The sequence below is a fragment of the Gilliamella sp. X-57 genome (assembly GCF_057063565.1).
Genome location: NZ_JBXSQI010000021.1, coordinates 1 through 55486, shown reverse-complemented (window position 1 = coordinate 55486; position 55486 = coordinate 1). Strand labels below are relative to the sequence as shown.

Here is a 55486-nt window from a genome sequence, read left to right as displayed (position 1 = left end):
AGATTTGCCAGAAGAGTTTGGTGAATGGAGCACCGTCTATAGACGATTTAATTTGTGGTCTAAAAAAGGAATATTAGTTGATATTTTCAAACATTTATCACTACTAGCGGATTTTGAATGGGTGTTCCTAGATGGCTCGATTATCAGGGCTCATCAACATAGTACAGGCGCTGCAACGGAGCATTCCGAGCAAATAGGTCAGAGCTGTGGTGGTCATTCAACTAAAATTCATCTTGCGGTTGATAGTGGTGGTTTGCCTATTTGTTTTGAGCTTTCTGAAGGACAACGACATGATATCACTTATGCAGAAAACCTAGTTGAAAAGCTCGATGAAGTGAATACAGTGATAGCCGATAAAGGTTATGACAGCGAGCCTTTTCGGTGCTTTGTTCGTCAAAAAGGCGGACGAACGGTGATTGCTAAACGTAATTATGGTAAGGATATAGATAAAAGCAGTATGGATAGGTGCCTTTATCGCTATCGTCATTTAGTCGAGAATGCCTTTGCTAGAATCAAGCAATATCGTTCAATATCAACTAGATACGATAAGTTAGAAAGGAATTATGCCAGTATGGTATCACTGGCATTTATGTTAATGTGGCTGCCAATGTATTGTTGAGAAATTTATGTACAGTAAAGATCAACAGCCCCTAATATTTTTTTGATATAAATAATTTTTTGTGTCGTAAAAACTAGCTAATTCGCTCATCTAATGTTGCTTCGCCTACTCCAAAATGTTTAGCTAACTCGCCAATAAAAAGGTAGGCATTGGTTAAGGCACAATTTACCAATTGTTGTTTTAAACTGTCCTTTAAATTTTTTAACTATAATATGTTTCCCTCTATGATTTTTTGTGATATTTGTTCATTTTGAGGAAGAAAACCAATCTTTTATAAATAATTAACCAACGACCTATTATTTTGTGAGAATTTGTGGTAAAAAGTGGGGGTTAGTGGTAAAAATAGATTATTTAATTAACTTGATGATTTATATTAAATAAAAATTAACAAGAAATTTATAAATAATGGTACTTTCATGTTTAGTGGTGCAATTTCGGTCAATTTAGATAATAAAGGACGGTTAGCAATTCCTACTCGTTACCGTGAATCTTTGTCTGAAGGTATGGTTTGCACAATTGGTTTATACCATTCTTGTTTGACGCTTTATTCTCTGTCTGAATGGAAATGTATCGAACAACAGCTTGCAACATTATCAACGATTGTAGAAGCTGAACGTAGAATTAAGCGATTGTTATTGGGTTATGCAACTGAGTGTTTGATGGACAACTCAGGTCGAATTTTATTGCCACCTACGTTACGTACTTACGCAAAATTAGAAAAAAATACAATGTTTGTTGGTCAATCTAATAAATTTGAACTTTGGGATGAGGCGATTTGGTATCAACAAATTAACGATGATATTGCTGCATTACCAACCGATATTGAAAACTTATCAGATAATTTGAAAAGTTTAACTATTTAATAAGAGTAAAAAATTGATGGATTATCAACATACAACGGTTTTATTAAACGAAGCTGTAAACGCATTAAATATAAAAAAGGATGGCATTTATGTTGATGGTACTTTTGGGCGAGGCGGTCATTCTCGTTTAATACTTGAACAACTTGGTACACAAGGTCGGTTGATTTCTATTGATCGTGATGAGCGTGCTGAGCAAGTTGCTTTACAGATAACAGATCCTCGATTTACTTTTATTCGTGGTGAGTTTTCAAATATGTACCAATATATTGATAAACTTGAACTAATGGGTAAGATTGATGGCATCTTGTTAGACCTTGGTGTTTCATCGCCACAACTTGATGACCCCGAAAGGGGATTTTCTTTTATGCGTGATGGACCACTTGATATGCGTATGAATAACCATAAAGGTTTAACAGCAAGTGAATGGTTACTCAGCAGTGATGAAGACGATATCGCGTGGGTGTTAAAGACATTTGGTGAAGAGAAATTTGCCAAGCGTATTGCTCGAGCGATCGTGGAGCAAAATAAAGTTTTGCCGATCACCCGTACTTTGGAGTTGGCTAATTTAATTGAAAAAGCAACACCAAGAAAAGATAAAAATAAGCATCCAGCTACACGTAGTTTTCAGGCTATTCGTATTTATATTAATAGCGAATTGGAAGAAGTTGAGCAAGTATTAAACAGTAGTTTATCTGTTCTTGCCAATCATGGAAGGCTTGCTGTTATTAGCTTTCATTCTCTAGAAGATAGAATTGTAAAGCAATTTATTAATAAACAGAGTAAAGGTCCGGATTTACCCGCTCGATTACCACTAACAGAACAACAAATTAAACAATATGGTGGTGCTAAATTAAGATCTCTTGGCAAAATTAAGCCAAATACTATTGAAATTAATAATAACCCGCGTTCTCGAAGCGCACTATTAAGGGTAGCAGAAAGGAAAGATGAATAGCAACCAATACAATGAGACTTTTCCAGATAAAATCGACATTGATAAAGATATTCAAAGAAGACCAAGTAGGAGTTTATTTGGTTTAATTATTGGTGATTTGTTTGGCCATCAAAAAATTTCATTGATGTTACTTGTAATGATTATTATTTCTGCTGGTGCTGTATTAATAACAACGCAACAGGTTCGTAAACAGCTATTTGAACGCGAGCAACTTTTATTGGAACAAGATGTATTAGAAAGCGAATGGCGAAATTTAGTTATTGAGGAAAATGTCCTTGCAGATCCCAAGCGAGTAGAAGAAAGAGCGAAGAATCAATTAGGTATGTCTTATGTGACGCCGCAAAATGAAACAGTTATTGTGATAAAGAGTAAATAATGAAATCCGTCACTAAAAATAAAAAAAACAAAGTAAAAAAGACGACGAAAACAAATAAAGCCAATAAGTTGAATAGTAAAAAGCAATATTTTACTCCTAATCGTTTTTATATTGTATACGGTTTTATTATTTTTGCGATTATTTGTCTTATTGTCCGAATGACATTGTTGCAAATTATTGAACCCGATAAACTTATTGCAGAAGGTAATAAACGTTCGCTTCGTCACCAAGAAATGGATGCGCCAAGGGCAATGATCACCGATCGTAACGGTCGTGCATTAGCAGTAAGTGTGCCAATGTTTGATGTTTGGGCAGATCCTAAAATTGTTGTAAAAAAGGGGGGCGTTAAAGCAGACGATATCAGGTGGCAAGGGTTAGCTAAAACGTTAAATATCCCAATGTCGACATTAGCGCAAAAATTGGGTAATCCATCAATGCGATTTGTTTATTTGTCTAAGCAAGTAACGCCAACAATATCTGACTATTTAAAAAAACTAAAACTACCGGGAATATCATTTGCGAAAACATCTAAACGTTATTACCCAGCGGCAGAAAATATAGCTCAATTAATTGGTTTAACAGATATTGATGAAAATGGTACCGAAAAAGGTTCTGAGGGTATCGAAAAAAGCTTTAATAAATGGTTAATTGGCGAATCTGGGCAGAGAGTAGTGCGACGTGACCGAGTAGGTCGTGTCATTGAAGAATTAGAGCGTACAGAAAGTGAAACAGCATCAGATTTAACACTAAGTATCGATGAACGTCTACAATCACTGGTGTATAGCGAACTTAGTCAAGCAGTTGAATTTAATAAAGCAGACAGTGGAACAGCGGTATTGATTGATGTACATACTGGTGAGATTTTAGCAATGGCAACTAGTCCATCTTATAATCCTAATAATCGTTCATCAATTGATTATAATTTATTGAGAAATAGAGCTGTCACTGATGCATTTGAGCCTGGTTCTACGGTTAAACCTTTAGTGGTAATGGCAGCTTTAGAAAAGAAAATAGCTAATTTAAATACTATTATTGACACTAGACCATTTTATGTTAATCGCTATGAAATTAAGGACGTGTCATATCAAAAAGCACTCAATTTGGCTGGTATCTTGGAAAAATCAAGTAATGTTGGAGTAAGTAAATTAGCTTTACAAATGCAGCAGGGCGATCTTGTAGAGTTCTATAGCCGCTTTGGACTTGGTCAACCAACGGGGTTAGGTTTAGGTGGTGAGGTTAGTGGCTCAATTGCAGCTGATAGAACCAGAAAATGGGCTGATATTGAACGAGCGACATTTGCATTTGGGTATGGGTTAAGTGTTACACCGTTACAGCTAGCAAGAGCTTATGCGACCATTGGTAGTTATGGAATTTATCGACCGGTATCAATTTTAAAAGTCACAGAACCGGTAAAAGGTCAACGTGTAGTGGCTGAAAAAGAGGCTAAAACAGTAGTTCAATTAATGGAAGCGGTGGCTGTTACTGGTGGAGGAACCAAAGCATCGGTTCCTGGTTACAGTGTTGGTGTTAAAACAGGAACAGCAAAAAAATTATCAGGTGGGCGATATGTTAATCAATATTTAGCGTATACCGCAGGTATTGCGCCTGCAACAGAGCCAAAATATTCCCTTGTCGTTGTGATTGATAATCCAAAAGCAGGTCAATATTATGGCGGATCGGTTTCTGCTCCTGTTTTTAGCCGAATTATGGGCGGCGTGCTTAGAACGATGAATGTAAAACCAGATCGCCAAGTTGATGGCCAAATGATTATTTATTAATAGGTGGAAATGATGGCTACAAGCTCATTTAAAACATTATTTGAATTATTAGGTGGAAGTCGTAATCTAAAATTAAACGATTTCCCACTTAATCATTTGCGTATTGATAGTCGTAAAGTGAAAAAAAATGATGTTTTTGTTGCGATCAAGGGGCATACTGTTGATGGGCGAACATTTATTCCTCAAGCCATTTCAGCTGGTGCAGCTGTTATCTTGATTGAAACAAAAAGAAAATCGAATGATCTAAAAATTGACTATCTTAAAAAAGATAATAAACCGGTCATCCCACAAATCAGTGTTTTTCAACTTTCGCAACGTTTATCATTAATCGCCAATGAGTTTTATCATTCACCATCGAAAAAATTGTCGGTTATTGGTGTAACTGGGACTAATGGAAAAACAACAGTTACCCAGCTCATTGCGCAATGTACAACATTACTTAATGACAAAACAGCTATTTTAGGTACTATTGGTAACGGAATTTATAATCAAATTGAGCCATCAGCTAATACGACAGCTTCGGCAATAGATGTGCAAACATTATTAGCTGATTTTGTAAAAAAACAGGTCAAAGTTGTGGCCATGGAGATTTCTTCTCATGGTCTTGCAATGGATCGCGTTAAAGGGCTAAATTGCGTAGCTACCGTATTTACCAATTTAAGTCGTGATCATCTTGATTACCATAAAACCATGAGTAAATATGCTAAAGCAAAATGGTCATTATTTACTTCTGATGAAAAAGAAAAAAAAGTTTTAACTGCTGGTAAATCGATTATTAATTATGATGACAAATATGGTAAACGTTGGATTGAAAAACTTTCTCAAGTGACAGCAGTATCATGTCAACCTAAGTCATTGCGCCGATTAAAAGCATTAAATATACCTTATGTTGGGGTTTCTATGATTGATTATCATGATAAAGGTGCCCAAATTCATATGGAGTCAAGTTGGGGAAATGCCATTATTCATAGTCGATTATTAGGTGAATTTAATGTTTCAAATCTATTATTAGCTATAGCTACGCTTTTAACATTGGACTTTCCATTTTTTGCGGTAATTAATATGGCTTCTTTTTTGAAACCTATTTGTGGACGAATGGAAGTATTGCATATTAAAAATAGTCCAACGGTCATTGTCGATTATGCGCATACTCCTGATGCATTACAAAAAGCATTACAAGCAAGTCGAATTCATTGTAAAGGAACTTTATGGGTGATTTTTGGTTGTGGTGGTGATAGGGATAGCGGTAAAAGACCTTTAATGGCTGCAATAGCAGAACAGTTTGCCGATAAAATTGTTTTGACTAATGACAATCCACGTACTGAAGATGAAATGAAAATTATTGAGGATATTCAGCAAGGTTTACATCATACCGACAACCTATACATAATTACCGATAGGGTGCAAGCCATTACACAAACGTTAAAACAAGCTAAACCTAATGATGTAATTTTAATTGCAGGTAAAGGGCATGAGGATTATCAAATAGTGGGTAAAACTAAATATCACTATTCAGATCAAGAAACAGTTAAAAAGCTTTTAGGAGTAGAGAATCAACCATGATTCCATTAGAAATTGAGCAAATAAAAAAAATAGTGAATGGTAAATCTTATCATATTCCAGATGAAAGTGTTGTGATTGATTCTATTTGTACTGATTCACGAAAAATCGTTAAACAATCGTTGTTTATTGCACTTGTTGGTGATAATTTTGATGGGCATGCTTTTGCTGAGTTTTCTATTAAAGATGGTGCTATAGCTGTGATTGTCGATCATAAAATTGATAAAGCAATACCGCAGATTGTTGTCAAAGATACTCGCTTAGCTTTAGGGGAAATTGCGAATTTTGTCCGCCAAAAAAGTACAGCCAAGATTGTAGCACTGACAGGCTCATCAGGTAAAACATCAGTTAAAGAAATGACAGCAGCCATTTTGCAAAATTGCGGTCAGACTCTTTATACTCAAGGTAATTTCAATAATGACATCGGTGTGCCATTAACACTTCTGCGCTTAACCAAGCAAGACCAATTTGCAGTAATAGAACTAGGTGCTAATCATATTGGCGAAATTGCCTATACTACTAATCTTGTTCAACCGCAAAGTACTTTAATTAATAATATTGCTGAAGCACACATCGAAGGGTTTGGTTCGCTTGAAGGTGTGGCAAAAGCTAAAGGTGAAATCTTTCAAGGATTACCTAATGATGGTATTGCTATTATTAATTTAGATAGTTGCTCAGATAAATGGTTTGCTCAGCTAACAAATAAAACAGCTTGGACATTTTCGTTGGCCAACTCATCAGCCAATTTTTATGCGAGTAATATTGAATATGCTCAACAAACGACATTTACATTACATACCCCAAAAGGTGAATGCGCAATTGTATTACCGCTAGTTGGACAACATAATGTTGCAAATGCTATTGCGGCATCAGCTTTAGCGATCTCTGTTGGTGCAACCTTTAGTCAGATTCAGCAAGGTTTAGCTACTTTAAAACCAGTAAAAGGTCGGTTATTTCCAATAAAATTAAATCAAACCCAATTAATTTGGGATGATACTTATAATGCTAATGTTGGTTCAATGTCGGCGGCAGTGAAAACCTTGGCAAAACAAGCAGGATATCGAGTATTGGTGGTTGGTGATATGGGAGAATTAGGGGTTGAAGCTGAAAAATATCATCGACAAATTGGTGAACTTGCTCATGATGAAAAACTTGACTGTGTTGTGAGTGTCGGTAAATTAAGTCAATTTATTAGTCAGTATAGTGGTGTGGGTCACCATTTTAACAATAAACCAGATGCTGTGAATTTTCTGTTAACGTTATTACGTCAATATCCAACTTTAACTATGCTAGTTAAAGGTTCACGTAGTGCCAAAATGGAAGAAATCATCGAAAAAATTCAAATTGAACAATAGTGAGTTAGGATTAAAATTATGTTGGTGTGGATATCAGAATATTTAGTGAAACATTTTACCTTTTTTAATGTTATCTCTTATTTAACAGTAAGAGCCATTTTAGGATTATTAACTTCTTTAGCGATTTCTTTATTTTTTGGTCAGAAAGTGATTGATGGGTTACAAAAATTGCAAATTGGGCAAGTTATTCGTCATGATGGACCCGAATCACATTTAAGTAAAAAAGGTACGCCGACTATGGGGGGCGTGCTTATTTTAGCATCGATTATCTTATCGGTATTTTTATGGGCAGATCTTCGTAATCCTTATGTTTGGGTCACCTTATTTGTTTTAATTGGCTATGGCATTATTGGATTTGCCGATGATTATTTAAAAGTGATTCGTAAAAATAGTGCCGGTCTTATTGCAAGATGGAAGTATTTTTGGCAGTCGGTTATTGCATTAATTGTTGCTTTTGGTCTGTATGTTTATGGGAAAGATAGCGCAGTAACAGTACTCGTTTTACCCTTTTTTAAAGATGTTATGCCACAATTGGGGTTATTCTTTATTCTGCTTACTTACGTTGTGATTGTTGGTGCTGGTAATGCTGTGAATTTAACCGATGGACTTGATGGACTTGCCATTATGCCAACTGTCTTTGTTGCAGCTGGTTTTGCTCTCGTATCTTGGGCAACAGGTAATGTTAATTTTGCTGCTTATTTACATATTCCTTATATTAAATTTAGTGGTGAATTGATGATTGTCTGCACCGCAATTATTGGTGCGGGACTTGGCTTTTTATGGTTTAACACATATCCAGCTATGGTTTTTATGGGCGATGTTGGGTCGTTAGCTTTGGGCGGTGTGTTTGGTATTATTGCAGTCTTATTAAGACAAGAATTTTTATTACTGATAATGGGCGGAATATTTGTTATTGAAACACTATCAGTAATTTTACAAGTGGGTTCATATAAATTACGCGGTAAACGGATATTTAAAATGGCGCCGATTCATCATCATTATGAATTAAAAGGTTGGCCTGAGCCTCGCGTTATTGTTCGGTTTTGGATTATATCATTAATGTTGGTATTGATTGGTTTATTAACCTTGAAGTTGCGTTAATTAAGAATAAATCGGGATGGAATCATGGTTAGCTATCAGGGCAAAAATGTTGTTATTATTGGGTTAGGCATCACAGGGCTTTCTTGTGTTGAGCATTTTCTTGCTCAAAATGTTATACCTAAAGTTATTGATACGCGTTCATCTCCATCAGGGATTGAGCAATTAGACGAACGTGTTGCTTACCATTTAGGTGAATTAAATATTGATTGGTTGCTTGACGCTGACTTAATCATTGCCAGCCCTGGTATTGCTTTATCTACGCCCGAACTGCAACAAGCAGCTAAAAAAGGGGTTGAAATTATTGGTGATATTGAGCTATTTTGCCGTGAAGTAAATGCACAATCCAATAAACAAATTGTCGCTATCACAGGTGCTAATGGTAAAACAACGGTAACAACCCTTGTTGGTGATATCATAAAATCATCGGGTATTAAAGTCGGTGTTGGCGGGAATATAGGCGAACCTGCACTATCCCTTTTAAAGCAGGATTACGATATCTATGTGCTCGAATTATCAAGCTTTCAACTAGAAACAACTTACAGTTTACAAGCGACAGTTGCAACAATTTTAAATATCTCAGAAGATCATATGGATCGCTATCCGCTTGGCTTAATGCAATATACCGAGGCTAAACAACGCATTTATCATAATGCAAAATATTGTGTCACTAACTATGATGATAAATTAACATCACCAATATCTAAGCAACATACTTGTGTCTCATTTGGATTAAAAATGGGTGATTACCATTTAGATAGTCAATGTGAACATTTAATTGCTCAAAATAGTCCTGTTTTATCGACCAAAGTGATGAAGCTAGTTGGTTGTCATAATTATCTTAATGCTTTAGCTGCTTTGGCTATAGCAGATAAATTAAATATTGCTCGAGAGTCAAGTTTAGCAACAATCGCTTCATTTCAAGGTTTGCCGCATCGTTTTGAATTAGTTTTTGAGCAAAATGGTGTGAAATGGATTAATGATTCTAAAGCCACCAATGTGGGGAGCACGGAAGCGGCCTTGAAAAGTGTTGTTTGTCAGGGCAAATTATATTTATTATTAGGAGGAGATGGAAAATCAGCGGATTTTTCGCCTTTAATTCCTTATTTACTGAATAATAATCTTGAAGTTTTCTGTTTTGGTCGTGATCGTAATTTGTTAGCTAAATTAGCACCAGCTGTCACAACAATGACTGAAACAATGGCGGATGCCATACAAATTATTGCACAAAAAGTAGTAGCAAATGATGTGGTTTTACTTTCTCCAGCTTGTGCAAGTCTCGATCAATTTAAAAATTATATTGATCGAGGAAACCAATTTGCCAAACTTGCCAAAGAATATGTTCATAGGAGTAAACAATGACATTTTTTTGGATAAAAAAACAAGTTAATCCAAATATACCATTTGATAATTCATTACTTTGGACTGTGTTTGGTTTAATGATATTTGGCCTGATAATGGTCACATCAGCATCGATGTCATTTAGCGAAAGTAATCCTTTCTTTTATACACAACGAGAGCTTATTCAGTTAGGACTATCACTATTTTTAATGTTTATTACGTTGTATATTCCGATGCAACGTTGGCAGCAGTTTGGTTCAGTGTTACTAATTATTGCTATTATTATGTTGATCGTTGTGCTAGGCATTGGATCTTCAATTAATGGCGCATCTCGTTGGATACCCTTAGGTGTATTCAATTTTCAACCAGCAGAGCTTTCAAAATTAGCACTCTTTTTATTTTTAGCGGGTTACTTATCTCGTAAATCCGAAGAAGTGCAAAGTGGTTTTTGGGGATTTTTTAAACCAATGGTTGTCATGGCAGTACTTTCAATTTTATTACTTAAGCAACCTGATTTGGGTACAGTTATTGTTTTGTTTATGGTGACTATTGGTATCTTATTTATTGCTGGTGCTCAATTGTGGCAATTTATTGCTATTTTGCTAACAGGGGTCGGTGCGGTGATTTGCTTGATCTTATATGAAGCCTATCGATTAACTCGGCTATTGACCTTCCTTGATCCTTGGCAAGATGCAACAGGTTCTGGTTATCAATTAGTTGCATCTTTAATGGCAATTGGTAGTGGAGGAATTACCGGTCAAGGTATGGGAAATTCTATCTTGAAATTGGGATATTTACCTGAATGCCATACTGATTTTATTTTTTCAATTATTTCTGAAGAGTATGGATATATAGGTGTGGTTGCTTTATTGTCATTACTTTTCTTTTTAACATTTAAGGCGCTTGCAATTGGTTATCGGGCTTTGAATGAAGGTTCATTGTTTTCAGGTTATTTGGCCTGTGAAATTGGTATATGGTTTGGTTTTCAAACGTTTGTTAACGTTGGTGTTACATCAGGTATGTTACCGACTAAAGGATTAACCTTACCATTTATTAGTTATGGTGGTTCAAGTCTTATCGTGATGAGTATTGCGGTTGCCATATTACTCAGAATAGATTTTGAATTTAGACAACAACAAGCGCAAGCAAGAATAAGGTTATTAAAGTAATGAAAAAATTATTAGTTATGGCAGGGGGAACAGGAGGGCATGTTTTTCCGGGTATTGCTGTTGCGCATTATTTAATGAAGCAAGGTTGGCAAGTAAGATGGTTAGGCACCGCCGATCGAATGGAAGCACATCTTGTCCCCGAAAATGGTATTGATATTGATTTTATCGAAATATCAGGGTTACGAGGCAAAGGTATGATGGCACTATTAAAAGCGCCTTATAAAATTCTAAAAGCAGTTTTACAAGCTCGAAAGATTTTAAAAACCTATCGTCCTGATGTTGTTTTAGGTATGGGAGGATATGTTTCTGGTCCTGGAGGGATCGCCGCCAAAACCCTTGGCATACCAGTTGTATTACATGAGCAAAACGGCATTGCAGGATTAACTAATAAGTGGCTAGCTAAAATTGCCACTAAAGTTTTGCAAGCATTTCCTACCGCTTTTCCTAAGGCTGAAGTAGTTGGTAATCCTGTGCGTAATGATCTTTTAACTGTTGCACAACCTGAAGAACGATTCAAAGATCGTCATGGACCAATTAGAGTATTAGTCATGGGAGGAAGCCAAGGTGCTAAAGTTCTTAATGACATTGTGCCTCAAGTGATAACAAAGTTGTCGGATAAATATGTGGTATGGCATCAAACGGGTAAAGGAATGTTAAATTCAGTAATGCAATCTTATCAAGATTGTGATATGACAAATAATAAAGTGACTGAATTTATATCTGATGTTGCCGGTGCATACAGTTGGGCAGATATTGTAATTTGTCGCAGTGGGGCTTTAACTGTTAGTGAAATTCAAATTGTCGGTATTGGTGCTATTTTTATTCCGTTTATGCATAAAGATCGTCAGCAATTTTGGAATGCAAAATCATTAGCTGATATAGGGGCGGCTGATATTATAGAGCAACCAGATTTTAATGTTGAATCGTTATCAAATTTATTATTAAATTTACATCGCGACAAATTACTTGAAATGGCAATTAAAGCTAAAAGTCTCTCAATTGTAAATTCCACTGAAAAAGTGGCACAAACCCTTGAGTCAGTGATAAAATGATTAGTTTATGATATAAGTTTATGTAATAATTTTGCCAAAAAGTTTCAGGTTAGGTGCATGTTTGGGTCAATGATTTGTTTGGACTAAGAAAAATAATTGCGATACAAATATTCAATGATGATATGGCGCGATACACTGCACAACAAAAGAATAATTAGGAGTTCGATAGTGAATACAAGGGAATTAGCGGAGTTAAGGGCAATTATTCCTGAAATGAAACGAGTCAAACATATTCACTTTGTGGGTATTGGCGGCGCGGGTATGGGGGGAATTGCTGAAGTTCTAGCTAATGAAGGATACGAAATTAGCGGTTCAGATATTGCTGAAAATGCGGTGACCCAACATCTAGAAACGTTAGGTGCAAAAATTGTCATTGGTCACGCTGCTGAAAATGTGATTGATTCTAGTGTTGTTGTTATATCTTCGGCTATTTCACAAGATAATATTGAAGTGGTTGCTGCTCGTCAAGCGCGTATACCAGTCATTCAACGAGCTGAAATGCTCGCTGAATTAATGCGTTTTCGCTATGGAATCGCTATTGCTGGCACACATGGTAAAACCACAACAACCGCGATGGTAACTGCAATTTATGCTGAAGCAAAACTGGATCCAACTTTCGTTAATGGGGGATTAGTAAAAGCGGCAGGAACTCATGCTCAATTAGGTAGCAGTCGTTATTTTATTGCCGAAGCCGATGAAAGTGATGCATCGTTTCTTCATTTGCAACCAATGGTGTCAATTGTAACCAATGTTGAACCTGATCATATGGATACTTATCAAGGCAGCGTTGAAAACCTTAAACAAACATTTATTTCATTTTTACATAATCTACCTTTTTATGGTTTAGCTGTTATGTGTTATGACGATCCGATTAACCGTGAGCTGTTACCTATTGTAGGACGTAAAATTATTACTTATGGATTTAATGAAAAAGCGGACGTTGTTATCAAAAATTACCGTCAAGAGCGTGGTGTAAGTTATTACACTGTTTGTCGTCAAAATCATAAAGATCTACATATAGAATTAAACGCACCTGGTAAACATAATGCTTTGAACTCAGCAGCGGCAATTATTGCTGCAACCGAAGATGGTATTGATGATGAATCAATTATAAATGCATTAGCTAAATTTGCAGGTACTAGTCGACGTTTTGATTTATTAGGTGTTTTTCCTCATGCTGATGGTGGAGATATTATGATGGTTGATGATTATGGTCATCATCCAAGTGAAGTTAATGCAACAATTCAAGCTGCTAGAAATGGTTGGCCTGATCGTCGCTTAGTTATGTTATTTCAACCACATCGATATACACGAACTCGTGATTTATTTGATGACTTTGCACAAGTACTTTCTCAAGTTGATGCGCTTGTGATGTTAGATGTTTATTCAGCGGGTGAACCGCCTATTGCTGGGGCTGATAGCCGATCTTTATGCCGTTCAATTCGTAATCGAGGTAAAGTTGATCCTATTTATGTTTCAGATTTAGATATCTTACCTGAAATTATGAAAGAGATATTACAAGGTGGAGATTTATTATTAACACAAGGTGCTGGTAGTGTTGGTCGTATTGCTCGTCAACTAGCCAAAACTCAATTATTTTCAAAAGAGGTTTTATAAAAATGGTTGATAAAGTTGCTGTATTGTATGGTGGTACCTCTGCTGAGCGAGAAGTGTCTCTTAAGTCAGGTAAAGCTGTACATGCAGGATTATTGGCAAATGGTATTGATGCCCATCTTATTGACACGAAAAATTACGCTATCACACAATTAAAAGAAGATGGATTTACAAAAGTATTTAATATTTTACACGGACGTGGTGGAGAAGATGGTATCATTCAAGCAATATTGACTTATCAAGATATTCCTTATACCGGTAGTGATATTCTTTCATCCGCGCTGACTATGGATAAGTTAAAGACTAAGTTAGTTTGGAAAGCGCTTGGCCTACCTGTTGCTGACTATGTTATGGTTAATAAATCGCAGATGGTTGATATTGATGCTATTGTAAAACAACTTGGATTACCGTTATTTGTAAAACCAATTCATGAGGGCTCTAGTGTAGGTATGGCTCGGGTTAATGAAGCCTCTGAATTGAAAAGTGCGATTGACATGGCGTTTCAATATGATGATGCGGCTATGATTGAATCATTTTTAGCTGGTCCAGAATTTACAGTGGCAATTGTCGGTGAAGAAGTTTTACCTGCAATTCGAATTAAACCCACTACCAAATTTTATGATTATGATGCAAAGTATCTATCGGACTCAACGCAATATTTTTGTCCAAGTGGATTACCAGATGACAAAGAACAACAGATTCGCAAATTAGCATTAGATGCTTATAAAGCGGTTGGATGCAGAGGCTGGGGACGGGTCGATGTTATGTTCGATGCGGATCAAAATCCGTACTTGCTTGAAGTGAATACAGCACCTGGTATGACTGATCATAGCTTAGTGCCAATGGCAGCCAAACAACATGGTTGGTCATTTAATGAACTTGTAGCCAGAATCTTAAATTTGGCAACGCTATAATTGGCCTTATTTTATGAAACAAGTTCGGCAAGCAGCGCATAGACGAGATGATAAAAATAAAAGGCGGCTGCTTATTTTTCGTAATACAGAACAATTGATAGGCTTTTTGTTCTTTATTATGATTATTTTCATTAGTATTTGGGTAGTTCAAAGCTTTAAAAATTGGATGGATGATCCCGAACAAATGGTATTGTCGCAATTAACGTTAAGTGGAGAACATACCTATACAACCGAGGATGATCTTCGGAAAGCCATTCTAGGATTAGGGTTACCTAATACCTATATTGGACAAGATGTTAATGATATACAGCAAGAAGTGATGCGATTTCCATGGGTTAAACAAACCAGTATACGTAAGCAGTGGCCAGACAGGTTAATTGTCTATGTGGAAGAATATAAACCCGTGCTTTATTGGAATGACCTATTTTTACTGGATAAAAATGGCAATGTTTTTAGCGTGCCACTTGATCGTATTGCCACATTACAATTGCCAAGGCTATACGGTCCTGAGGGCAAAGCAAAACCAGCATTAGAAATTTATTATAAATTAGAGAATCTTTCTAAAAAATTAGCTAATAATCAGTTGGCATTACATATTAAAGCGGCTATAACTGATGAGCGTAATGCATGGCAATTGATGGTAGAACAGTGCATATCTGGTACTTGCTTTGAAAATCAGGAAATGAAGTTGCTGTTAGGTAGTGAAAACATTGAACAGCGATATCAACAATTTATTAAATTATTTCCGGAAATTCAATCAAGAGTGCCAGAAAATGAAAGAATAACGGTAGCTGATTTACGTTACGAAAATGGTATTTCAGTGCAAAAAGAAAAAATGGTGCAGTAAGGAATAAATTAAGGCTGAAGTATGAAAGCAACAGAAAAAAAATTGGTTGTTGGACTAGAAGTTGGTACATCCAAAGTACTTGCTCTTGTTGGTGAAGTTCTTCCTGATGGTATTGTTAATATTATTGGCGTAGGGCATTGCCCATCAAAAGGGGTTGATAAAGGCGGTGTAAACGATCTTGAGTCTGTCGTTAAATCAATCCAACGAGCGGTTGATCAAGCAGAATTAATGGCTGATTGCCAAATATCTTCAGTATATCTAAGCCTTTCAGGTAAACATATTCGTTGCCAAAATGAAATAGGGATGGTGCCAATATCGGATGAAGAAGTAACGGCTGAAGATGTAGAAAATGTTATCCATACAGCAAAATCAGTTAGAATTTTAGATGAGCACCGTATTTTGCATGTCATTGCACAAGAATATTCTATTGATTTACAAGAAGGCATTAAAAACCCCATTGGCTTATCAGGGGTAAGAATGAAAGCCAAAGTTCATTTAGTCACCTGTCATAATGATATGGCTAGAAATATTGTTAAAGCCGTTGAACGTTGTGGATTGAATGTAGATCAACTTATTTTTTCTGGATTGGCTTCTAGCTATGCAGTTTTAACGGATGACGAAAAAGAACTAGGCGTTTGCGTAATTGATATAGGTGGCGGCACAATGGATGTGACTGTCTATACTGGTGGTGCTTTACGTCATTCAGTTGTCATTCCTTATGCGGGTAATGTTGTGACGAGTGATATTGCCTATGCATTTGGTGCACCGCCAATGGATGCTGAAAATATTAAGATTCGTTATGGGTGCGCTGTTGGTTCGCTAATTGGTAAAGATGAAGTTATTGATGTACCAAGTGTAGGTGGTAGACCTTCTCGCTCACTACAACGACAAACTCTAGCTGATGTAATTGAACCACGTTATTCAGAACTTCTCTCGTTGGTACAAAAAGAGTTACTTACATTGCAAGAAGAACTTAAAAAACAAAATATCAAATACCAATTAGCGGCAGGTATTGTATTAACTGGTGGTGCTGCACAAATAAAAGGAATGGTCGAGTGTGCTGAAAAAGTTTTTCAAAATCAAGTTCGTATTGGGCAGCCATTGAATATATCTGGATTAACAGACTATGTACAAAAACCTTATTGTTCAACAACGATAGGGCTATTACATTATGGAAAACAAAGTTTATTAAATGATGATGCAAAAGATAGTAATAAATCATCATTAAAAGGGATAGCTAAACGATTGACCGGTTGGTTTAAAAAAGAGTTTTAGCTAATATATTTCAAGAACTTCGTGGACATTGTAGATGATTATCTGTACAATGTGCCTAGATCGTAAATTTGGAGATAAGTTATGTTTGAGCCTATGGTTGCAGATGATGAACCAGCAGCAGTCATTAAAGTTATTGGTGTCGGTGGTGGCGGAGGTAATGCTGTCGAGCATATGATTGCTGAGCATATTGAAGGTGTTGAGTTTTTTGCGGCAAATACCGATGCACAGGCATTAAAAAGAATTAAGGTAGGTCAAACTATCCAGATCGGTACTAATGTTACTAAAGGACTTGGTGCAGGTGCTAATCCAGAAGTGGGTAGGAATTCTGCTGAAGAAGATCGTGAGGTCATCCGTAGTGCCATCGAAGGTGCTGATATGGTTTTTATAGCAGCTGGAATGGGTGGAGGCACTGGAACAGGTGCTGCGCCGGTAGTTGCGGAAATAGCAAAAGAATTAGGTATTCTAACGGTTGCTGTTGTTACTAAGCCTTTTGGTTTTGAAGGTAAAAAACGAATGGCTTTTGCAGAGCAAGGTATCTCTGAATTAGCAAAACATGTTGATTCACTGATTACTATTCCGAATGATAAGTTATTAAAAGTGTTAGGTCGTGGCGTTAAATTACTGGATGCTTTTGCTGCCGCTAATGGTGTTTTAAAAGGTGCTGTGCAAGGTATTGCTGAGCTTATTACTAAACCTGGTCATATCAATGTCGACTTCGCTGACGTAAGAACGGTGATGTCTGAAATGGGCTATGCGATGATGGGGTCTGGTCGAGCTAGCGGCGATAATCGTGCAGAAGAAGCTGCCGAAATGGCAATTTCTAGTCCACTGCTTGAAGATATCGATTTATCGGGCGCTCGAGGTGTGTTAGTCAATGTCACTGCAGGGCTAGATCTTGGTTTAGAAGAGTTTGAAACAGTAGGTAGTACAGTTAGAGCATTTGCTTCTGACAATGCCACCGTTGTTGTTGGTACGACTTTTGATCCTGATATGTCTGATGAAATTCGAGTAACAGTGGTTGCAACTGGTATTGGTATGGATAAACGTCCAGAAGTTAAAATGCCTAAGCCTGTGCCACGCAATGATTTATTTGGTCAAAGTAATACTCTAGGTCAACAAGAAGATAAATTAGCGAAAGTTGTTAATGAACCAACAGCTTCTCCTCTTGATAATCGTGAGATTTTAGATATTCCTGCTTTTATCCGTAAGCAAGCGAATTAAAATGAACTTATTTGATTTTTTATTGTCAAAGTCGATAAGAACACATAACAAAGTAGGTGCAAAGTGAAACAAAGAACATTAAAAAAGACTATTCAAGCAACTGGTGTTGGTTTACATACCGGTAAGAAAGTTACTTTGACATTACGTCCTGCGCCTGAAAATACAGGTATCATTTATCGTCGTACTGATTTAAATCCATATGTGGATTTTCCGGTAGATGCAAAGTCTGTGCGTGATACCATGCTTTGTACTTGTTTAATAAACGAAGACAATGTTCGTATTTCTACTGTTGAGCATATCAATTCTGCTTTAGCAGGGCTTGGTATTGACAATATTATTATTGAAGTTAATGCTCCTGAAATACCAATCATGGACGGTAGTGCAAGCCCATTTGTTTATTTATTACTTGATGCGGGTATTGCAGAACAAAATGCACTCAAAAAGTTTTTGCGTATAAAAGAAACAGTTCGAGTTGAGAATGGAGATAAATGGGCTGAAGTAAGGCCTTACAGTGGTTTTAGATTAGATTTCACTATTGATTTCCATCATCCGGCTATTGATAGTAGTTCGCAACGTTATCAATTAGATTTTTCGTCTGAATCGTTTATTCGCCAGATCAGTCGCGCAAGAACTTTTGGTTTTATGCGTGATATCGAAGCGTTACAGTCTAAAGGCCTATGCCTAGGTGGTAGCTTAGATTGTGCAATCGTGGTTGATGATTACAAAGTGCTTAATGAAGACGGTTTACGTTTTGAAGATGAGTTTGTACGTCACAAAATGCTCGATACTATCGGCGATTTATATATGAGCGGTCATAATATGATTGGTGAAGTAGTTTGTTATAAATCTGGTCATGCATTGAATAATCAATTATTGCAAGCATTGTTAGCGAAACAAGATGCATGGGAATATGTGACATTTACAGAAGAGCAAACAGTGCCACTTGCATTGGGTACTCAACAGCTGATTCTAGCGTAAAATCATAAGTAATATTGTTAGATATTATAAACGCTCCTATTTTTGATGGGAGCGTTTTTATTTTATATTAAAGAGATAATTAAATGAATAATAGCCATTTTTTTGCTCATTTGTCACGATTGAAACTAATTAATCGTTGGCCTTTAATGCGTAATGTAAGAACCGAAAACGTATCAGAGCATAGCTTACAAGTTGCTTTTGTCGCACATGCTTTAGCAATAATTAAAAACAAAAAATTTAATGGTCATGTGAATCCTGAGCGAATCGCATTATTAGCCATGTATCATGATGTTTCAGAAGTCATAACCGGTGATTTACCAACACCTACAAAGTATTATAATCCGCAAATCACGGTTGAATATAAAAAGATTGAAAAAATAGCACAACAAAAACTTATTAATATGCTCCCTAACGAGTTACAAGATGATTTTAGAACATTAATCGATGATGATTTTTATGATGAAGCAGAAAAAAGCATCGTAAAACAAGCGGATACATTATGTGCTTATCTTAAAACGATTGAAGAACTCAGCGCGGGCAATAATGAATTTAAATTGGCTGAACAACGTTTAAAAAAGACTTTATCTGAACGCAGTAGCCCTGAAATGAATTACTTTTTAGATGTTTTTATTCCAAGTTTTAGCTTGTCATTAGATGAAATAACTATGTAACAATGATTTATCTAGTTAATTGTTGTCTATTTTGTCTTTGTCATATTTTATATCATGAATTTTAAATGTCTTGGTGTTTCCCTATATTTTAGATATGATTGCTTGGTGTCGACATGCAGCATTTGGCCTAGACTGGTTTTGTTATACCATTTAGCTTGCCGTCTTAATTTATCTTCAGAGAATTTTCAATTTAGGCATTCAAATAGAGCAAAACCTCAGGTATCAATAACAATATTTAGACAGAGAAACTGGCTTATTTTACAATCTTTCCGGATATTATGATGCTTTAGCCAGCTGAACTGGGTGGGGTGACCCTGTATCCGTATGCGCCTAATGGGTTGGCTTGGATCGATCCGACTGCGGCAGTTTTGTCGATACAGTTAAACATGCAATTACAACAACAGGCAAAAAATTCCAAAGCACAGAAATATTCAAATTTACAAGTAAAACAAAAATTAATAGAGTTCCTTTCAGGGATATCGATTATTTATATCTACACAATCTTCACAAAGATCGTTATAAGACATTTTCATCTTGAAATAAATCTAAAAGCGTATTAATTCAAATGGTACATTTAATGAAAAGAAATCTGTGTTAACAAAAAGAGAGACTGGGTTGTTGAAATGAACTTACACATAAAAAATGAATTAAAAAATAAAATGTTGCAGAATAGAGATGATTTAATAAAAGATACTTTTTGCTATTCATTATTTGAAGAAGGTTTTTTTCATGCCAATCTAATTGAGATTATAATAAAAAATGTAGAAGAATATCTATCTCTAATTAAAAATGACATTGATATAAAAAACCTTTTAATTTGGATTTGTCAATGTGTCGATCAATGTTTTATTTCTCATCATGATAAAGATGATTATTACACTATAAAAAATTATTCCTTTGAAATTGAAAGTAAATGGATTAATAGCTGGAAACCAAGAATACAATTATTAGTTGAAAAGTTATAAAATAAAAAATGAAATATTATTGGGTTACCTCTTAATTTTGCCATTCACATTACTATTACCACACCGACCTGAACGGCTATTCGGGAGGAAATACTCTGGGAATGAAACTATCAGGTTTGAGGTAAGCGTATTTAGGAAATTGAACACGAATCAATAGAGTAAAACTTCAGATATCAGGGACAATATTTAGACAGGAAAACTTTTATTAATTATGAATAAGAGCAAATACAATAATCCTTACCATCCATTTCCCTACGAAATGAGAGGGCAATTCTTTGAAAGATTCGAAGAAAATAAAACTCGTTTTATTGAGATTTATTCTATTGAATATAAGAAACCTGAGGAAGAAGATGAAGAATGGGAATTTTCCTTGTATTCACTTTATATAGATCAACTTATAAGACCAATAATAGATGAAGAAGAAGTATTTTTTTTATACGAGCTCCGTACATATTATGCAGATCCCGCATTAACGGATAATGATAGTGCATTCAATCAATAACTTCATTTGAACAATATGTTTTTTCTAATTTCGATGAGTTATTAGAATATGTTGAGCAACGATGGAAAATAGGATTAAGTGATTTTGTTCCAATTAATGAAACAAATATACCTTATTGAACAATGAAAATATTGAATGACATAATAAAAGTAAATTAAGGTAGCAATTACAATTACAGTAGTTTCTCAAATTATTGTGAAACAACACGAGTAGTTGTTCCATATCAAAATAAATAATAGAATTAAAAAATATATTGAAACTAGCTCGTTATTGACGTAATAAGCATTCTTGAATTTTATCAACCTCTTTATTGAGTGCTTCAATCACGAGGTTAGGATGAGCGCTTTCAAGCGTTTTAACATTCTCAAATCCATCATTTACTACTGAACCGGTATATTGTTGCGCTTGCTTAATGTTGCTGAACAGATAATGGATGTTATTTTGATGGCGAGTAGTTGTTAAGGTATAGCTGACAAAATATTTAGTGCGATGTAGATAGTCAGTTACAGCTTCGGCGACAACATGATTACCTTCAACTAACTTGATTGTGTCGCCACCACTAACCGTGATTGATTGTTGATTAGGTATATTATAATAAGACCACCAAGGCGAACCAAAATAATTTTCACTGGTTAATACAACGGGGCTGTTATCCAGTTCTTGAGCGATGCATAATGATAATGATGAGTGAAAGACTGTAATAGGCCGTGACGTGTTATATTTATTTAAAATATCCACACCTGACGAATTTTGAGCTATTTCAACGCCATTAGTCTGATAAATGGACATCATTTTTTGAGATGCGCAACTAGTTAGCATAGCTAAAACGGCAACATAACCAATTAACTTTTTCATACCCCATCCTTTTAGAATAAGCTAATTAATTCTAGCTGTTTATTGATCGATTTGCTAGTGTTGGAAAATAGTGAATACAAATTTAATTAATATGCAGACACTATTTGCCTTGTCTACAGTAATTTTAAAAACTACAGCAATGAATAAACATAAAACAATACTAACGCTTTATTCCAGATAAGAAATAGGGTGCATATCATAAAGATAAAATAACCGTCTGAAGTTGAAAAATCCATTGAAGATAAATGAAGATGGCAAGCTAGATGTTCACGTTTTGGGTTATATTTTTGTAAAAAATATTCAGGATTCTATACCGTTTCGTGGTTATTTGAGAATTGGTGGTATCTATTGGTTAAAACATGTGATAACTATCGTGCTAATCAAAAATTCACAAAATCTACCCAACAACAAAGGAATGAGAAAGTCGAAAACGATAGGCACTTTAATGAAGATGTGATATTTCTTTTTTAGATTATATTTTTGTAAAAAATATTCAGGATTCTATACCGTTTCGTGGTTATTTGAGAATTGGTGGTATCTATTGGTTAAAACATGTGATAACTATCGTGCTAATCAAAAATTCACAAAATCTACCCAACAACAAAGGAATGAGAAAGTCGAAAACGATAGGCACTTTAATGAAGATGTGATATTTCTTTTTTAGATTATATTTTTGTAAAAAATATTCAGGATTCTATACCGTTTCGTGGTTATTTGAGAATTGGTAATATCTATTGATTAAAACATTTGATAACCATCTTATCAATCAAAAATCCATAAAATCTACCCACCAACAAATAGTTAGCGATTCAAAAGATAGAAAATGATTTATTTTCTTTTACAGTTAAATCGCATAAAGCGATTGCGGGTAAAAATGCTTTATACGTTTTTAGCAGATTATTGGAGTCATGAAGTATAATAATTGGGCGTTTTCCTACAATGAATCCTATAGATTAATCGAAAGGTTATGTATTAATAGCTAACGTTTGATATCCGCATTAATTATCATTGTGAGTAACCAATTCCTCACAATGATTATAGATGATTAATCTTCTTTACCACGGATTTTACGAGATAACCGTTTAAATCCATGAGTAAATTTTTTAATTGCCATGGCAAAAAAAGGAACCTTAATTTTGATATTAAAACGTTCTTTTAATTCAATTGCGTCATTGGCTTTAGTTAACCAAATAAAACCTGAGTTAGTTAAATCAATAGCTTTGATTTTTCCATCAGGTGTTAGGATAAAATTGCCACCATGGACATCATTAGAGACTAGATTATAACTGTGCAGTTTTTCTATGCAGTTTTTTATTTGCTCGCCATACTCTTTCATTTCTTGCCATTTTAAAGATCGTCCTTCAATAAAATTGAAAATCATATAATGACGCTTTGTTTTTTGGTCGAAAGCAACCAAATAAAGTTCATAAGCAATATCACATTTATCAAGCGATATTTTGGCGAGTTTACGAATTAAATTGAAATAAAAATCACCTGTAATTTTGGCGATCAAGCGACGCTCTAAACGGTGTTCAACGCCACCATCAATTTTAAAAATAAATTGGCTTTTATTATGATTGATTAAATAAGTATATCGCTCTAATTTATCGCTAGGATCGAGTAATTCATGATGCCCTTCTTCCGCCAAAAATTGGTCAAAAAGGTCTAGGTAATTGATTTCATCATTTTGTACATAAGCGAATTTCATATCGCCACGTTGGATTTCAATAATTTTTGCAAAGTTATTCAAATTTATTGCCTTAAAATACATAAAAAATTATGCCTATCTTAAACATTATCCCCATTAAAGTAAACGAAGCTATAACTTTTGCATTACTCGATCCACTTTACACAAAAGTGACTAAAATCGGTGTTATACTGATAATAAGATGAAAATACTATTATTAACAAATAGATAAATTGGTTATTCTTGATTATTTATGAAAAACAACGTATCAGTATGGTTTTTATATATTATTAGAACAGCAAAGCAATCATTGTACACAGGTATCACCACCGATGTTGCTAGGCGTTTGCAACAACATAAAAATGGTAAAGGTGCTAAACATTTAAAAGGTCATAAAGATCTCAGTATTGTTTATCAAGTTAATGTGGGTGATAGGTCAACTGCGCTTAAAATTGAGTATCGAATAAAGCAGCTATCTAAGCAAAAAAAAGAACGATTGGTTTTGCAACAACCTAATTTAGAACAGTTGTTGCTTGATTTCTTAATTTTGTAACATTGCCATCAATTGTGGTGGTGGCGATTTTATGGTGGTAATTTGCTGTGCAAATTCAACTAATTGTTGACGCCAAAAATCATCATCAGTCATCCATGGAAAGGCGATGGGAAAAGCAGGATCTTGCCAGCGTTCTAAAATCCATGCTAAATGGTGAACCATTCTCATTGCTCTTAAAGGTTCAATAAGTTGTAATTGATGGTTATCAAAGTCATAAAACTCTTGATACATTTCAATTAGCATATCTAACTGTATGCGTCGCTCTTGCTGATTGCCAGAAAGCAACATCCACAGATCTTGAATAGCAGGACCATTACGCGCATCATCAAAATCAACAAACATTGCATTATCACGCCATAAAATATTGCCTGCGTGACAATCGGCATGTAGGCGAATAGGTTGCCAATCGTTATGCCAGTATTGCTCAACGGTTTTAATTAATTGCGCTAAGGTTATTTTAAGATCAGATTGCACTTTCTTAGGAATAAAGCGACAAGATAATAAAATTTCTTGAGGATGATAGAGATATTCTTCTAACCCAATAGTTGGGCGATGCAAAAAAGGCTGCTTTGCACCAATTTGATGAATACGGGCAAGAAACATAGCCACCGATTCCATTTGTTCTATATTATCCATTTCGTATTGTCGCCCCCCACACTTGGGAACAGGGCAAACAGATAACCTTGATACTCGTGTAGCGTGGTATGATTAAATGTTAATGGCGCAATAACGGGTATTTCAGCATCAGCTAATTGCTGTGTAAATTGATGCTCTTCCAAAATCTGATTTTTATTCCAGCGGAGAGGGCGATAAAATTTCGCAACATAACGTTTGCGATCCTCATCTTGAAATTGATAAACCCGATTTTCATAACTATTTAATACGGTTAAACCAGAATCTACATGTACGCCTATTGAAGATAAGCTATCAAGAATAAGATCTGGCGATAAAGATTGAAACGAAAATGTTGAACTATCCATTAAAGGATTTCCTTTATTGCTGACTAAACCATTCATCCAGTTTTTGTTTTAGCGCTTCAAGTCCAATGCGTTTAGGCGATGAAAAAGGCGCAACAGTAATATCCCCCTGAAAAGGTAAGATAGCTTCTTTGACCATGTTAACCTGTTTTTTTTGCGCACCAGAAGCCAGTTTATCCGCTTTAGTCAGTAATAACATAACAGGAATATCAACGGAAACAGCCCATTCGATCATCTGTTGATCTAAATCTTTTAAAGGGTGTCTGATATCCATTAATACAACTAGTCCTTTTAGGCTTTCGCGTTTTTGTAGGTATTCGCCCAGTGATTTTTGCCATTTTCGCTTTATGGCTTCCGGCACTTGAGCATAACCATAACCCGGTAAATCAACTAAACGACAATTTTCTTCAACTTCAAAAAGGTTGATGAGTTGCGTTCGCCCTGGAGTTTTACTCGTTCTAGCGAGACCTTTTTGATTGGTTAAGGTATTTAGTGCACTTGATTTACCTGCATTAGAGCGACCCGCAAAAGCAATTTCTACACCACTGTCAATAGGTAGATGAGAAATATCGGGCGCACTTAAAATAAAATGAGTTTTGGCATAATTTAATCGGTGAAAATCGGTCATAAATAAGTATCCTTTAAATGCAACGGCACTTAATTGATTAAAATGCCGTTACTGTATAGAAAAACTTAAGCATTGACAACCTTTTCCACGGCTTTTGCAAATCGCAACATACCTTCTTTTATCTCATCATCTGAAATAATGAGTGATGGTGTAAAACGCAGCACATTTGGACCAGCATTTAAGATCATCACCCTAAACTCAGTGGCAACGTTTAAAAAATCGCGCGCTTTATTGTGAAATTTGGGTTGTAACTCTGCACCCAACAACAATCCTTTACCTCGGTATTCACGAAATAGTTTAAATTGATTATTAATTTCTTCGAGTTTTTCAATGAACAGCACACGCCGTTTTTGTACGCCATCAAGTACTTCAGGGGAGTTAATAATATCAAAAGCTTCACAGCCCACTGCACAAGCAAGAGGATTACCACCGTAAGTGGTACCATGCACGCCAGGATGCATGACTGACGCAATTTCATTGGTTGTTAACATAGCACTAATTGGAAATCCACCCCCTAATGCCTTAGCGGAGGTTAAAATATCGGGTTTTACATTATATTGTTGATAAGTATATAAACTGCCTGTTCGCCCCATCCCGCATTGTACTTCATCAAATACAAGTAGTGCTTTATGTTCATCACATAACTCACGCACACCTTGTAAAAATTCTGGTGTTGCTGACGTTAATCCGCCTTCGCCTTGTACTGGCTCTAATACAACCGCACAAGTATGGTCATCCATTACCGCTTTAACGGCATTAAGATCATTAAAAGGAACATGAATGATATCAGCAGGTTTTGGTCCAAAACCATCAGAATATTTTGCTTGACCACCAACAGATACAGTAAAAAACGTACGACCATGAAAAGATTGATAAAAAGCAATGATTTTGCTCTTATAAGGGCTATATCTTTGTGCTGCATAATATCGCGCTAGCTTAAACGCGGCCTCATTAGCTTCCGCCCCTGAATTGGCAAAAAACACACGCTCAGCAAAAGTGTTATCAATAAGCTTCTGCGCAAGATTTAGTGACGGTTCATTAGTAAAAACATTGCTGACATGCCATAACTTTTCACTTTGCTCATGCAGAGCTTTAACTAGTCTTGGATGACAATGACCCAGCGCATTAACTGCTATGCCACCAGCAAAATCAATATATTCTTCACCATCTTGATCCCAAACTCGGCTACCTTGGCCTTTAACAGGAATAAACTGAGCCGGTGCATAAACAGGTAAAATAACTTGATCAAATAGTTCTCGTGCAATTTTGGACTGCATTATTTAATCCTTAATTTATTTTTACTAAATAGCTTATGTTATTTTAAGCGAATTAACCGCCGTGTAAAGTAAATAATTATTCAGTTATTTTAAATTTATATTCATTTTGCAACGATATTATTTTAAATGATGATTCAATAATTTTCTTCTTATCTACCATTATTTTCAGGTATAATCAGCCATTAGTTCGTTAATTGTACTTTAAAGAGATAAAAATGAGTCGTGTTATTTATTGTCATTATCTAAAAAAAGATGCTGATGGTTTGGATTTTCAACTTTACCCTGGTGAGCTTGGCAAACGTATTTTTAATGAAATATCAAAACAAGCATGGCAAGAATGGCTTAAAAAGCAAACGATGCTAATTAACGAAAATAAGCTCAATATGATGAATCCTGAGCATCGTAAAAAGATTGAAGCGGAAATGATCAAATTTCTATTTGAAGGCGAAGAAATTGTTATTGATGGTTATAAACCCCAAAATTGAGATATCAAATGACAAATAATAAAAAAATTCTCACATTACTCATCACTGTGAGCCTTTTAACGGGTTGCCCTAGCAAAAATTCGAAAAATCGTAATGATGATTATTATGTTAAAGATACCAATGCCTTTAATATTTTGATTAGTCAATATGCTAATAATATTGAACAAATTTGGGGGCCTAAAGAAATTTTGATAGCTGGCCCTAAAGACTATGTTCAATATGAAGATAATTTACAAACGCGCGTCCATATTAACTTTGTTTCGGGTATGATCACGATTGAAACCATGTCTGAATCACCAATAGAAAATTTAAAAGAGGCGATAGTTTCGACCTTACTTATGCCTGAACCAGTGGATATTATTCGCCATGATAAAATCAGTCAAGATTTGTCTGGTGAACCATTTTTATATAATCAGGTATTGGATCAAGAACATCAACCTATTCGTTGGCATGGTAGAGCAAATAGTTTTGCTGATTATGTGCTAGCCAATAATTTGAAACAACGAACATCAGGCACCCACAAAATTACTTATGTTGAAATCAAACTTGTGCCAAATCATATTAATCAGCGAGCTAGAAAATTCTTACCAATTGTTACCGAGGCATCAAATCGTTATTTTGTTGATGAGCGACTCATTTTAGCTATTATAGAAGTGGAATCAGCGTTTAACCCTTATGCTGTTAGTCGAACAGATGCCCTTGGTCTTATGCAAGTGCAACAACATACAGCAGGTCGTGATATTTTTAAATTACGGGGTAAATCAGGAGAACCAAGCCGAAAATTTTTGCTCGATCCGCGTAATAATGTTGATATGGGAACCGCTTACTTATCATTGCTAAAAACAAAATATTTGGCTGGAATTAATAATCCAATTTCATTACGTTATGCCATGATCACATCTTATAACGGTGGGGCAGGTAGTGTGCTTCGTACATTCTCAAATGATCGTAATGAAGCAATCAACATGATAAACTCGATGACACCACAACAAGTTTATCGAAAACTTGTCACTTCTCATGCTTCTCAAGAATCACGTAATTATCTAATAAAAGTCAGTAGGATTTTGGATAATAAATAAGCGGGTAACCAACATAGATAATTGCTCCTTATTATTTATAACGAATGATAAGGAGCTATTCAATTCTGAACAAACAACAATGGTGATAAAGTTTAATTTATATCATTTTCTACTAAATCCCAACCCATATCAAACAGAGATGTTTAGCATGGGTATGTTAGTTGAGAACACAAATTTGTCTGGAACAAATTAAAGCATCTGAGCAAAACGAAGATAGCCTCGAAGAGACGAATATTAGGATGATGCAATTAAATATAAGTTGGTCATATTCTGTAGTCAAAGTGTGAGTCGTTAAGAAATTTAGAAATACCCTAACTCGACCGTTGTCACTGCTGCTATTTATTTCACCAACAGCTCAACACGTCCGAAATCCAAACCCGAAAATTATAAAAAAATTAGATAGAGTATTTATTTTATTATATTTTTTGTTGTTTTTTAACAAAAGCTAAGATTTTCAATCCTTTAAAGCTTTTCCCAAAGCTTAACCCATTCTTTCCTTTACATTCCCTTACAAAAAATCCCCAAAAAAACTAGCTAAGTTTTTTTTAAGCCTTATAATTTTAACGGTGAAAATTAGGTTATCTTATTTTATAAGTTAACGAACATAAAAAAGACAAGTAAAAAATATTTTAATTAACGGACAGGATGCTATGAAGTATAATTATGGACAACTGACATGGCAAACCGATGTCTTAAATTTATCCAATAATCGCATTAGACAGTTTTTTATTCTTTCCTCGTTTATATCATCAAAATTATCTACCGAATTTTTTGCAAAAATCCCGTTGGCATTAACGCCAGTGTTGTTATTGCCGTATTCGCTCAGCTCACAGGCATTAACAGCTCATACTAGCCAAGTGATTCAAGGTAGTGCGCCGTATTTAACGTTTGATGGAGGTCAAACTAAAGTGACTACCACTGATGCGTTGTTGTTTATTACCTTGCCGGATGGTACAACGGTTACGCCATCAACCAATACATCAAGTGCGACAAATCCAATAAGGCTAATAAATGAAAGTAATCTTAGTAATATAGGGATGTTGGTGCCGCCGTCAACCAACTCAATAGGATTAGATGCACTTATTCGAGCGCCGTATAACTATTGGGGAGATGATGATGGAGATGGTCAGGGTACTAATGGGGTGACTGCAACGGGGAATTTATCGGTGAGTTTCACTGATAAAAATGGTAATGCAGTAAGTCGTAGTGATACATTAGATATATGTAGTGCACCTTATAAGGTAACATTAAGTAGTACAGATGGTAATTTAACTACTCAGTATGGTATACCGAATAGCAGGACTTTTGGGGGTAGTACGGTGGCGTATTATATCAATCCAAATTCACAGCCTAAAGTTTGTTACGCAAGGCCGAATCTTTACTATGGTGAAGATGAAGCGGCAGGACCTGCTAGCATATGGAATTCTGATAAGGGTTTTTTAACTCAGTCAACAAATTCAACATTCTACGACCGAAATTTTCCTACTACGGGTGCTGATGGATTATATTTTGATTTAGATATAGGTGGGGTGGATGCAAGTCAATTGACCTGGTCGCCTGTTACTCATGGTGGAATAACGGCTACTGTGAGTTGGATACAGCCACGTTCGGACTCATTTACAAGCGCATGGGGCATAACAGAATACGATTCATGGATTGATGATAAATCTCAGTATGTAACGCGGGTAACATTAAATGGTCCTAGAGTGAGTGATGCGCAAATACAGTCAGATAATCCTAGTCGACTTACAGTACCATCTTTGCCACAGACATTTGAGTTAGAGGGTAGGGATAGAAGTGGTAATGTGGTGATTAAGTACGGTTTTGTATTGCAGAAGTGGTTTATCAATCGAGGTCGTAAAGAGAGGAGTTATTCTGAACAAGCATCGTGGTGTAGTAGTTTGGGGTATCGTTTGCCACGAGTCAGAGAGTTAACCAATGCGAAATGTGGTAAGGATAAGTGGTTTCCATGCTTAGAAGGCATAGAGGATGCCACGCCGTCATCAAGTGGTAATTATTTCCAGCGTCAAATAGGTGCAGGCTTTTTAACCGAGTGGGGCTACTTAAGTTATTACCCTGATAAAGTTTTCCAGACTAACGGCTTTTGTGTAGATTCTGACTATGGTAGCAAGGTTTTTGTCTCAAGTGAGTACTACTCTGTAAGTTACATGGAGGATACCACCATTGACGTGTTCGATGTTATTTGCACCGCACCTTAGCTTTTAGCATTGAGTTCTTAATCATTAAGGCGCAGTGATACTTATATGATTGTAGTTGGCTAAGTTATCAAAGAACAGCCCCCGCCTCATTTTTGGGGGCGGGGGCTGGCAGAGCCTGCGAGCTTTGCGCTTTAATGACGGAAAATCAAAAAAAGCACTTCCCTGACTGCCGATGTCAAAGGCATGGTTGGTATTAAAAGGGGCAGTCTTAAAGGTATTTGGGTCGGTAAGTTTTTGGGTTTTGATACTAACGTTGTTTATTTTCCTAAAAGGTTAAAATCTCCAAAACTTAACCATATCCACATAGGCTTTACTCAAATACAAAATCTCCCAAAAACACACTATAAGCACTTGATTTTATCAAAAAATCATTAATCGAAAATTTAAATTAAATCAATGCTCTACTTGGCTATTTTTATGGAAAAACAGTTCAATTTTTTACAGCACCAAAAAGCTAATCTAACTATTAATTTAGTGTTAGAATGCAACAATAAATAAACAACGTACGTTTCCATTGTGGATAAGGTTTCCAGAAAACTTGCCTTACTTATTTTTTACGATAAGCAACTCTTTTAATAAACAGCGATTTTTTTAGTTTTAAAATTTTTTAATAAAAAAAACGTGATCTGCTTCAAATTTTGAGTATACTATGCCTCTCATAAAACCCTAGTTTTTTTGAGGATGTTAGTTTGAGTACCGATAAACTTGTAGATTCCTATTCTCCCGCACAAATGACCCAAATTGCCGAAGATATTGGTAATTACAAAGTAAATAAACCCTTATGTAGCACAATGTTATCTGCGATTCTTGCAGGGGTTTTTATCTCTATTGCTTTCGTATTTTATATTACCGTAACAACTGGAACCGCAACCGTTGCTTTTGGTTTAGCAAAATTGGTCGGTGGTATCTGTTTTTCATTAGGACTGATGCTGGTTGTTTGTTGTGGTTCGGACTTATTTACTTCAACCGTATTAACCATTTTACCCAAAATGACTCGCAAAGTGAGTTGGGCGAAAATGATCCGTAATTGGATTTTGGTCTATATCGGTAACTTTATTGGTGCTATACTGTTTGTCACAGTTATTTGGTTTTCTGGTCAGTATATGGTTGCTAATGGTTTGTGGGGATTGAATGTTCTACAAACAGCTGATCATAAATTACATCATACCTTTATTGAAGCTGTGTGTCTTGGTTTTCTCGCTAATTTAATGGTTTGTTTGGCTGCTTGGATGAGTTATGCTGGACGTAGTTTACTCGATAAAATGCTCATTATGGTATTACCTGTCGCCATGTTTGTCGCCAGTGGTTTTGAGCATAGCATTGCAAATATGTTTATGATCCCAATGGGCATTGTTATTAACAATTTTGCTTCTCCTGAATTTTGGCAAGCAGTTGGTGTATCGCCAGATGCATTTAAAGAGCTAACAGTAACACATTTTGTATTTAACAATTTAATCCCAGTGACAATAGGGAATATTTTAGGTGGTTTAGCTGTGGCGCTACCTTATTGGGCTTTATATTTACGTAAGCCACATTGATTTTATAATATTTACCCTCATATATATGGGGATAAATAGATATTTTTGTAAACCTGAGGTGAAAAACTATGAGTAATTTAAACGAAGTACAAGCAGTTGCTTGGAAAGGCTTTAAAGATGGTGATTGGCAAAATAATGTTAATGTCCGCGATTTTATTCAAAAAAACTACACGCCATATGAGGGCGATGAGTCTTTCTTAGCTGGCGCAACTGAAGCGACAACTAAGTTATGGGATAAAGTAATGGAAGGCATTAAAATTGAAAATGCTACCCATGCCCCTGTGGATTTTGATACTAGTGTTATTTCGACAATTACTGCTCATGATGCAGGTTATATTGAAAAAGATTTAGAAAAAATTGTTGGTTTACAAACTGAAAAACCGCTAAAACGTGCAATTATTCCGTTTGGTGGTATCAAAATGATCGAGAATTCTTGTAAAGCTTATAACAGAACTCTTGATCCTTTAGTTAAAAAAATCTTCACAGAATACCGTAAAACACATAACCAAGGTGTTTTTGATATTTATACACCAGATATTCTTCGTTGTCGTAAATCAGGTGTTATTACTGGTCTTCCTGATGCTTATGGTCGTGGTCGTATTATTGGTGATTACCGTCGTGTTGCACTTTATGGTATTGACTACTTAATGCAAGATAAATTTGCACAATTCAATTCATTACAAGCAGATTTCGAAAACGGTGTTGATTTAGCAATGACTATGCAACGCCGTGAAGAAATCGCAGAACAACATCGTGCGCTTGGTCAAATTAAAGAAATGGCCGCTAAATATGGTTACGATATTTCAGCACCAGCTAAAACAGCACAAGAAGCAGTGCAATGGACTTACTTCGGTTATTTAGCTGCGGTTAAATCACAAAATGGTGCAGCAATGTCATTAGGTCGTACGTCGACTTTCTTTGATATTTACTTCCAACGTGACCTTGAAGCTGGATTAATTACTGAAAAAGATGCGCAAGAAATTGTTGACCATTTCGTTATGAAATTACGTATGGTTCGTTTCTTACGTACTCCTGAATATGATGAATTATTCTCTGGCGATCCAATTTGGGCAACTGAATCTATCGCAGGTATGGGAGTTGATGGTCGTACTTTAGTTACTAAGACTTCTTTCCGTTTCTTAAATACTTTATATACAATGGGTCCATCTCCAGAACCTAATATGACTATCCTTTGGTCTGAAAAATTACCAAGTGGATTTAAAGAGTTCGCATCAAAAGTATCAATTGATACTTCATCATTACAATATGAAAATGATGATTTAATGCGTCCTGATTTTAACAATGATGACTATGCTATTGCATGTTGTGTAAGCCCAATGATTGTGGGTAAACAAATGCAATTCTTTGGTGCGCGTGCAAACCTTGCTAAAACACTTCTATACGCAATCAACGGCGGTGTGGATGAAAAATTAAAAATGCAAGTTGGTCCTAAAGAAGCCCCAATCACTGATGAGTATTTAGATTTCGATACAGTGTTTGCTCGTTTAGACCACTTTATGGATTGGTTAGCAAAACAATATGTAACAGCATTAAATGCTATTCACTACATGCACGATAAATACAGCTATGAAGCATCATTAATGGCGCTTCACGACCGTGATGTTATTCGTACTATGGCATGTGGTATTGCCGGTCTTTCTGTTGCGGCTGACTCACTTTCTGCAATTAAATATGCAAAAGTGAAAACTATCCGTGATGAAGATGGTTTAGCGACTGATTTTGAAATCGAAGGTGAATATCCACAATTCGGTAACAATGATCCACGAGTCGATGATATTGCTGTTGATTTAGTTGAACGTTTCATGAAGAAAATTCAAAAACTTAAAACTTATCGTAATGCAATCCCTACTCAGTCAGTATTAACTATTACTTCAAATGTTGTATACGGTAAAAAAACGGGTAATACTCCAGATGGTCGTCGTGCTGGTGCTCCATTTGGCCCAGGTGCTAACCCAATGCATGGACGTGACCAAAAAGGTGCAGTGGCTTCATTAACCTCTGTTGCTAAATTACCATTTGCTTATGCTAAAGACGGTATTTCTTATACTTTCTCTATCGTTCCAAATGCATTAGGTAAAGATGATGATGTGCGTAAACGCAATTTAGCTGGCTTAATGGACGGCTACTTCCATCACGAAGCAACAATTGAAGGTGGTCAACATCTAAATGTTAATGTTCTAAATCGTGACACATTATTAGATGCAATGGAGCACCCTGAAAAATATCCACAGTTAACCATTCGTGTTTCTGGATATGCAGTACGCTTCAACTCATTAACTAAAGAACAACAAAATGACGTAATCAATCGTACATTTACGCAAGCAATGTAGTTGAGTTAATTGATTAACTGAATCGAAATAGCGTCCTTAAGGGCGCTATTTTTTTATCTAGTTTGAAAGAATAAAGAATATTGGTGACAACTTTAATTAAATATCAATATGATGATAATAATTGAATATTGTTGGTATTTATTCGGTATAATTAAACAAAATATAATTATCGTCGATTAATATAATTGGTGTAAGCCAAATGCTATCGGCGCTAAAATTATTAAAAGTAATATGAGCAATGATTAGAGATTATCTATGGAACAACAAAATATTATTATGACAACAAAATCGCCTATTAAAGGTCGCATTCACTCTTTTGAATCCTTTGGCACTGTTGATGGTCCAGGAATCCGTTTTATTGTCTTTTTTCAAGGTTGTTTAATGCGTTGCTTGTATTGCCATAATCGTGATACTTGGGATTTAAAAGCAGGAAAAGAAGTCACAGTTGAAGAACTGATGAAAGAAATTATTTCTTATAAAAGTTTTATTATGCCAAATGGTGGTGGGGTAACGGCTTCTGGTGGTGAAGCAACGTTACAAGCTGAATTTGTTACAGAATGGTTTAAAGCCTGTCATCAAGAGGGGATCAGCACATGTTTAGATACAAATGGTTATGCAAGACAACTCGATCATGTTGTTGATGAACTTTTAGATGTCACTGATTTAGTTATGCTTGATTTAAAACAAGTCAATGATGATATTCATCAAAAATTAGTCGGTGTCCCTAATAAGCGGGTTCTTGAGTTTGCCAAATATTTACAAAAAATCAATAAACGAACTTGGATACGCTATGTAGTTGTTCCTGGATGGACCGATGATGATAATTCAGCGCATTTGCTTGGTCAATTTATTCACGGGATGGACAATATTGAGCGTGTAGAATTACTTGCTTATCATAAAATGGGGGCATATAAATGGGATACACTTGGCGATGAATATAAGTTGGAAGGAGTTGAAGCGCCACCAAGAGAAACGCTTGATAGGATCAAAGACATCATAGAAAGTTATGGTCATTATGTCACTTTTAGTAAATAATAGATAAGAGGTTGACAAAAGGCACAATGAATTGTGCCTTTTTAGTATCCACTAAATTCTTTTACGTTTTATTGCTCGCATAACAAAAATCCCACCTTCCAAAGCTAGAATACAAACTGATAGCCAAATAAATCCATATGACACAATGTGCTTTAATGAGACTGTTTCATGTAAAAATACTATTGAAATAAGTGTTAGTAGCACGGGTTCCACGTATCCCATTAAGCCAAATAATCCCATGGGCAATAAACGACTAGCAACGAAATACATTGCAAAAGCAACCGCAGTGATGATACCTAGCATAGGGATATAAATATGGAAATGAGAAAGATCACTGATTATTTTGTCTAAACGATAGTTTAAAGCACAATATACAATGCACCCTAAGAAGATAAATAAAAAGTCAGAAAACGTGCCAGAAATGCCATCTATTTGCAATTTGCGCCTTACTATAAAGTATATTGGGTACCCCAAGGCAATAACAACTGTTTCCCATGAAAATGCACCTGTAATGTAGATTTCAATAGCAACGCCTAATACAGCAAGTCCAACCGCAATTTTTTGTAAAAAACTAAGCTTTTCTTTATAAACGATCTGTCCAGAAATCACCATTGCTAATGGTAATAAAAAATAACCTAGTGAGGCGGATAGTCCATGTCCATTAAGTGGCGCCCAGATAAAAATCATCATCTGTATTGTGAGCAAAAACGAAGAAAATAATAACCCCAATAAAAGAAGAGGTTGTTGTTTTATTCGGCTAAATAGTGCAGTTATGGCTGGCCACTGTTTTCCAGCGATGATCAATACAACTATTGCAGGAAAGGATGTTAATAATCGCCAACAAAAAATATCAACAACAGATAAGGGATTTAATAAAACAGGATAGTAATAAAGTAGCCCAAATAAACATGATGCCATTATTGAAAGCATAACTCCTTTTATCATTTCTCCACCTACCTTAATTAATAAAAAAATAGCGCTAATTATTAGCGCTATTGTCTATGTGATATATAGTTATCTTATCCGATAAACTCAACGCCATTCATATAAGGAACTAAAACAGATGGAATTTTAATTGTGCCATCTGCTTGTTGATAGTTTTCCATAATGGCAACCAGCGTTCGACCAACTGCTAATCCAGAACCATTTAGCGTATGTACTAAATAGGTTTTATTGTCAGCTTTATTACGATAACGAGCTTGCATACGTCGAGCTTGGAAATCCCACATATTTGAACAAGAAGATATCTCACGATAGGTATTTTGAGCCGGTACCCATACTTCCAGATCATAGGTTTTACATGAACCAAAGCCCATATCACCAGTGCACAGTATAATTTTTCGATATGGCAGTTCAAGTAATTGTAGTACTTTTTCTGCGTGAGCAGTTAGTTCCTCTAGCGCTTTCATAGACTCTTCAGGCTTAACAATTTGAACCAATTCTACTTTATCAAATTGATGCATACGAATTAAGCCGCGAGTGTCTTTTCCATAAGATCCCGCCTCTGAACGGAAGCAAGGAGTATGTGCTGTCATTTTTAATGGTAATACACTTTCATCAAGAATTTCATCGCGTACAAGGTTAGTGACTGGCACTTCAGCGGTTGGAATTAACGCATAATTGCTGCTGTCTGCTTCTTCATCTAGTGGTTTAGTATGAAATAAATCACCTGCAAATTTAGGTAATTGTCCTGTACCAAAAAGTGTTGCTTGATTTACAAGATACGGTACATAAATTTCGGCATAGCCGTGTTGTTCGGTGTGTAAATCTAACATAAATTGGGTGATAGCGCGATGTAAGCGTGCTATTTGTGATTTCATGACCACAAAACGAGCACCTGTTAGTTTTACGCCAGCTGCAAAATCAAGCCCACCAAAACGTTCACCTAATGCAACGTGATCTTGAACAGGAAAATCAAATGTCCTTGGTGTACCAAAACGTGATATTTCGATATTATCGCTTTCATCTTTACCATCAGGGACAGATTCATCAGGAATATTCGGGATAGTAGAGGCAATATCTTTAATTTGATTGAGTAATATATCAAGCTCTGTTTTTGCTCTATTAAGTTTTTCACCTAGTTTGTTAACTTCTTCACGAACAGCTGTGATATCTTCACCGCGAGCTTTTGCTTGACCAATAGCTTTTGAGCGAGCGTTACGCTCAGCTTGTAAGTTCTCAGTTTCAACTTGTAATATTTTGCGCTTTTCTTCTAGATGACGAATAGCATCAACATCTAATTTAAATCCACGACGTGCTAATTTATTAGCGACAAGATCCAATTCATTTCGGAGTAAATTTGGGTCTAACATACATAATGTCCATTATTAATTAGGGAATATCTTTCTACTTTGTTGTTATTCTAATATAGATAACAGAACATATAAATCAAAAAGTAGATTGATTTATTGATATTAAATTTTGTAAGCTTAGTATACTAGAATTATATCGGGATTCAACCTAAATGGCGCACCCGAAGGGATTCGAACCCCTGACCGCTCGGTTCGAAGCCGAGTGCTCTATCCAGCTGAGCTACGGATGCGTGTAAGTTCGTTAAAAAAGTGGTGCATCCGAAGGGATTCGAACCCCTGACCGCCCGGTTCGTAGCCGGGTACTCTATCCAGCTGAGCTACGGATGCGTTTTGAATTTATTAAAATGGTGCATCCGAAGGGATTCGAACCCCTGACCGCCCGGTTCGTAGCCGGGTACTCTATCCAGCTGAGCTACGGATGCATATTTTAATTTTTTAAATGGCGGTGAGAGAGGGATTCGAACCCTCGATGCAGCTTTTGACCGCATACTCCCTTAGCAGGGGAGCGCCTTCAGCCTCTCGGCCATCTCACCAAAACATTATGACTCTGCTTTAACAACAAAATCATAATGTGTGGCGCACATATTACGGTTTACAAAAAATAAGTCAAACATTTTTTTGCTTACGCGTGCTAGTTGTTTATTTACTACCCAATATTACTCTGTAAGGTCAGATGATCCATCGTTTACATCTTGGTGTTGATGAATTTTATTATATATCTCTTCCCTATGAATCGAAACTTCTTTAGGGGCATTGATACCAATTCTGACTTGATTACCTTTGACACCTAAAATGGTAATGACTACATCGTCACCAATAATTAGTGTTTCACCTACTCTCCTAGTTAAAATTAACATTAGATCTCCTAATATCAGTTAAGTATATATCCAAACAATTTTTAAGATATAGCTTCGTCAGCCCCCATCAGTAAGATAGAAAGACGGAATTTTACAGAAAAACTCTAATATTTAATTAAAAATATTTGAGTAAATCTGGCTAACTTGCTTGTAATTTATTACTGATTTCTTTTTTCACAGAAGATAACGCTTCTGGTAACGCCGAGAGATCCATTCCACCTGCTTGAGCGAAATCAGGTCGCCCACCACCTTTACCACCTACTTTTAGTGCTAACTGCGAAACTAATTCTCCAGCCTTGATAATACTGACTAAATCATTAGTAACACCAGCTGCTAAATTGATTTTACTATCATTAACGGCAGCTAAAATGATGACGCCTGTTTTTAATTGATTTTTAAGATCATCAATCATCGTACGCAGTACTTTTGCTTCGACGTTATCAAGTTTAGCGATGAGTAAATTTTTATTATTGATTTTTTCACATTGATTAAGCAATTGAGCACTCTCCTGAGTCGCTTTCTGCGCTTTTAATTGCTCAATTGTTCTCTCAAGTAGCTTAGTTTGATCAAGCAATTGCTCAATACGTGCTAAAACCGCGGATTTGTCACTTTTAACAGCTTGTCCAATTTGAGCTAATAAATTGGACTCATGGTGTATCAAATCCATTGCATTTTGCCCTGACGTTGCTTCAATACGGCGAACACCAGAGGCTATACTTGATTCAGATATTATTTTAAATAAACCAATATCACCAGTTCTATCTACGTGAGTGCCGCCACAAAGTTCAATTGAAAAATCACCCATTGTTAAAACTCTAACAATATCTTCATATTTTTCACCAAATAAAGCCATTGCACCTTTATTTTTTGCCTTATCAATTGACATTAACTCAATATCTACAGGTAAATTGCGACGAATTTGTTGATTAACTAAGTTCTCTATTTCAATAATTTGTTCTGACGTAATGGCTTGATTATGTGAAAAGTCAAAACGCAAATAGCTGTCATTAACTAAAGACCCTTTTTGATGAACATGGTTACCTAAAACACGTTGCAAGGCGGCTTGTAATAAATGTGTAGCAGAATGATTACGACGAATACGTTCTCGTAGCTCTACATCAATAGCTGCAGTGATATTATCGCCAATTTTTAAAGAACCTTTAATGATTTTTCCTAAATGACCAATGCTTTTACCATATTTTTGGGTATCAAAAATGCTAAATTCAAGATTCGCTGCTGTTAATAAGCCTTTATCACCAATTTGACCACCTGACTCTCCATAAAATGGTGTTTTATCTAAAATGACGATAGCTTCATCACCAGCGCTAATACTTTCAACTTTCTGTCCATTTTTAAATATAGCAATAACTTTTCCTGAGGATTCTGTTGCTTGATAGCCTAAAAACTCAGTTTTATCATCAAGTTTAATAACATTGCTATAATCGACATTAAATGAGCTTGATTCGCGGGCTCGTTTTCTTTGTTCTTCCATACATTGATTAAAGCCAGCTTCATCAATACTAATATTTTTTTCACGACATACATCAGCGGTTAGATCTAGCGGGAAGCCGTAAGTATCATAAAGTTTAAATGCAATATCGCCAGGCAATACTTCACCTGTTAGTTTAGCTAATTCTTGATCGAGTAAAAATAACCCGCGTTCCAAGGTCTTTAAAAATTGTTCTTCTTCAATTTTGAGTGCGTCTTCGACTAATTTTTGATTAGTTTCTAGTTCAACCGCTGCGCTCCCCATCACATCAATTAATGGTTTAACAAGCTTATAGAAGAAAATATCTTTTGCACCAAGCATATGCCCATGGCGCACAGCACGTCGAATAATTCGGCGTAATACATAACCTCGACCTTCATTTGAAGGTAATACCCCATCCGAAATTAGAAAAGCACAAGAACGAATATGGTCAGCAATAACGCGCAAAGATTTACTTTCTAAATCTTTAGTTTGAATAACATTGGCTGCATCATTAATTAATTTTTTGAACAGATCTATTTCATAATTAGAATTAACATGTTGTAATACGGCCGCAATACGTTCTAGCCCCATACCGGTATCGACAGACGGTTTAGGTAATGGCTCCATTGTGCCGTCAGGATGGCGATTAAATTGCATAAAGACAATGTTCCAAATTTCGATAAACCGGTCACCATCTTCTTCAGCGCTACCAGGAGGTCCGCCCCAAATATGATCACCATGATCATAAAAAATTTCGGTACAAGGACCGCAAGGACCAGTATCGCCCATCTGCCAAAAGTTATCAGAAGCATATGGGGCACCTTTATTATCACCAATACGAATTATGCGTTCTTTAGGTATACCGATCTCTTTTTCCCAGATTGCATAGGCTTCGTCATCTGTCTCATAAACGGTGACGGTTAACCTATCTTTTGGGAGATTAAACCATTCTTTACTGGTCAATAATTCCCATGCAAAATGTATTGCATCATGCTTAAAATAGTCGCCGAAACTAAAATTTCCTAACATTTCAAAAAAAGTATGATGTCGGGCTGTGTAGCCAACATTATCTAAATCATTATGTTTACCACCAGCACGCACGCAACGTTGTGATGTCGTTGCTCTACTATAAGAACGCTTATCAATACCAAGAAATACATCTTTAAATTGATTCATTCCGGCATTAGTAAATAACAGTGTTGGATCATTGTGTGGAACAAGGGAACTACTTGTGACAACTTCATGTCCTTTGCCACGGAAAAAGTCAAGAAAACTTTGACGAATTTCTGCAGTACTTTTCATTTATGCTTCCATATAAAACGATAGATTTTCAAACATAGTAATATACCCGCTACAGCTAAAGTTGAAAAGTAAATATTCTTCTATTGATGCGGATCTAGTTAATATTACAAGTAAATTAAGGAAAAAATAAAAAAGAATTAGTGAGCTTTATTTGTAATTGTTTTTTCTAAATTGTATATATTATATTCTAAATATTATAATTATTTAAGTCAATAAATCTTGTACAGCTTTAATATCATCTTGTGTATAACCTCGTGATATTAAAAATTGCATACACTTTTGTTTTTTATTATTATTTTTATGGTTAATTTGTTTTAGCTTTTTTAGTAATTGCTGATGCGCAAGATCTTCCCAGTTGATATTAGCCATTTGCAATAGCTGTCGACTTAAATCAACGGATAAACCGCGTTGTTTAAGTTCCATTGCAATTTTATATTTTCCGTAGCCTTTATTTGCGCGCATAACAATATATTTTTCAATATATTGCTCATCATTAATCCAATTTTTATTAATACAATACTCAATAACATCTTGTATTTCAATTTTTAGTTTGGCTAATTGGCTTTGAGATTCTTCATCTGTACTCTGTTGTTTCTTTGCAAAAAAAAATGTTATTTTTTGGCTTAGCTCATACGAAGAGTGATCGCGCTGTGCAAGTAACTGCACAGCTTTATTTAGGATTAATTTATTGAGTTTTTTCTCATTATTCAATGCTTTCATCCTCAGATGAAATATTTTCGTCATCAGCCGTAAAAACTGCTGGGCTATTAAGTAATAAATCACGTAGTTTAGTTTCAAGTTCTTTAGCGATTTCTGGACGTTCCTGAAAAAACTTAATTGAGTTAGCTTTACCTTGCCCCACTTTTTCGCCATTGTAGCTATACCATGCGCCAGCTTTATCGACTAATTTATGTTTAACTCCTAAGTCAATTAATTCACCCTCTTTAGAAATACCGCAACCATAAAGAATTTGAAATTCGGCTTGTCTAAAAGGTGCTGCAACTTTATTTTTAACTACTTTTACACGTGTATCACTACCAATAACATCTTCGCCTTCCTTTACTGAGCCTGTACGGCGAATGTCTAAACGTACTGATGCATAGAATTTAAGTGCATTACCACCGGTTGTTGTTTCGGGATTACCAAACATAACACCAATCTTCATTCGAATTTGGTTAATAAATACAACTAAGCAATTTGCATTTTTGATATTTGCGGTAAGCTTACGTAATGCTTGTGACATTAAACGGGCTTGTAATCCCATATGTGAATCGCCCATTTCACCTTCAATTTCTGCTTTTGGTGTTAAAGCAGCAACCGAGTCGACAATAATAACATCAACTGCACCAGAGCGAACTAAGGCATCACAAATTTCAAGCGCTTGTTCTCCTGTATCGGGTTGAGAAATTAATAAATCATCGACTTGCACGCCTAATTTTGCAGCATAAATTGGATCAAGTGCATGTTCAGCATCAATAAATGCGCAAGTTTTACCTTCTTTTTGTGCTTGCGCGATAACAGATAAAGTAAGTGTAGTTTTACCTGATGATTCTGGTCCAAAAATTTCAACGATTCTGCCCATTGGTAAGCCGCCGATACCTAATGCAATATCTAGCCCTAAAGAACCAGTAGATACCGCATCCACATCTAACGTTTGGGTATCGCCTAAACGCATAATTGAACCTTTACCAAATTGTTTTTCTATTTGACTTAATGCAGCTGAAAGTGCGCGTTGTTTGTTTTCGTTCATATTATAAAATTCCAATGAGTTAGGATATGGATATACATTATACTGTATTGTTATACAGTATCAAGTTTTTTTTATACAGAAAAATTATTTAGTTAATTATGGGAACTTCTTCACAATTTTTTATAAATAATCCATTTAGTATAATAATTGAAACTAACAGATGGTGATGAAATAATGATATTCAAGATTAACTTTATTGGATTATTTTGTTAATTATTATAATTATAATATTTAATGGCTTTTAGACTAATGATGATAGTTTAAGTACATATAAAAGTCGTCATGCATTTGAGTTAGATTGTTATAAAAAAATCTGATCATAATCAAATTTTACTAATTTAATTTAGTAATGCTTTCATAAAAAATTGCCATTTGATATGATTAGCTGTGAAGAAGGTTTGACCAATTTTTATTTATTGAAATAGTGATTTCTTAAGCAATTGTTTGAAATAATTCAATAGTTTTTATTCGTAAACGTTATGCTAATCTGAAATATTTTTACAGACATAAAATATATATCAAATAAAGGGAAATAATGGCCATTGATAAACAACATTATGTTTTATGCTCACACTGTGATTTGGTCATAGAATTATCTAATATAACCATAGGGCATAAAGCTGTTTGCCCTCGTTGTAATACGACCTTAGCTAAAAATAATAGTAATATGAAGTTTAGCGCAGCTATGTATGCAGTTTGTTCATTAATTATGATTATTGTAGCCTGTGGCTTTATCTTTATTGATATTCGTATTGTGGGCAATTTTATTGGTATTAGCGTAATAGATATCCCTAAAACCCTTTTTTTTGATAAATATAGCTATATTTCAGCGCTTTTTATCTTATTTGTTTTGTTTTTTCCTATATTAAATTTATCAATTATCGTTTTGCTCTGTTCTAAACTACGATTAACAAAGTACCGTAAACGAGATTTGCTTATTTTTTATGAAAAGTTTCAGCATTGGTGTATGCCCGAAATTTTTCTTACAGGAATTTTGGTGAGTTTTGTTAAATTAATGAGTTATGGCAGTATTGGTGTGACTGGCACATTTTGGGCGTTCTGTCTATTTGTCTTTTTTTATATAAAATCTTTAGTGATTTTTTCGCCAGAAACAATCTGGAATGAAATTCATCGTAGTAATTTTGCTACCGATACACTAAAAGTCGGTAAAACTGGCATGTGTCAAAATTTAAAACTTTGCAAATGCTGTCAGGCTATATTGCCAGTGCATTATGTAAAATGTCCGAGGTGTAAACAAAAAAGCAAAATCAGAGATCTTGATAAAATACAATGGACTCTGGCCTTATTGGTTACTTCATTAATTCTTTACATTCCCGCTAATTTATTTGGAATTATGATAACCGTTGTTTTCGGATCGTCATCAACATCGACTATTATGGATGGTGTCATTTATATGTGGCAGGCCGGTGATATACCTGTTGCACTTGTCATTTTTATTGCGAGTGTTGTTATTCCAATCTTAAAGATCATTTCACTCAGTTGGCTTTGTTATTTTGCACTAGCAGTAAAACGAAAAAATAAACATAATTGCTTAAAAATGAAAAAATTGTACACTGCAGTTGAGTTTATTGGTAAATGGTCAATGATTGATATATTTGTGGTTGCTGTTATTTGTTCTTTGGTTAGAAATCAGCAAATGATGGGCGTTTACCCAGATATTGGTGTTACATTTTTTGCAACTGTCGTTATTATCACGATGATTGCATCACAAAAATTTGATCCTCGGTTAATTTGGGATCGTCGGCAAAAAAGAAAATAGATTAATAGGAACAATATGGCAACATCAAGTAAATTAGCAAAAATAATTAGAATTAGAGCTATTTCAGCTATATGGATTATTCCCATTGTGACTGCAATTGTGGGGCTTTGGATAATCTATGCTCATTTTGCCGATAGAGGCACCTCGTTCACATTACTTGCAAAAGACGCAAGTGGCATTATTGCTGGAAAAACAGTAATTAAAAACCGCAGCGTTGATGTAGGTATAGTTGACGAAGTGACTTTATCTGATGACTACAAACAAGTGGTAATAAAAGGTCGTATTTATAATGATATGGATCCGTTACTAAAAAATGACTCGATTTTTTGGGTTGTTAAGCCTGAAATTGGCCGTGATGGGGTGACTGGGTTAGGGACTATTTTATCGGGTGTTTATATAGAATTAGCTGCTGGAAACGATACACATAGTTTTCAACATAAACCGTTCGTGCTTTCGGATGCTCCACCCTTGTCTGATCCAAGCATTAAAGGAATTCGCCTAAATTTAGAAAGTGAGCAAAATGGTGTGATTCCTCGTGGTGCTTCTATCATGTTTCATGGCTATCGTGTAGGTAATGTTGAGACTTCAGAATTTGATGTTGAATCACGTAAAATGAAATATCAAATTTTTATAACTAAACCTTATGATGTACTAGTAACACAAAATGTTCGTTTTTGGAAAGAAGGAGGGATCAATTTAACACTATCATCTCGGGGGGCTAGTCTCGATGTACCTTCTTTAGATGTGTTAATGTCTGGAGGGATTAGTTTTGATTTACCTGAAGGTTCCAAATTAGGTGCACCTGCTGAACAAAATGCAGTTTATAAACTATATGAAGATAAAAAATCTATCCAAGACTCGCAGTATACCGAATATAAAGAGTTTCTTATTATGCTCTCTGACTCAATATCTGGATTAACCGAAGGTGTGCCCGTTGAATATCATGGTATTAGGCTAGGCACAGTATCTAAAGTGCCATTTTACACTGCTGAAATGCTAGAAAAATCGTCAATTTTAAATAAAAAAGTGCCGATATTAATCAGGATTGAACCCGATCGTTTATCTGAACTGGTTGATGAAAAGATCGACATTGCCGCATTAATTATGAAAGAGCAAAAAAATGGATTAAGAGCTTCGTTAAAAACCTTGAACATGTTCACAGGTGCACTATATATAGATCTTGATTTTTATCCTGACTTAAAAAATCAATATGATCCTAAACTAGCGAAACAGTTTGGTTACAACACTATTGAGGCAACTTCGACAGGAATTGCGCAAATTCAAGCAAAAATTATGCAGTTACTTGATAACTTTAATAATTTACCACTTAACAATACCTTATCACAGTTCAACCAATCATTAGCTTCAAGCGAACGATTAATGAAATCATTAAATCAGATTATGGCGAGTAAGGAAATGCAAAATATGCCAAAAGATCTGCAAAAGACATTACGTTCATTAAATGAAACAATGAAAGGCTTACAACCGGGTTCTGAGCTCAACAATCAAATGAAAGAGAGTTTACAAAAAGTGCAACAAATGATGGACGAACTCACTCCATTACTCAATACGCTTAATGATAAAAGTAATGCATTGATTTTTTCTGCGCCAGCGAAAAAAGATCAAGAACCTCAAGCAAAAGGTAAAAAATAATGAACAGAATATATAAAAAACTGCTTATAGTCGTATTTATGCCATTATTTGCTATATTAGTGGGTTGCTCAGCTAGCATCCCGAGTAAAAGTTATTTTCAACTCACTAGCAATTCACAGATTCCTGTATCGCAAAATATGAAAACCACGAATCAATTTATTTGGATTGAGTCAGTTGATGTGGCGAGTTTTTTAAATAAACCGGGTATTGTATTACAAACTGATAATATTAAATATGAAACAGCAATCAACCATTTATGGGTATCAACGTTATCTCAGCAGCTTCAAGACCGATTAACGCAGGATTTAACGGCTATGTTACCTAATTATTTAGTATCCAGTAAGTCAATTACAACACCAACACTAACGGTAAAATTATTTATAGATAGCTTTCATGGCAGTTATACGGGGGATGCGATAATTAAAGGCCGATGGGTTGTTACTGACCGTAAAAATAATATTGAAAGCAAACCATTTGAGCGCCATATTCCTTTAGCAACCAATGGCTATGATGCTTTAGTTAAAGCGCTATCGAAAGGATGGCAAGATGAAGAACTAGACTTTGCAAACTCAATAAAACATTAGTGTTACACTGATATTCTGTCAGCGTGCTGACGGAATGTCTAAACTTAAATGGCAATAGATCTTAGTGACAATTTGAATTGACTAAAGACCTTATCATCGATTTCCACCCATTTGCGAACACTATTGATAAAAGCGATTTTATCAGCATTTACCAGATCATCTTTTAAAATCGTTTTTTCTAACAATTGATTGTGATCCAAATAAAATTGCCGCATAGTGCCGGCTAATAATCCTGATTCTTTTTTAGGTGTCACCCATTCATCATTAATCAGTAACGCGAGATTACCATTAACAAATTCAGTAATCTCATTGTGTTGATTAAAATTAATATATTCTTTTCCTACAGTTAAATCAGGGAAGTGCTCACGATTGGAAGTTTTATGATATAAATACACATTTTGAGTATTAACACATTGTGTTGCCAGATGAATTTCATTAATTTTCATTGGGTTATTAATTATATCTTGGTTAATGGAATAGTGCCCATCTTTTTGCTGTAAGATTCTCACTTTATAAAGGTTGTTAGGCATGGAATTTGCTAACTTAATGAGTTGCATCTTAATTGCATGAATGTCACAGTTAAAATCAAAATAATTAGCTGATTGAGCAAGTCTGCTTAAATGTTCATCTAATAATAAAAATTGCCCTTTTTCAAGCAACAATGATTCAATAATATATTTTGGGGTAGAAATAGTGCGATTCAAAATGGCTGTTTTCGCTAAGATCTCACTATATTCGTCTTGAGATGTTGAATCCCAAGTGATCCCACCACCAACACCATAGCGCATCTGTTGATTGTGTATGGTTAATGTACGAATTGGGATATTAAATATAGCTTTATTCATATAGGGCTCAATATAACCAATTGTTCCACAGTAAACACCCCGTGGTGAGTTTTCAATATCTACGATAATTTGCATAGTACTGGTTTTTGGGGCACCGGTAATTGAGCCACAAGGGAATAGGGCTTGAAAAATTTGATATAAACTGACATTTTCCTTCATTTCAGCTTGAATCGTTGACGTCAATTGCCAAACGGTTGGATATTTTTCCGCTGAAAATAATTTAGGCACCGTTACTGTTCCCGGTTTTGCAATGCGACTTAAATCATTACGCAACAAATCAACAATCATCATGTTTTCAGCTTGATTTTTTTCAGAAAATAACAACTCTAATTGTCGTTTATCTTGTTGATTATTTAAGCCGCGTGCGGTTGTTCCTTTCATTGGTTTTGTCGTAATAATGTTATTGTCTAACTTAAAGAATAATTCGGGTGAAATCGATAAAATATGATAATCGTCAAACTCAAGATAAGCACAATAATCTGCCTGATTGTTTTTTTGTAGAAAGTGGTAATAATCAATAGCGCTTTCATTAAATGGTGCGGTAAATTGGATAGTATAGTTGGTTTGATAAGTATTGCCTGATTCAATTTGTGATCGAATAAAGTCAATTTTTTGATTATATTCATCTCTTGATGTATCGCTTATTAAATCAAAGCTTGGCGGTGTATAATCATTTAGTTCTACTTGTTCAACGATAGAATAATGATCAAAAATACCAAATAACAATAGTGGCAAACCTTGATGGACCTCATCATTATGTTTTGTTTTATTTTCGCTATTTAACCCCGTTGCGCTTTCATAAGCGAGATATCCAACCGCGTAAAAACCTTGTTGCGTAAATTTTTCGATTAAATCGAATTGCTGTTTAATTGTTGAGTAATCATTCGATCTTAAAATGGCGATAGGATTGCAAAAATATTTATGCTGACCTTCAAAATCTATATAAATTTTCATATTAAGATTGCTCATGGACAAAATTATTAATCATTTGTAAGCCTGATTCGGTTTTTATCGCTTCAGGGTGGAATTGAACTGACTCAATGGGTAACGTTTTATGACGTAATCCCATAATCAAGCCTTGATTGTTTCGAGCAGTTACAATTAGGTGAGAATTTTTTTGTGAAAAATTATCACATGCAATTAATGAGTGATAGCGAACCACTGAAAGCGGGTTTTTGATTCCTTTAAATATCCCCTGACCATCATGTGTTATTTCATCAACTTTACCGTGCATCGGTGTTGGTGCTTTGGCAATGCGGTAACCATAATATTGTGCAATGGCTTGATGTCCTAAACAAATTCCCAATATCGGGCAAATATGAGCAAATTCGGCAATAATAGCAAGTGATATTCCTGCATTAATTGGTGCCCCTGGGCCAGGGGAAATGATAATTTTAGAAAAGGCGAGTTCTTTTACTTGTTCCATTGTCAGTTCGTCGTTTTTGATGACTTTAACTTCTGCGCCAACTTGGCATAAATAATCGTTAATATTAAATGTAAAAGAATCATAATTATCTATTAATAATATCAAAATACAGTCCATTAATTACAAAGCATATTGATTTAAAAACTGGTAACTGTAACAGTTAAAATCCAGTCGTAACACGATTTATTATACCGTTAATACACTTAAAAGAAGAAATTATTGTGGTTTTGCCCTTTTTTATCTCTTTTTTATACTTAAACACTACCTTTTCTGAAACTTTTTTACAAAATAAACACGATATAAAAAAACAGCTAAACTGAAAACTATTTTAGAGACAATAAAAATAGTATCCAAGTAGTAGAATGAATGGTTTGTTGATTAGTATCTATTAAAGCACTCGATTGTTCTTTTTTTATGTTGTGAATAATTATGTTGCTTATCTTTTTATAACCCGATTTATTTGGACAGCTATTGTTTTTTACGCAAATAACCTAAAGCGCCAGCAATCTCTATTGTCCATATTCCATTTTTAAGAATTAAAGGAAACGTTGCTCTACTGCTAGCATTGGGTCCTGGATTTTGTTGCACAATTTCAATTTCGGTGTCAGTTACTTTACTGATAATAGCAACATGCCCATAGCTAGACCAATTAAGAACAATAATATCATCAACTTGTGGTTTAGTGGGTGATCCATTATGAAATTGTAGTAAATTGCGTTGGCGATTGATCTTTCCATCAGCAATTGATGGGTCAAAAAAATCTTTAGCATGGCCATAGCTATTTGGCATTTTATGATTAAAACGCTGATAATAATAACGTTTAATAAACTCAACACATTGATATTTTTGGCCTAAGTTATAGCCGTCTTTCGCGATATTTCTTCCACTCACGTTATAGATGCTACCATTATAATAGACTTTCACTCCATTAAATTCATCAACGACCTTGCCAATTTTTTGTTTATCAATACCAACATTGGCAAAAGTACATGAACAAAGTGTATAGTAGCTTAATATTGATAATAGCCAAAATAAGAACAGGCTTTTTTTATAGTTCAATACCATTTTTTATATCCATTGTTTTTATAATCTGTTATTAATTCTAATGGTTATTCTATTAAAAAAACAAAATAAATAAAATCGAATCGAGTAATAACAACTTTATAGTAATATTATTACGTTATCTTATATGACACTTACTAGTGTGGTATTTATATTTTTTGGATAAATTAGTGCCTGATGATGGTGAATGATTATTCACTGCTTACAATCTGAATAATCCTATTCATCATTACGATAACTATGTTTGAGTTAGTAATAGCGGGGTTGTAGGATGATTAAGAAAGTTAAAATAAATGTGAGTGGTCGAGTGCAAGGCGTTGGATTTCGTTTTTTTACTTATCAGCAAGCCCAAAAGCTGGGATTAGTTGGTTATGTTCGCAATTTAGAAAATGGTGATGTTGAAATTATTGCTCAAGGTGACGACTTACAAATAGCCAAATTAAAAAAATGGATTGAAAATGGTGGTCCTGCCTCGTCGCGTATTTCACATATAAATATTTGTGAATTATTGCCACAAAACGACTTAACTTCTTTTAATGTTCGATATTAATTTAATAAAAAATAAAGTAAAATAATTAAAATTTTGGACATTCGAAATAATAATTTCTAATTAATGTGAATAACGTATGTTATGAATAAAAAAAATCTAATCTGTTTTTTACTGCTCATTGTTGTTATCGGTGTTTATTATAATTATCAAAAAGAAGATGCGGCAGTAAGCCAATCTACTCAAGATGCATCAGATAAACCGATTTATCAAAGTGATGACATGTTAACAGATATTTACGACTTATCAGGGGAACTTGTTTATAAAATTGAGTCGAGTAATGTTAGGCATTACGATAATTCAGGTAATACTGAATTCGATTTGCCCAATTTTACGATTTATGATCAACAAAATATAGCTATATGGCATATTAAGGCAAAGCAAGCGACGCTAACGAGTGATAAACTTTTGTATCTTTATCATGATGTGCAATTAGATAATTTGACACAAGAATCTCAATTAAAACAAGTCAAAACAGATAATGCGGTGGTAGATTTAACTTCACAGCTAGTTACATCCAAAGATCCTGTCATCATTAATGGGGTGGGATTTTATTCAACCGGTATTGGTTTAGCAGGCGATTTGCGTGCAAAAAAGGCTAACATACTTGAAAATGTAAAAACATATTATAACACTGAGGCAAAATAAAACATGAGTTCGCTAAAACAAGTTGTTTGTTCATTAATTTTATTGCTACCTATTTCTTTAAGTAGTTTTGCAAATGGGCAGACTAAGCAACCTGCAGATCCCAAAATGTTTGCCGATAATAAACCCATTGCAATTGATGCCGATAATCAACAGATTGATATTGAAAATAATACTATTACATTTATTGGCAATGTGGTCATTGTGCAAGAAGGATTAACCATAAAAGCGGATAAAGTGGTTGTCACTGAAATGCAAAACACAGAAAAACAAAAAATTACAGCTTATGGTAATCCAGTGAATTATAAACAAATTTTGCCTAAAAACAATAAGATTGTCACAGGGCAATCTTCACAAGTGATTTACAATGTAAAACAAAATAATATTGTGTTACAAGGTAATGCTGAGTTATTTCAACAAGATAATCATATTGTAAGTGAAATGATTATTTATGATGTCAAAAAACAGCAAATATTTGCGCAGCCAGGTAAGAATAGGCGAGTTAAGAGCACTATCATCCCAAACCAAGTTAAAGAGATGAGCAAATAAAATGTCAATTTTAAAAGCGGAAAATCTAGCTAAAGTATACAAAAAACGCCGTGTAGTTGAAGATGTCAGTTTAACCGTTAATTCTGGCGAAATCGTTGGGTTATTAGGACCAAATGGCGCAGGTAAAACCACCACTTTTTACATGGTGGTTGGTATTGTGACCTTAAATGCGGGTAAAATTTATCTTGATGATCATGACATCAGCATTTTACCCTTACACGAGCGTGCACAAAAAGGCATCGGTTATTTACCGCAAGAGGCCTCTATTTTTAGAAAATTGTCTGTTATTGATAACATTATGGCAATTTTAGAAACGCGAAAAGATATTGATAAAAATGAAAAAATTAACCGCGCCGAAGAGTTACTTGAAGAGTTCCATATTACACATATTCGTGACAGTATAGGGCAATCTTTATCCGGTGGTGAAAGACGCCGAGTTGAAATTGCTCGCGCGTTAGCTGCTAACCCTAAATTTATTCTGCTTGATGAACCTTTTGCGGGCGTCGATCCGATTTCTGTGATAGATATCAAAAGTATTATTAAACATCTACGTGATCGAGGACTAGGCGTATTAATAACCGATCATAATGTCCGTGAAACATTAGATGTTTGTGAGCGGGCTTATATTGTTAATAAAGGACATTTAATTGCTGAAGGTACACCGACCAGTATTTTAAATAACGAAGATGTAAAACGTGTCTACTTAGGAAATGAATTTAGGTTATGATGAAACCCAGTTTACAACTGAAAGTCTCGCAACAGCTTTCGATGACACCACAATTACAATTGGCGATTCGATTGCTACAGTTGTCAACTTTAGAGCTTCAACAAGAGATTCAAACCGAGCTTGAAAATAACCCATTGCTTGAAGTGGCTGATCAATATCACGAAATTGATGTTGAACAAAATGTTAAAGATGAGAATATCGATACGCGTGAAGCCTTAGATAGCCGAGAAATACCCGAAGATATTCCATTAGATGCCTCATTAGATGATATCTATACTGCTGGAACCCCCTCTGGCACTCACTCTGATTATCGTAATGATGAATTGCCTATCTACCAAGGTGAAACTCACGAAACGTTACATGATTATTTAAGATGGCAACTTGAATTAACGCCTTTTAGTGATACTGACAAGGCGATAGCGGTATCGATTATTGAAGCGATTGATGAGCGAGGCTATCTAACGGTTTCATTAGATGAAATTTTGGAAGAGCAGGGTAATGACGAGATTGAATTGAACGAAGTTGAAACTGTTTTAAAGCGTATTTGGCATTTTGATCCAATTGGCGTGGGTGCCAGATCGTTACAAGAGTGTTTGTCTATTCAAATTCAACATTTAACTTATCCACTGCTGGTTAAACAAATTATTGATAACTACTTAGATTTATTGGCGACTCGAGATTATAGAACATTAAAAAAAGTATTAAACGCAAGCGATGAACAGTTAAAAGAAGCAGTCAATTTTATTCAACATTTACAACCTTATCCTGGCGATTCAGTCAATACTACACCGCCAGATTATGTGATCCCTGATGTTTTAGTAAAAAAAGTGAATGGAAACTGGATTGTTGATCTGAATAATGACACTATGCCGCGCTTACGCATTAATCAGCAATATGCTGCAATGGAAAAGATAGCAAATGAAAGTGATAGTCAGTATATTCGATCACATTTGCAAAATGCGAATTGGTTTATTAAAAGTATTGAAAATCGTAATGAAACATTACTTAAAGTAAGTCAATTTATTGTTGAGCATCAGCAAGCATTTTTTGAACACGGTACTGAATACATGAAACCAATGATTTTGTCTGATGTTGCAACGGCAATTGATATGCATGAATCAACGATTTCCCGTGTGACAACACAGAAATATTTACAATGCCCTACAGGAATATTTGAGTTAAAATTCTTTTTTTCTAGTCATGTAAACACAGAATCAGGTGGCGAAGCTTCGTCGACAGCTATTCGCGCTTTAATTAAAAAATATATATTGGCAGAAGACAGCAAAAAGCCATTAAGTGATAGTAAATTGGTCGCAATCCTTGAAGAGCAGGGTATTATGATCGCCCGTCGAACCGTAGCAAAATACCGTGAAGCCTTATCAATTCCTCCATCAAGCCAACGTAAACAGCTTTAAATTTAAAGCCGTTTATGACAACGGATCATTTTAGATGACTTTTTCAGTTGCAATAATCATCATATCCGTAGTAAAAGAACCATCTGCTTGAAGTTCAAAATAATTTTTTGTATCGTCAGCTGCCGTTTCTTGGTAAGTTCGTATTGCTTCAATTAACTTTTCAGGAGTACGCATTCGTTTAACCCATGTATCAAAAGAGAGTGTTAAACGGTGGCGAGTTATATTATTAATGACAAAACCTGCTTCAGTTAAAAAGGTTAACCACTCACCGGGGGTATAGTCGCGAACGTGTGATGTGTCACGCAAGGCTTCAACAGTTTGTAGCCAAATATCTAATACAGGGTGACCAGGTGAAACAACATCCATAATAATTAATTTACCACCAGGTTTAGTTATGCGATGGAGCTGTCGAATACCTTTGCCCACATCATGCCAGTGATGTGCTGAATAACGGCTGACAACAATATCAAATTTGTAACTATCCCCTAAAATAGTACAGCAAAAAAGTAGAAAATTCTCTATGATAAAAGTAAAGGGGATTTAATTATGAAAAAAATGACTGAACATCAAATCGTCGCTATTTTAAAAGAAGCTGAAGCTGGTATTCCTGTCAAGGAACTCTGTCGTAAATATGGCATGGGGAATTCAACTTTCTATAAATGGCGGGAAAAATACGGCGGAATGGAAACTTCGGACATCAAACGCTTAAAGGAGCTGGAGGCCGAAA

Annotated in this window: 49 protein-coding genes, 4 tRNA genes and 3 pseudogenes; 37 read left to right on the top strand and 19 right to left on the bottom strand. The window is 35.2% G+C overall.

Features of this window, described 5'->3' with window-relative positions; translation table 11 throughout:
- From ACYIAL_RS10285 to ACYIAL_RS10185, 21 genes and pseudogenes are all read left to right on the top strand, one after another.
- Window positions 1–619: IS5 family transposase (locus ACYIAL_RS10285; protein WP_483751613.1), on the top strand; the 619-nt coding region annotated here is incomplete at its 5' end.
- A 416-nt stretch (window positions 620–1035) separates the two neighbouring features.
- Complete coding sequence (gene mraZ, locus ACYIAL_RS10280; RefSeq protein WP_483751612.1) at window positions 1036–1482, top strand: division/cell wall cluster transcriptional repressor MraZ; 447 nt, start codon at window positions 1036–1038, stop codon at window positions 1480–1482.
- Window positions 1483–1498: 16 nt separating this feature from the next.
- Window positions 1499–2434, top strand: a complete 936-nt coding sequence (gene rsmH / locus ACYIAL_RS10275; protein ID WP_483751611.1) for a 16S rRNA (cytosine(1402)-N(4))-methyltransferase RsmH — start codon at window positions 1499–1501, stop codon at window positions 2432–2434.
- Window positions 2427–2810, top strand: a complete 384-nt coding sequence (ftsL, locus tag ACYIAL_RS10270) for a cell division protein FtsL (protein WP_174796608.1) — start codon at window positions 2427–2429, stop codon at window positions 2808–2810. Before rsmH ends, ftsL begins: the two co-directional genes overlap by 8 nt.
- Window positions 2810–4588: a peptidoglycan glycosyltransferase FtsI gene (gene ftsI, locus ACYIAL_RS10265; RefSeq protein ID WP_483751610.1), complete on the top strand. Its 1779-nt coding sequence runs from the start codon at window positions 2810–2812 to the stop codon at window positions 4586–4588. Before ftsL ends, ftsI begins: the two co-directional genes overlap by 1 nt.
- A 12-nt stretch (window positions 4589–4600) precedes the next feature.
- On the top strand, window positions 4601–6151 hold the full coding sequence (gene murE / locus ACYIAL_RS10260; RefSeq protein WP_483751609.1) for a UDP-N-acetylmuramoyl-L-alanyl-D-glutamate--2,6-diaminopimelate ligase: 1551 nt from the start codon (window positions 4601–4603) through the stop codon (window positions 6149–6151).
- A complete protein-coding gene (murF, locus tag ACYIAL_RS10255) occupies window positions 6148–7503 on the top strand; it encodes a UDP-N-acetylmuramoyl-tripeptide--D-alanyl-D-alanine ligase (RefSeq protein WP_483751608.1) in 1356 nt (451 codons plus the stop codon). Before murE ends, murF begins: the two co-directional genes overlap by 4 nt.
- An 18-nt stretch (window positions 7504–7521) precedes the next feature.
- Window positions 7522–8604 carry a phospho-N-acetylmuramoyl-pentapeptide-transferase gene (gene mraY, locus ACYIAL_RS10250; RefSeq protein WP_174796604.1) on the top strand — a complete coding sequence of 361 codons (1083 nt, stop codon included), beginning with the start codon at window positions 7522–7524 and terminating at the stop codon, window positions 8602–8604.
- A gap of 24 nt (window positions 8605–8628) precedes the next feature.
- Complete coding sequence (gene murD / locus ACYIAL_RS10245) at window positions 8629–9963, top strand: UDP-N-acetylmuramoyl-L-alanine--D-glutamate ligase (RefSeq protein WP_483751607.1); 1335 nt, start codon at window positions 8629–8631, stop codon at window positions 9961–9963.
- A complete protein-coding gene (gene ftsW / locus ACYIAL_RS10240) occupies window positions 9960–11111 on the top strand; it encodes a cell division protein FtsW (RefSeq protein ID WP_081303128.1) in 1152 nt (383 codons plus the stop codon). The genes murD and ftsW overlap by 4 nt, the downstream gene beginning before the upstream one ends.
- Window positions 11111–12163 carry an undecaprenyldiphospho-muramoylpentapeptide beta-N-acetylglucosaminyltransferase gene (gene murG / locus ACYIAL_RS10235; protein ID WP_483751606.1) on the top strand — a complete coding sequence of 351 codons (1053 nt, stop codon included), beginning with the start codon at window positions 11111–11113 and terminating at the stop codon, window positions 12161–12163. Before ftsW ends, murG begins: the two co-directional genes overlap by 1 nt.
- A gap of 168 nt (window positions 12164–12331) precedes the next feature.
- On the top strand, window positions 12332–13780 hold the full coding sequence (gene murC, locus ACYIAL_RS10230; RefSeq protein ID WP_483751605.1) for a UDP-N-acetylmuramate--L-alanine ligase: 1449 nt from the start codon (window positions 12332–12334) through the stop codon (window positions 13778–13780).
- A 2-nt stretch (window positions 13781–13782) separates the two neighbouring features.
- Window positions 13783–14691, top strand: a complete 909-nt coding sequence (locus ACYIAL_RS10225) for a D-alanine--D-alanine ligase (RefSeq protein ID WP_483751604.1) — start codon at window positions 13783–13785, stop codon at window positions 14689–14691.
- A 13-nt stretch (window positions 14692–14704) separates the two neighbouring features.
- Window positions 14705–15538 (top strand): cell division protein FtsQ/DivIB, encoded by an 834-nt coding sequence (locus ACYIAL_RS10220; RefSeq protein ID WP_174796599.1) that lies wholly within the window; start codon window positions 14705–14707, stop codon window positions 15536–15538.
- 21 nt (window positions 15539–15559) lie between these two features.
- Complete coding sequence (gene ftsA / locus ACYIAL_RS10215; protein ID WP_174796598.1) at window positions 15560–16813, top strand: cell division protein FtsA; 1254 nt, start codon at window positions 15560–15562, stop codon at window positions 16811–16813.
- Between the two features lie 81 nt (window positions 16814–16894).
- Window positions 16895–18034 carry a cell division protein FtsZ gene (gene ftsZ / locus ACYIAL_RS10210; RefSeq protein WP_174796597.1) on the top strand — a complete coding sequence of 380 codons (1140 nt, stop codon included), beginning with the start codon at window positions 16895–16897 and terminating at the stop codon, window positions 18032–18034.
- A 63-nt stretch (window positions 18035–18097) separates the two neighbouring features.
- The gene (gene lpxC, locus ACYIAL_RS10205) at window positions 18098–19012 is read left to right on the top strand and encodes a UDP-3-O-acyl-N-acetylglucosamine deacetylase (RefSeq protein WP_160431561.1); all 915 of its coding nucleotides are present in this window, start codon (window positions 18098–18100) and stop codon (window positions 19010–19012) included.
- An 83-nt stretch (window positions 19013–19095) separates the two neighbouring features.
- Window positions 19096–19683, top strand: coding sequence for a 5'-deoxynucleotidase (gene yfbR, locus ACYIAL_RS10200; protein WP_483751603.1), 588 nt, complete (start codon window positions 19096–19098; stop codon window positions 19681–19683).
- Window positions 19684–19885: 202 nt separating this feature from the next.
- Window positions 19886–20039: pseudogene (locus tag ACYIAL_RS10195) on the top strand (RHS repeat-associated core domain-containing protein); the annotation flags it as partial.
- 267 nt (window positions 20040–20306) lie between these two features.
- Window positions 20307–20648: a hypothetical protein gene (locus tag ACYIAL_RS10190; RefSeq protein ID WP_483751602.1), complete on the top strand. Its 342-nt coding sequence runs from the start codon at window positions 20307–20309 to the stop codon at window positions 20646–20648.
- 211 nt (window positions 20649–20859) lie between these two features.
- Complete coding sequence (locus ACYIAL_RS10185) at window positions 20860–21150, top strand: hypothetical protein (protein WP_483751601.1); 291 nt, start codon at window positions 20860–20862, stop codon at window positions 21148–21150.
- Window positions 21151–21417: 267 nt separating this feature from the next.
- On the opposite strand, the gene ACYIAL_RS10180 is transcribed toward ACYIAL_RS10185, so the two are convergent.
- On the bottom strand, window positions 21418–22005 hold the full coding sequence (locus ACYIAL_RS10180) for a hypothetical protein (RefSeq protein ID WP_483751600.1): 588 nt from the start codon (window positions 22003–22005) through the stop codon (window positions 21418–21420).
- A gap of 1045 nt (window positions 22006–23050) precedes the next feature.
- The gene (locus ACYIAL_RS10175; RefSeq protein WP_483751599.1) at window positions 23051–23755 is read right to left on the bottom strand and encodes a lipopolysaccharide core heptose(II) kinase RfaY; all 705 of its coding nucleotides are present in this window, start codon (window positions 23753–23755) and stop codon (window positions 23051–23053) included.
- Window positions 23756–23945: 190 nt separating this feature from the next.
- On the opposite strand from ACYIAL_RS10175, the gene ACYIAL_RS10170 reads away from it, so the two are divergent.
- Entirely contained in the window at window positions 23946–24245 is a 300-nt protein-coding gene (locus tag ACYIAL_RS10170; RefSeq protein WP_065586961.1) for a GIY-YIG nuclease family protein, read from the top strand.
- Here ACYIAL_RS10170 and ACYIAL_RS10165 read toward each other — a convergent pair.
- From ACYIAL_RS10165 to argD, 3 genes and pseudogenes are all read right to left on the bottom strand, one after another.
- Window positions 24234–25225 (bottom strand): annotated as a pseudogene (locus ACYIAL_RS10165) (serine/threonine protein kinase). The gene ACYIAL_RS10170 and the pseudogene ACYIAL_RS10165 sit on opposite strands and share 12 nt — an antisense overlap.
- Window positions 25226–25238: 13 nt before the next feature.
- On the bottom strand, window positions 25239–25850 hold the full coding sequence (gene yihA, locus ACYIAL_RS10160) for a ribosome biogenesis GTP-binding protein YihA/YsxC (RefSeq protein WP_174797990.1): 612 nt from the start codon (window positions 25848–25850) through the stop codon (window positions 25239–25241).
- A 65-nt stretch (window positions 25851–25915) separates the two neighbouring features.
- Complete coding sequence (gene argD, locus ACYIAL_RS10155; protein ID WP_483751598.1) at window positions 25916–27127, bottom strand: bifunctional acetylornithine/succinyldiaminopimelate transaminase; 1212 nt, start codon at window positions 27125–27127, stop codon at window positions 25916–25918.
- Between the two features lie 215 nt (window positions 27128–27342).
- Here argD and ACYIAL_RS10150 point away from each other — a divergent pair, with 215 nt between their 5' ends.
- From ACYIAL_RS10150 to pflA, 6 genes are all read left to right on the top strand, one after another.
- Window positions 27343–27612: an oxidative damage protection protein gene (locus ACYIAL_RS10150; RefSeq protein ID WP_065638777.1), complete on the top strand. Its 270-nt coding sequence runs from the start codon at window positions 27343–27345 to the stop codon at window positions 27610–27612.
- Between the two features lie 8 nt (window positions 27613–27620).
- The gene (gene mltC / locus ACYIAL_RS10145) at window positions 27621–28691 is read left to right on the top strand and encodes a membrane-bound lytic murein transglycosylase MltC (protein WP_483751597.1); all 1071 of its coding nucleotides are present in this window, start codon (window positions 27621–27623) and stop codon (window positions 28689–28691) included.
- 650 nt (window positions 28692–29341) lie between these two features.
- A complete protein-coding gene (locus ACYIAL_RS10140) occupies window positions 29342–30910 on the top strand; it encodes a hypothetical protein (protein ID WP_483751596.1) in 1569 nt (522 codons plus the stop codon).
- Window positions 30911–31599: 689 nt separating this feature from the next.
- Entirely contained in the window at window positions 31600–32448 is an 849-nt protein-coding gene (focA, locus tag ACYIAL_RS10135) for a formate transporter FocA (RefSeq protein ID WP_483747197.1), read from the top strand.
- Between the two features lie 68 nt (window positions 32449–32516).
- The gene (gene pflB / locus ACYIAL_RS10130) at window positions 32517–34799 is read left to right on the top strand and encodes a formate C-acetyltransferase (RefSeq protein WP_174795837.1); all 2283 of its coding nucleotides are present in this window, start codon (window positions 32517–32519) and stop codon (window positions 34797–34799) included.
- 255 nt (window positions 34800–35054) lie between these two features.
- On the top strand, window positions 35055–35834 hold the full coding sequence (gene pflA, locus ACYIAL_RS10125; RefSeq protein ID WP_238786489.1) for a pyruvate formate lyase 1-activating protein: 780 nt from the start codon (window positions 35055–35057) through the stop codon (window positions 35832–35834).
- A 51-nt stretch (window positions 35835–35885) separates the two neighbouring features.
- Here the strand turns inward: pflA and rarD are convergent, their stop codons facing one another.
- From rarD to recA, 10 genes are all read right to left on the bottom strand, one after another.
- Window positions 35886–36779 (bottom strand): EamA family transporter RarD, encoded by an 894-nt coding sequence (gene rarD / locus ACYIAL_RS10120; RefSeq protein WP_483751595.1) that lies wholly within the window; start codon window positions 36777–36779, stop codon window positions 35886–35888.
- 74 nt (window positions 36780–36853) lie between these two features.
- Window positions 36854–38146: a serine--tRNA ligase gene (serS, locus tag ACYIAL_RS10115; protein ID WP_174795839.1), complete on the bottom strand. Its 1293-nt coding sequence runs from the start codon at window positions 38144–38146 to the stop codon at window positions 36854–36856.
- 153 nt (window positions 38147–38299) lie between these two features.
- Window positions 38300–38376 (bottom strand) — tRNA-Arg (locus tag ACYIAL_RS10110).
- Window positions 38377–38396: 20 nt separating this feature from the next.
- Window positions 38397–38473: transfer RNA gene (locus ACYIAL_RS10105), tRNA-Arg, on the bottom strand.
- A gap of 18 nt (window positions 38474–38491) precedes the next feature.
- Window positions 38492–38568, bottom strand: a tRNA-Arg gene (locus ACYIAL_RS10100).
- A gap of 18 nt (window positions 38569–38586) precedes the next feature.
- A tRNA-Ser gene (locus ACYIAL_RS10095) sits at window positions 38587–38679 on the bottom strand.
- Window positions 38680–38802: 123 nt separating this feature from the next.
- Window positions 38803–39003 (bottom strand): carbon storage regulator CsrA, encoded by a 201-nt coding sequence (gene csrA / locus ACYIAL_RS10090; protein ID WP_065638771.1) that lies wholly within the window; start codon window positions 39001–39003, stop codon window positions 38803–38805.
- A 139-nt stretch (window positions 39004–39142) separates the two neighbouring features.
- Window positions 39143–41776 (bottom strand): alanine--tRNA ligase, encoded by a 2634-nt coding sequence (gene alaS / locus ACYIAL_RS10085; RefSeq protein WP_174795840.1) that lies wholly within the window; start codon window positions 41774–41776, stop codon window positions 39143–39145.
- Window positions 41777–41980: 204 nt separating this feature from the next.
- Complete coding sequence (locus ACYIAL_RS10080; RefSeq protein ID WP_174795841.1) at window positions 41981–42487, bottom strand: regulatory protein RecX; 507 nt, start codon at window positions 42485–42487, stop codon at window positions 41981–41983.
- Entirely contained in the window at window positions 42480–43526 is a 1047-nt protein-coding gene (recA, locus tag ACYIAL_RS10075) for a recombinase RecA (protein WP_174795842.1), read from the bottom strand. The genes ACYIAL_RS10080 and recA overlap by 8 nt, the downstream gene beginning before the upstream one ends.
- A gap of 535 nt (window positions 43527–44061) precedes the next feature.
- Between recA and ACYIAL_RS10070 the strand changes: the two genes are divergently transcribed.
- The 3 genes from ACYIAL_RS10070 to ACYIAL_RS10060 are packed head-to-tail and all read left to right on the top strand — an operon-like array spanning window position 44062 to window position 47543.
- A complete protein-coding gene (locus ACYIAL_RS10070) occupies window positions 44062–45306 on the top strand; it encodes a PqiA/YebS family transporter subunit (protein ID WP_174795843.1) in 1245 nt (414 codons plus the stop codon).
- Between the two features lie 15 nt (window positions 45307–45321).
- A complete protein-coding gene (gene pqiB, locus ACYIAL_RS10065) occupies window positions 45322–46959 on the top strand; it encodes an intermembrane transport protein PqiB (protein ID WP_174795844.1) in 1638 nt (545 codons plus the stop codon).
- Window positions 46959–47543: a PqiC family protein gene (locus tag ACYIAL_RS10060; RefSeq protein ID WP_174795845.1), complete on the top strand. Its 585-nt coding sequence runs from the start codon at window positions 46959–46961 to the stop codon at window positions 47541–47543. The genes pqiB and ACYIAL_RS10060 overlap by 1 nt, the downstream gene beginning before the upstream one ends.
- 44 nt (window positions 47544–47587) lie before the next feature.
- Here the strand turns inward: ACYIAL_RS10060 and pabB are convergent, their stop codons facing one another.
- From pabB to ACYIAL_RS10045, 3 genes are all read right to left on the bottom strand, one after another.
- Window positions 47588–49342 (bottom strand): aminodeoxychorismate synthase component I, encoded by a 1755-nt coding sequence (gene pabB / locus ACYIAL_RS10055; RefSeq protein WP_174795846.1) that lies wholly within the window; start codon window positions 49340–49342, stop codon window positions 47588–47590.
- A 1-nt stretch (window position 49343) separates the two neighbouring features.
- Window positions 49344–49919, bottom strand: a complete 576-nt coding sequence (locus tag ACYIAL_RS10050) for an anthranilate synthase component II (protein WP_483747189.1) — start codon at window positions 49917–49919, stop codon at window positions 49344–49346.
- Between the two features lie 363 nt (window positions 49920–50282).
- The gene (locus tag ACYIAL_RS10045) at window positions 50283–50879 is read right to left on the bottom strand and encodes a CHAP domain-containing protein (protein WP_174795848.1); all 597 of its coding nucleotides are present in this window, start codon (window positions 50877–50879) and stop codon (window positions 50283–50285) included.
- Window positions 50880–51147: 268 nt separating this feature from the next.
- Here ACYIAL_RS10045 and yccX point away from each other — a divergent pair, with 268 nt between their 5' ends.
- The 5 genes from yccX to ACYIAL_RS10020 all read left to right on the top strand — a co-directional run bounded on the left by yccX (window position 51148) and on the right by ACYIAL_RS10020 (window position 54759).
- Window positions 51148–51426, top strand: coding sequence for an acylphosphatase (gene yccX, locus ACYIAL_RS10040; RefSeq protein WP_174795849.1), 279 nt, complete (start codon window positions 51148–51150; stop codon window positions 51424–51426).
- A gap of 81 nt (window positions 51427–51507) precedes the next feature.
- Window positions 51508–52071, top strand: a complete 564-nt coding sequence (gene lptC, locus ACYIAL_RS10035; protein WP_174795850.1) for an LPS export ABC transporter periplasmic protein LptC — start codon at window positions 51508–51510, stop codon at window positions 52069–52071.
- Between the two features lie 3 nt (window positions 52072–52074).
- Window positions 52075–52617 carry a lipopolysaccharide transport periplasmic protein LptA gene (gene lptA, locus ACYIAL_RS10030; RefSeq protein ID WP_174795851.1) on the top strand — a complete coding sequence of 181 codons (543 nt, stop codon included), beginning with the start codon at window positions 52075–52077 and terminating at the stop codon, window positions 52615–52617.
- Between the two features lies 1 nt (window position 52618).
- The gene (gene lptB, locus ACYIAL_RS10025; protein ID WP_174795852.1) at window positions 52619–53344 is read left to right on the top strand and encodes an LPS export ABC transporter ATP-binding protein; all 726 of its coding nucleotides are present in this window, start codon (window positions 52619–52621) and stop codon (window positions 53342–53344) included.
- Entirely contained in the window at window positions 53344–54759 is a 1416-nt protein-coding gene (locus ACYIAL_RS10020) for an RNA polymerase factor sigma-54 (RefSeq protein ID WP_483751614.1), read from the top strand. Before lptB ends, ACYIAL_RS10020 begins: the two co-directional genes overlap by 1 nt.
- Before the next feature lie 30 nt (window positions 54760–54789).
- On the opposite strand, the pseudogene ACYIAL_RS10015 reads toward ACYIAL_RS10020, so the two are convergent.
- Window positions 54790–55230 (bottom strand): annotated as a pseudogene (locus ACYIAL_RS10015) (class I SAM-dependent methyltransferase); the annotation flags it as partial.
- 75 nt (window positions 55231–55305) lie between these two features.
- Between ACYIAL_RS10015 and ACYIAL_RS10010 the strand changes: the two are divergent.
- A partial coding sequence (locus ACYIAL_RS10010; RefSeq protein WP_255306853.1) for a transposase occupies window positions 55306–55486 on the top strand: 181 nt, incomplete at its 3' end.

What these genes read in the sequence shown, in the direction of transcription:
- mraZ (WP_483751612.1), top strand. Translation starts at nt 1,036, where the DNA reads ATGTTTAGTGGTGCAATTTCGGTCAATTTAGATAATAAAGGACGGTTA.
- rsmH (WP_483751611.1), top strand. Translation starts at nt 1,499, where the DNA reads ATGGATTATCAACATACAACGGTTTTATTAAACGAAGCTGTAAACGCA.
- ftsL (WP_174796608.1), top strand. Translation starts at nt 2,427, where the DNA reads ATGAATAGCAACCAATACAATGAGACTTTTCCAGATAAAATCGACATT.
- ftsI (WP_483751610.1), top strand. Translation starts at nt 2,810, where the DNA reads ATGAAATCCGTCACTAAAAATAAAAAAAACAAAGTAAAAAAGACGACG.
- murE (WP_483751609.1), top strand. Translation starts at nt 4,601, where the DNA reads ATGGCTACAAGCTCATTTAAAACATTATTTGAATTATTAGGTGGAAGT.
- murF (WP_483751608.1), top strand. Translation starts at nt 6,148, where the DNA reads ATGATTCCATTAGAAATTGAGCAAATAAAAAAAATAGTGAATGGTAAA.
- mraY (WP_174796604.1), top strand. Translation starts at nt 7,522, where the DNA reads ATGTTGGTGTGGATATCAGAATATTTAGTGAAACATTTTACCTTTTTT.
- murD (WP_483751607.1), top strand. Translation starts at nt 8,629, where the DNA reads ATGGTTAGCTATCAGGGCAAAAATGTTGTTATTATTGGGTTAGGCATC.
- ftsW (WP_081303128.1), top strand. Translation starts at nt 9,960, where the DNA reads ATGACATTTTTTTGGATAAAAAAACAAGTTAATCCAAATATACCATTT.
- murG (WP_483751606.1), top strand. Translation starts at nt 11,111, where the DNA reads ATGAAAAAATTATTAGTTATGGCAGGGGGAACAGGAGGGCATGTTTTT.
- ACYIAL_RS10225 (WP_483751604.1), top strand. Translation starts at nt 13,783, where the DNA reads ATGGTTGATAAAGTTGCTGTATTGTATGGTGGTACCTCTGCTGAGCGA.
- ACYIAL_RS10220 (WP_174796599.1), top strand. Translation starts at nt 14,705, where the DNA reads ATGAAACAAGTTCGGCAAGCAGCGCATAGACGAGATGATAAAAATAAA.
- ftsA (WP_174796598.1), top strand. Translation starts at nt 15,560, where the DNA reads ATGAAAGCAACAGAAAAAAAATTGGTTGTTGGACTAGAAGTTGGTACA.
- ftsZ (WP_174796597.1), top strand. Translation starts at nt 16,895, where the DNA reads ATGTTTGAGCCTATGGTTGCAGATGATGAACCAGCAGCAGTCATTAAA.
- yfbR (WP_483751603.1), top strand. Translation starts at nt 19,096, where the DNA reads ATGAATAATAGCCATTTTTTTGCTCATTTGTCACGATTGAAACTAATT.
- ACYIAL_RS10190 (WP_483751602.1), top strand. Translation starts at nt 20,307, where the DNA reads ATGAACTTACACATAAAAAATGAATTAAAAAATAAAATGTTGCAGAAT.
- ACYIAL_RS10185 (WP_483751601.1), top strand. Translation starts at nt 20,860, where the DNA reads ATGAATAAGAGCAAATACAATAATCCTTACCATCCATTTCCCTACGAA.
- ACYIAL_RS10180 (WP_483751600.1), bottom strand. Translation starts at nt 22,005, where the DNA reads ATGAAAAAGTTAATTGGTTATGTTGCCGTTTTAGCTATGCTAACTAGT.
- ACYIAL_RS10170 (WP_065586961.1), top strand. Translation starts at nt 23,946, where the DNA reads ATGAAAAACAACGTATCAGTATGGTTTTTATATATTATTAGAACAGCA.
- yihA (WP_174797990.1), bottom strand. Translation starts at nt 25,850, where the DNA reads ATGACCGATTTTCACCGATTAAATTATGCCAAAACTCATTTTATTTTA.
- argD (WP_483751598.1), bottom strand. Translation starts at nt 27,127, where the DNA reads ATGCAGTCCAAAATTGCACGAGAACTATTTGATCAAGTTATTTTACCT.
- ACYIAL_RS10150 (WP_065638777.1), top strand. Translation starts at nt 27,343, where the DNA reads ATGAGTCGTGTTATTTATTGTCATTATCTAAAAAAAGATGCTGATGGT.
- mltC (WP_483751597.1), top strand. Translation starts at nt 27,621, where the DNA reads ATGACAAATAATAAAAAAATTCTCACATTACTCATCACTGTGAGCCTT.
- ACYIAL_RS10140 (WP_483751596.1), top strand. Translation starts at nt 29,342, where the DNA reads ATGAAGTATAATTATGGACAACTGACATGGCAAACCGATGTCTTAAAT.
- pflB (WP_174795837.1), top strand. Translation starts at nt 32,517, where the DNA reads ATGAGTAATTTAAACGAAGTACAAGCAGTTGCTTGGAAAGGCTTTAAA.
- pflA (WP_238786489.1), top strand. Translation starts at nt 35,055, where the DNA reads ATGGAACAACAAAATATTATTATGACAACAAAATCGCCTATTAAAGGT.
- rarD (WP_483751595.1), bottom strand. Translation starts at nt 36,779, where the DNA reads ATGATAAAAGGAGTTATGCTTTCAATAATGGCATCATGTTTATTTGGG.
- serS (WP_174795839.1), bottom strand. Translation starts at nt 38,146, where the DNA reads ATGTTAGACCCAAATTTACTCCGAAATGAATTGGATCTTGTCGCTAAT.
- csrA (WP_065638771.1), bottom strand. Translation starts at nt 39,003, where the DNA reads ATGTTAATTTTAACTAGGAGAGTAGGTGAAACACTAATTATTGGTGAC.
- alaS (WP_174795840.1), bottom strand. Translation starts at nt 41,776, where the DNA reads ATGAAAAGTACTGCAGAAATTCGTCAAAGTTTTCTTGACTTTTTCCGT.
- recA (WP_174795842.1), bottom strand. Translation starts at nt 43,526, where the DNA reads ATGAACGAAAACAAACAACGCGCACTTTCAGCTGCATTAAGTCAAATA.
- ACYIAL_RS10070 (WP_174795843.1), top strand. Translation starts at nt 44,062, where the DNA reads ATGGCCATTGATAAACAACATTATGTTTTATGCTCACACTGTGATTTG.
- pqiB (WP_174795844.1), top strand. Translation starts at nt 45,322, where the DNA reads ATGGCAACATCAAGTAAATTAGCAAAAATAATTAGAATTAGAGCTATT.
- ACYIAL_RS10060 (WP_174795845.1), top strand. Translation starts at nt 46,959, where the DNA reads ATGAACAGAATATATAAAAAACTGCTTATAGTCGTATTTATGCCATTA.
- pabB (WP_174795846.1), bottom strand. Translation starts at nt 49,342, where the DNA reads ATGAAAATTTATATAGATTTTGAAGGTCAGCATAAATATTTTTGCAAT.
- ACYIAL_RS10045 (WP_174795848.1), bottom strand. Translation starts at nt 50,879, where the DNA reads ATGGTATTGAACTATAAAAAAAGCCTGTTCTTATTTTGGCTATTATCA.
- yccX (WP_174795849.1), top strand. Translation starts at nt 51,148, where the DNA reads ATGATTAAGAAAGTTAAAATAAATGTGAGTGGTCGAGTGCAAGGCGTT.
- lptC (WP_174795850.1), top strand. Translation starts at nt 51,508, where the DNA reads ATGAATAAAAAAAATCTAATCTGTTTTTTACTGCTCATTGTTGTTATC.
- lptA (WP_174795851.1), top strand. Translation starts at nt 52,075, where the DNA reads ATGAGTTCGCTAAAACAAGTTGTTTGTTCATTAATTTTATTGCTACCT.
- lptB (WP_174795852.1), top strand. Translation starts at nt 52,619, where the DNA reads ATGTCAATTTTAAAAGCGGAAAATCTAGCTAAAGTATACAAAAAACGC.
- ACYIAL_RS10020 (WP_483751614.1), top strand. Translation starts at nt 53,344, where the DNA reads ATGAAACCCAGTTTACAACTGAAAGTCTCGCAACAGCTTTCGATGACA.